At 70.2% G+C, this 57,250-nt stretch carries 51 protein-coding genes, 2 tRNA genes, 1 other RNA gene, 2 pseudogenes and 1 riboswitch (1 of these 57 running past the window's edge); of the genes and pseudogenes, 32 read left to right on the top strand and 24 right to left on the bottom strand.

What is annotated here, in order from left to right:
• Nucleotides 1-427 carry the 3' portion of an ABC transporter permease gene (locus FB557_RS14545; RefSeq protein WP_144856826.1) on the top strand. 1,268 nt of this gene lie to the left of the window's left edge, so 427 of the gene's 1,695 nt are visible here — the last part of the coding sequence; the start codon falls outside the window, past its left edge; its stop codon occupies nt 425-427.
• Nucleotides 424-1,503 carry an ABC transporter ATP-binding protein gene (locus tag FB557_RS06715; protein ID WP_144856824.1) on the top strand — a complete coding sequence of 360 codons (1,080 nt, stop codon included), beginning with the start codon at nt 424-426 and terminating at the stop codon, nt 1,501-1,503. Before FB557_RS14545 ends, FB557_RS06715 begins: the two co-directional genes overlap by 4 nt.
• 311 nt (nt 1,504-1,814) lie before the next feature.
• Here FB557_RS06715 and FB557_RS06710 read toward each other — a convergent pair whose 3' ends face one another.
• Nucleotides 1,815-2,150: a ribonucleotide-diphosphate reductase subunit beta gene (locus FB557_RS06710; protein WP_246074518.1), complete on the bottom strand. Its 336-nt coding sequence runs from the start codon at nt 2,148-2,150 to the stop codon at nt 1,815-1,817.
• 13 nt (nt 2,151-2,163) lie between these two features.
• Nucleotides 2,164-2,276, bottom strand: a riboswitch (cobalamin riboswitch).
• Nucleotides 2,277-2,618: 342 nt separating this feature from the next.
• Here FB557_RS06710 and FB557_RS06705 point away from each other — a divergent pair.
• Nucleotides 2,619-7,424, top strand: coding sequence for a DUF7927 domain-containing protein (locus tag FB557_RS06705; protein WP_144856822.1), 4,806 nt, complete (start codon nt 2,619-2,621; stop codon nt 7,422-7,424).
• On the top strand, nt 7,421-8,116 hold the full coding sequence (locus FB557_RS06700; RefSeq protein ID WP_342778925.1) for a class F sortase: 696 nt from the start codon (nt 7,421-7,423) through the stop codon (nt 8,114-8,116). The genes FB557_RS06705 and FB557_RS06700 overlap by 4 nt, the downstream gene beginning before the upstream one ends.
• Nucleotides 8,117-8,148: 32 nt before the next feature.
• On the opposite strand, the gene FB557_RS06695 is transcribed toward FB557_RS06700, so the two are convergent.
• The 3 genes from FB557_RS06695 to FB557_RS06685 are packed head-to-tail and all read right to left on the bottom strand — an operon-like array spanning nt 8,149 to nt 10,099.
• The gene (locus FB557_RS06695; protein WP_144856818.1) at nt 8,149-8,499 is read right to left on the bottom strand and encodes a fluoride efflux transporter FluC; all 351 of its coding nucleotides are present in this window, start codon (nt 8,497-8,499) and stop codon (nt 8,149-8,151) included.
• The gene (locus tag FB557_RS06690) at nt 8,496-8,885 is read right to left on the bottom strand and encodes a fluoride efflux transporter FluC (RefSeq protein ID WP_144856817.1); all 390 of its coding nucleotides are present in this window, start codon (nt 8,883-8,885) and stop codon (nt 8,496-8,498) included. The genes FB557_RS06695 and FB557_RS06690 overlap by 4 nt, the downstream gene beginning before the upstream one ends.
• Entirely contained in the window at nt 8,882-10,099 is a 1,218-nt protein-coding gene (locus FB557_RS06685; protein ID WP_144856815.1) for a pyridoxal phosphate-dependent aminotransferase, read from the bottom strand. The genes FB557_RS06690 and FB557_RS06685 overlap by 4 nt, the downstream gene beginning before the upstream one ends.
• Nucleotides 10,100-10,189: 90 nt before the next feature.
• Here FB557_RS06685 and FB557_RS06680 point away from each other — a divergent pair, with 90 nt between their 5' ends.
• The 3 genes from FB557_RS06680 (at nt 10,190) to FB557_RS06670 (ending at nt 13,699) form a co-directional block, all read left to right on the top strand.
• On the top strand, nt 10,190-11,524 hold the full coding sequence (locus FB557_RS06680; protein WP_144856813.1) for an MFS transporter: 1,335 nt from the start codon (nt 10,190-10,192) through the stop codon (nt 11,522-11,524).
• Entirely contained in the window at nt 11,521-12,954 is a 1,434-nt protein-coding gene (locus tag FB557_RS06675; protein ID WP_144856811.1) for a pyridoxal phosphate-dependent decarboxylase family protein, read from the top strand. Before FB557_RS06680 ends, FB557_RS06675 begins: the two co-directional genes overlap by 4 nt.
• Nucleotides 12,955-13,024: 70 nt before the next feature.
• Nucleotides 13,025-13,699 carry a sunset domain-containing protein gene (locus tag FB557_RS06670; RefSeq protein ID WP_144856810.1) on the top strand — a complete coding sequence of 225 codons (675 nt, stop codon included), beginning with the start codon at nt 13,025-13,027 and terminating at the stop codon, nt 13,697-13,699.
• Nucleotides 13,700-13,702: 3 nt separating this feature from the next.
• Here FB557_RS06670 and FB557_RS06665 read toward each other — a convergent pair whose 3' ends face one another.
• The 3 genes from FB557_RS06665 to upp form a co-directional block, all read right to left on the bottom strand.
• On the bottom strand, nt 13,703-14,443 hold the full coding sequence (locus FB557_RS06665) for a PH domain-containing protein (protein WP_144856807.1): 741 nt from the start codon (nt 14,441-14,443) through the stop codon (nt 13,703-13,705).
• Nucleotides 14,444-14,445: 2 nt separating this feature from the next.
• Nucleotides 14,446-14,619, bottom strand: coding sequence for a hypothetical protein (locus FB557_RS14155; RefSeq protein ID WP_170236220.1), 174 nt, complete (start codon nt 14,617-14,619; stop codon nt 14,446-14,448).
• Between the two features lie 175 nt (nt 14,620-14,794).
• Nucleotides 14,795-15,433: a uracil phosphoribosyltransferase gene (gene upp, locus FB557_RS06660; protein WP_144856805.1), complete on the bottom strand. Its 639-nt coding sequence runs from the start codon at nt 15,431-15,433 to the stop codon at nt 14,795-14,797.
• A gap of 67 nt (nt 15,434-15,500) precedes the next feature.
• On the opposite strand from upp, the gene FB557_RS06655 reads away from it, so the two are divergent.
• Nucleotides 15,501-15,932, top strand: a complete 432-nt coding sequence (locus tag FB557_RS06655) for a nucleoside deaminase (RefSeq protein ID WP_144857120.1) — start codon at nt 15,501-15,503, stop codon at nt 15,930-15,932.
• A 38-nt stretch (nt 15,933-15,970) separates the two neighbouring features.
• Nucleotides 15,971-16,060 (top strand) — tRNA-Ser (locus FB557_RS06650).
• A gap of 72 nt (nt 16,061-16,132) precedes the next feature.
• Here the strand turns inward: FB557_RS06650 and FB557_RS06645 are convergent.
• The gene (locus FB557_RS06645; protein ID WP_144856803.1) at nt 16,133-16,627 is read right to left on the bottom strand and encodes a LytR C-terminal domain-containing protein; all 495 of its coding nucleotides are present in this window, start codon (nt 16,625-16,627) and stop codon (nt 16,133-16,135) included.
• Nucleotides 16,620-16,919, bottom strand: a complete 300-nt coding sequence (locus FB557_RS06640; protein WP_144856801.1) for a type II toxin-antitoxin system VapB family antitoxin — start codon at nt 16,917-16,919, stop codon at nt 16,620-16,622. The genes FB557_RS06645 and FB557_RS06640 overlap by 8 nt, the downstream gene beginning before the upstream one ends.
• An 11-nt stretch (nt 16,920-16,930) precedes the next feature.
• Here FB557_RS06640 and FB557_RS06635 point away from each other — a divergent pair, with 11 nt between their 5' ends.
• Nucleotides 16,931-18,583 carry a helicase HerA-like domain-containing protein gene (locus FB557_RS06635; RefSeq protein ID WP_144856799.1) on the top strand — a complete coding sequence of 551 codons (1,653 nt, stop codon included), beginning with the start codon at nt 16,931-16,933 and terminating at the stop codon, nt 18,581-18,583.
• A gap of 35 nt (nt 18,584-18,618) precedes the next feature.
• Here the strand turns inward: FB557_RS06635 and FB557_RS06630 are convergent, their stop codons facing one another.
• Nucleotides 18,619-19,857 (bottom strand): acetyl-CoA hydrolase/transferase family protein, encoded by a 1,239-nt coding sequence (locus tag FB557_RS06630; RefSeq protein WP_144856797.1) that lies wholly within the window; start codon nt 19,855-19,857, stop codon nt 18,619-18,621.
• A 223-nt stretch (nt 19,858-20,080) separates the two neighbouring features.
• Here FB557_RS06630 and FB557_RS06625 point away from each other — a divergent pair, with 223 nt between their 5' ends.
• Nucleotides 20,081-21,070: a DUF559 domain-containing protein gene (locus FB557_RS06625; protein ID WP_144856795.1), complete on the top strand. Its 990-nt coding sequence runs from the start codon at nt 20,081-20,083 to the stop codon at nt 21,068-21,070.
• A gap of 121 nt (nt 21,071-21,191) precedes the next feature.
• Here FB557_RS06625 and FB557_RS06620 read toward each other — a convergent pair whose 3' ends face one another.
• The gene (locus tag FB557_RS06620) at nt 21,192-23,087 is read right to left on the bottom strand and encodes an AMP-binding protein (protein ID WP_144856793.1); all 1,896 of its coding nucleotides are present in this window, start codon (nt 23,085-23,087) and stop codon (nt 21,192-21,194) included.
• A gap of 202 nt (nt 23,088-23,289) precedes the next feature.
• Here FB557_RS06620 and FB557_RS06615 point away from each other — a divergent pair.
• A tRNA-Ser gene (locus FB557_RS06615) sits at nt 23,290-23,379 on the top strand.
• A gap of 55 nt (nt 23,380-23,434) precedes the next feature.
• Here FB557_RS06615 and FB557_RS06610 read toward each other — a convergent pair.
• Nucleotides 23,435-23,905 (bottom strand): DUF3817 domain-containing protein, encoded by a 471-nt coding sequence (locus tag FB557_RS06610; RefSeq protein ID WP_246074512.1) that lies wholly within the window; start codon nt 23,903-23,905, stop codon nt 23,435-23,437.
• Between the two features lie 23 nt (nt 23,906-23,928).
• Between FB557_RS06610 and ffs the strand changes: the two genes are divergently transcribed.
• The 10 genes from ffs to FB557_RS06560 all read left to right on the top strand — a co-directional run bounded on the left by ffs (nt 23,929) and on the right by FB557_RS06560 (nt 34,331).
• An RNA gene (gene ffs / locus FB557_RS06605) (signal recognition particle sRNA small type) lies at nt 23,929-24,025 on the top strand.
• A 135-nt stretch (nt 24,026-24,160) separates the two neighbouring features.
• Complete coding sequence (locus tag FB557_RS06600) at nt 24,161-25,117, top strand: hypothetical protein (RefSeq protein WP_144856789.1); 957 nt, start codon at nt 24,161-24,163, stop codon at nt 25,115-25,117.
• Nucleotides 25,118-25,236: 119 nt separating this feature from the next.
• The gene (locus FB557_RS06595; protein ID WP_144856787.1) at nt 25,237-25,794 is read left to right on the top strand and encodes an NADPH-dependent FMN reductase; all 558 of its coding nucleotides are present in this window, start codon (nt 25,237-25,239) and stop codon (nt 25,792-25,794) included.
• Nucleotides 25,795-25,879: 85 nt separating this feature from the next.
• Entirely contained in the window at nt 25,880-28,168 is a 2,289-nt protein-coding gene (locus tag FB557_RS06590; protein ID WP_144856785.1) for a DNA polymerase III subunit gamma and tau, read from the top strand.
• 86 nt (nt 28,169-28,254) lie between these two features.
• The gene (gene recR, locus FB557_RS06585; protein WP_144856783.1) at nt 28,255-28,854 is read left to right on the top strand and encodes a recombination mediator RecR; all 600 of its coding nucleotides are present in this window, start codon (nt 28,255-28,257) and stop codon (nt 28,852-28,854) included.
• A complete protein-coding gene (locus FB557_RS06580) occupies nt 28,847-29,422 on the top strand; it encodes a DUF5063 domain-containing protein (protein ID WP_144856781.1) in 576 nt (191 codons plus the stop codon). Before recR ends, FB557_RS06580 begins: the two co-directional genes overlap by 8 nt.
• A gap of 271 nt (nt 29,423-29,693) precedes the next feature.
• The gene (locus FB557_RS06575; RefSeq protein ID WP_144856779.1) at nt 29,694-30,962 is read left to right on the top strand and encodes an aspartate kinase; all 1,269 of its coding nucleotides are present in this window, start codon (nt 29,694-29,696) and stop codon (nt 30,960-30,962) included.
• Nucleotides 30,963-30,966: 4 nt separating this feature from the next.
• The gene (locus tag FB557_RS06570; RefSeq protein ID WP_144856777.1) at nt 30,967-32,034 is read left to right on the top strand and encodes an Asd/ArgC dimerization domain-containing protein; all 1,068 of its coding nucleotides are present in this window, start codon (nt 30,967-30,969) and stop codon (nt 32,032-32,034) included.
• 183 nt (nt 32,035-32,217) lie between these two features.
• Complete coding sequence (locus FB557_RS06565) at nt 32,218-33,135, top strand: LytR C-terminal domain-containing protein (protein ID WP_170236219.1); 918 nt, start codon at nt 32,218-32,220, stop codon at nt 33,133-33,135.
• Nucleotides 33,132-34,331 (top strand): pyrophosphate--fructose-6-phosphate 1-phosphotransferase, encoded by a 1,200-nt coding sequence (locus FB557_RS06560; RefSeq protein ID WP_144856773.1) that lies wholly within the window; start codon nt 33,132-33,134, stop codon nt 34,329-34,331. Before FB557_RS06565 ends, FB557_RS06560 begins: the two co-directional genes overlap by 4 nt.
• A 66-nt stretch (nt 34,332-34,397) precedes the next feature.
• Here FB557_RS06560 and FB557_RS06555 read toward each other — a convergent pair whose 3' ends face one another.
• Entirely contained in the window at nt 34,398-35,009 is a 612-nt protein-coding gene (locus tag FB557_RS06555; RefSeq protein ID WP_211356503.1) for a TetR/AcrR family transcriptional regulator, read from the bottom strand.
• 92 nt (nt 35,010-35,101) lie between these two features.
• On the opposite strand from FB557_RS06555, the pseudogene FB557_RS14875 reads away from it, so the two are divergent.
• From FB557_RS14875 to FB557_RS06525, 7 genes and pseudogenes are all read left to right on the top strand, one after another.
• Nucleotides 35,102-35,467: pseudogene (locus FB557_RS14875) on the top strand (saccharopine dehydrogenase NADP-binding domain-containing protein); the annotation flags it as partial.
• 166 nt (nt 35,468-35,633) lie between these two features.
• Nucleotides 35,634-36,242, top strand: a complete 609-nt coding sequence (locus FB557_RS14535; protein ID WP_246074509.1) for a hypothetical protein — start codon at nt 35,634-35,636, stop codon at nt 36,240-36,242.
• A 125-nt stretch (nt 36,243-36,367) separates the two neighbouring features.
• Entirely contained in the window at nt 36,368-36,964 is a 597-nt protein-coding gene (locus FB557_RS06545) for a recombinase family protein (RefSeq protein ID WP_065361615.1), read from the top strand.
• A 7-nt stretch (nt 36,965-36,971) separates the two neighbouring features.
• Nucleotides 36,972-38,378 carry a Mu transposase C-terminal domain-containing protein gene (locus FB557_RS06540; protein WP_144856767.1) on the top strand — a complete coding sequence of 469 codons (1,407 nt, stop codon included), beginning with the start codon at nt 36,972-36,974 and terminating at the stop codon, nt 38,376-38,378.
• Nucleotides 38,375-39,194 (top strand): annotated as a pseudogene (locus FB557_RS06535) (AAA family ATPase). Before FB557_RS06540 ends, FB557_RS06535 begins: the two are co-directional and overlap by 4 nt.
• Before the next feature lie 189 nt (nt 39,195-39,383).
• Nucleotides 39,384-39,743 carry a Cd(II)/Pb(II)-sensing metalloregulatory transcriptional regulator CmtR gene (gene cmtR, locus FB557_RS06530; RefSeq protein ID WP_028708027.1) on the top strand — a complete coding sequence of 120 codons (360 nt, stop codon included), beginning with the start codon at nt 39,384-39,386 and terminating at the stop codon, nt 39,741-39,743.
• Nucleotides 39,740-40,336, top strand: coding sequence for a cadmium resistance transporter (locus FB557_RS06525; protein WP_030153505.1), 597 nt, complete (start codon nt 39,740-39,742; stop codon nt 40,334-40,336). Before cmtR ends, FB557_RS06525 begins: the two co-directional genes overlap by 4 nt.
• Nucleotides 40,337-40,402: 66 nt before the next feature.
• On the opposite strand, the gene merA is transcribed toward FB557_RS06525, so the two are convergent.
• Nucleotides 40,403-41,851, bottom strand: a complete 1,449-nt coding sequence (merA, locus tag FB557_RS06520) for a mercury(II) reductase (RefSeq protein WP_144856765.1) — start codon at nt 41,849-41,851, stop codon at nt 40,403-40,405.
• A 78-nt stretch (nt 41,852-41,929) separates the two neighbouring features.
• On the opposite strand from merA, the gene FB557_RS06515 reads away from it, so the two are divergent.
• Nucleotides 41,930-42,319, top strand: coding sequence for a heavy metal-responsive transcriptional regulator (locus tag FB557_RS06515; RefSeq protein ID WP_028708020.1), 390 nt, complete (start codon nt 41,930-41,932; stop codon nt 42,317-42,319).
• Between the two features lie 465 nt (nt 42,320-42,784).
• On the opposite strand, the gene istB is transcribed toward FB557_RS06515, so the two are convergent.
• Both istB and istA read right to left on the bottom strand, forming a co-directional pair.
• On the bottom strand, nt 42,785-43,561 hold the full coding sequence (gene istB / locus FB557_RS06510; protein WP_246074507.1) for an IS21-like element helper ATPase IstB: 777 nt from the start codon (nt 43,559-43,561) through the stop codon (nt 42,785-42,787).
• Entirely contained in the window at nt 43,558-45,081 is a 1,524-nt protein-coding gene (gene istA, locus FB557_RS06505) for an IS21 family transposase (RefSeq protein ID WP_144856763.1), read from the bottom strand. The genes istB and istA overlap by 4 nt, the downstream gene beginning before the upstream one ends.
• 650 nt (nt 45,082-45,731) lie before the next feature.
• On the opposite strand from istA, the gene FB557_RS06500 reads away from it, so the two are divergent.
• Complete coding sequence (locus FB557_RS06500) at nt 45,732-48,023, top strand: AAA family ATPase (RefSeq protein ID WP_144856761.1); 2,292 nt, start codon at nt 45,732-45,734, stop codon at nt 48,021-48,023.
• A gap of 756 nt (nt 48,024-48,779) precedes the next feature.
• Nucleotides 48,780-49,262 (top strand): hypothetical protein, encoded by a 483-nt coding sequence (locus tag FB557_RS06495; protein WP_144856759.1) that lies wholly within the window; start codon nt 48,780-48,782, stop codon nt 49,260-49,262.
• A gap of 32 nt (nt 49,263-49,294) precedes the next feature.
• Here the strand turns inward: FB557_RS06495 and lnt are convergent, their stop codons facing one another.
• From lnt to FB557_RS06455, 8 genes are all read right to left on the bottom strand, one after another.
• The gene (gene lnt, locus FB557_RS06490) at nt 49,295-50,845 is read right to left on the bottom strand and encodes an apolipoprotein N-acyltransferase (protein WP_246074505.1); all 1,551 of its coding nucleotides are present in this window, start codon (nt 50,843-50,845) and stop codon (nt 49,295-49,297) included.
• 43 nt (nt 50,846-50,888) lie between these two features.
• Nucleotides 50,889-51,803, bottom strand: a complete 915-nt coding sequence (locus FB557_RS06485) for a cation diffusion facilitator family transporter (protein ID WP_006593157.1) — start codon at nt 51,801-51,803, stop codon at nt 50,889-50,891.
• Nucleotides 51,800-53,794, bottom strand: coding sequence for a heavy metal translocating P-type ATPase (locus tag FB557_RS06480; protein WP_006593158.1), 1,995 nt, complete (start codon nt 53,792-53,794; stop codon nt 51,800-51,802). Before FB557_RS06480 ends, FB557_RS06485 begins: the two co-directional genes overlap by 4 nt.
• Nucleotides 53,791-54,219, bottom strand: a complete 429-nt coding sequence (locus tag FB557_RS06475; RefSeq protein ID WP_010148050.1) for an ArsR/SmtB family transcription factor — start codon at nt 54,217-54,219, stop codon at nt 53,791-53,793. The genes FB557_RS06480 and FB557_RS06475 overlap by 4 nt, the downstream gene beginning before the upstream one ends.
• 55 nt (nt 54,220-54,274) lie before the next feature.
• Complete coding sequence (locus FB557_RS06470; protein ID WP_010148049.1) at nt 54,275-54,817, bottom strand: vitamin K epoxide reductase family protein; 543 nt, start codon at nt 54,815-54,817, stop codon at nt 54,275-54,277.
• 55 nt (nt 54,818-54,872) lie between these two features.
• Nucleotides 54,873-55,532, bottom strand: a complete 660-nt coding sequence (locus tag FB557_RS06465; RefSeq protein WP_144856755.1) for a DsbA family protein — start codon at nt 55,530-55,532, stop codon at nt 54,873-54,875.
• Between the two features lie 152 nt (nt 55,533-55,684).
• On the bottom strand, nt 55,685-56,239 hold the full coding sequence (locus FB557_RS06460; RefSeq protein ID WP_075818543.1) for a cadmium resistance transporter: 555 nt from the start codon (nt 56,237-56,239) through the stop codon (nt 55,685-55,687).
• Between the two features lie 91 nt (nt 56,240-56,330).
• On the bottom strand, nt 56,331-56,810 hold the full coding sequence (locus tag FB557_RS06455) for a signal peptidase II (protein WP_006593163.1): 480 nt from the start codon (nt 56,808-56,810) through the stop codon (nt 56,331-56,333).
• Between the last annotated feature and the right edge of the window lie 440 nt (nt 56,811-57,250).

Here is a 57,250-nt window from a genome sequence, read left to right as displayed (position 1 = left end):
CAGCCTGGTCACCGGCACCCTCGCCGGGCTGATCTACGCCTACGTCGTCCGCTTCCTCGCCCTGGCGTGGAGCAGCGTCGACGCCGGCATGGAGCAGGTCTCGCCCTCGATCACCGACGCGGCCCTGGCCCTCGGCGAGCGCCCCGGCGGGGTACTCCGCCGGGTGCACCTGCCGCTGCTGCGCCCAGGTCTGGGCGTGGCCCTCGTCCTCGTCGCGGTCGACGCGCTCAAGGAGCTGCCGATCATGCTGCTGCTGCGGCCCTTCGGCTTCGAGACCCTCGCGGTCTGGGTCAACCAGCTCGCCACCGAGTCCCGCTGGCACAGCGCCGGGCCGCCCGCGCTGACCATCGTCGCGATCGCGACGGTCCCGATCATCCTGGTCTTCCGTCGTACGCTGGCCATCCCCAGGAAGGAGGACCTGTCATGAGTGCGCCGGTCCTCGATCTCGACGCCGTGACCAAGCGTTTCGGCGCGACCACCGCAGTCGACGAGGTCTCGTTGCAGATGACCCCGGGTGAGGTGCTCGTCGTCGTCGGCCCGAGCGGGTGCGGCAAGTCGACGATGCTCCGGATCATCGCCGGCCTGGTGGGAATCGACGCCGGCACGGTCAGCCTCGCCGGCCGGGAGGTCGCCGGCGAAGGGGTCTTCGTCCCCGTCGAGGAGCGTGGCGTCGGCATCGTCTTCCAAGACCTCGCCCTCTTCCCGCACCTCAGCGTCGCGGACAACGTCGGCTTCGGTCTCGGTACGGCTCGGCGCGGGCGCGGGCGTCGTCGTGACGAGGGTCGGGCGCGGGTGGCTGAGCTGCTCGAGCTGGTCGGCCTGGCCGACAAGGCCGAGCGCTACCCGCACCAGCTCTCCGGAGGTGAGCAGCAGCGGGTCGCGATCGCCCGGGCGCTCGCCCTGCAGCCGCCGCTCGTGCTCCTCGACGAACCGTTCAGCCACCTCGACAAGGGGCTCTCGGCGCGGGTGCGAACCGAGGCGATGGACGCGCTACGGGCGGCCGGTGCGAGCGTCGTGCTGGTCACCCACGACCAGGAGGAGGCGCTCGCCGTCGGTGACCGGGTCGCGGTGATGCGCGACGGTGTCCTCGTGCAGGTCGGGACGCCGGCGGAGATCTTCCACGCCCCGGCCGACGAGTTCGTCGCGACCTTCCTCGGCGAGGCGGACTTCCTCGCCGGTGAGCGGCGGGGGAGCGCAGCGCTCACCGCGCTCGGCGAGCTGCCGGTACTCCCGGGGCCCGATGGGCGGGTGCAGGTGATGGTGCGCCCGCACGACCTCACGGTGCACCCACGCGCCCGTGGCCACCAGCTCGGCGGCGAAGGGGGAGTGCCCGGTCGGGTCGCGCGCGCCGAGTTCCGCGGTGGCCAGGTGATGCACCTCGTCACCCTCGCCGACGGGGTGAGCGTGCGGTGCCTCACCGACCATCGCGACGCCCAGCCGAAGGGAGCGGAGGTCCTCGTCCCGCGCCCGCTCGGGCACCCGTTGGTCGCGTTCCCCGCCTGAGGGTCTCCCGTCGAGGCTCGCTGGTGCTGCGCACAAGATCCGAATCTCCCTAGGCGTTTGACCAGACGCCTAGGAAATATCCCGGGCGGCTGACAGAAACCTAGGGAGATTCGGATCTGTGGAGCGGGGCGAAGGGGGGTGATCAGCCCTCGAAGGACTCCAGCTTCTCGTTCACCCGGCGGTGGGCCTGCCAGGTCGGGTGCTCACCGACGTCGACCCGGCCATGCCCGAGTAGGCGGGCGTACCCCCTTCGCCGGTCTTGCCTGTCGGTCGCCGATCCTTGAGGGATCGGCGACCGACGGGCGCTGCGGCTAGAAGTCCTCGTCGAAGCCGACCGAGCCGGTCACGCCGACCTGGTAGGCGGAGACCTTCCGCTCGAAGAAGTTGCTCAGCTCCGGGACGTCCTGCAGCTCCATGAAGGCCAGCGGGTTGCTCGAGCCGTAGATCGGCTCCAGCCCAAGGCGCTGCATCCGTCGGTCGGCGACGTGCTCGAGGTAGCTGCGCATGTCCGCCACGGACAGCCCGGCGACCCCGCCGCCGAGCAGGTCCTGCGCGAACTGCGCCTCCGCGTCGACCCCGTCGATGAGCATCTGGCGCACCTGCGCGGCCATCTCCGCGTCGAAGAGGTCCGGCTCCTCCTCGCGCACCGGACTCGTGGGCGTCTTGCGGCCTACTGGCCGTCGCTTCCCGAGGTGCGCTGGCACCTCAGTGCTGATGACGGCGGTCGTTCCCACTCACCGCTGCGGGACAGTCCCGGACTCTCACCGGGTTCCCTCTTGCCTCGCCGACTGCTGACTGCTCAGTACGCCGAACCAGCTGCGAGACACACCATAGCGGGAAATTACACCTATGCAACCACTAGATGTTGTGGTGTGGCCGGGCCGTGCGGTGGTGGGCGTGAGATGAAATGCAGGCGCATATCACATCTTCGTGAGTCCTATTCTCCCAACTGGCTGACAGGTCACTGGCAGAGGTCTACGGTGATTTTCGTCGTGGCATAGGGGCAGCGACACCGGGAAACAAAGGGGCATTTCATGTCGGGTGTGGGGCGACAGGCATCGACTCGGTCGAAGTTCAGTGCGCGGCGGCGCTTCCGGCGCCGTCTCTCACGTGGCGTGGCGGTGCTGGGCGCCGGTGTGCTGGCCACCAGCTGGGCAGCTCCCGTCGGGGCCGCTCCGGGGGACTCCCCGGTCGAGCTCAAGCTGACCGTGGAGGCGGTCGGGATCGACGAGGGCGCGACCTGGCGGACCGAGGTCTCCCTGGACCACGGAGCGGCCGAGCCGGTCAAGGAAGAGCTGACCGCCGTGGGAGCCGCGCAGGCGAGCACCTCCTTCCCCGACCTCGATCCCGGCAAGGTGAGCCTGAGCCTGAGCGAGGGAACTCTCACCTGCAAGCAGCCCGACCTCGACCCCTTCGGCAAGGGCTACCAGGTGGATCTGGCCACCACCGCGTCGCTGACCTGCCGCGTCGCCGACCTCGTCGGTGAAGCCCCCGCCGACGCGGCCCGGATGGCGGCGAGCGAGCCGGACGCTCCCGCGGAGGAGCCGGCCAAGGAGGAGCAGAAGAGCGAGGCTCCCGCGCAGGAGCCGGCCAAGGAGGAGCAGAAGAGCGAGGCTCCCGCGCAGGAGCCGGCCAAGGAGGAGCAGAAGAGCGAGGCTCTCGCGCAGGAGCCGGCCAAGGGCGAGCAGAAGAGCGAGGCGCCGGCGGAGGAGCCGGCCAAGGGCGAGCAGAAGAGCGAGGCGCCGGCGGAGGAGCCGGCCAAGGACGGGCAGAAGAGCGAGGCGCCGGCCAAGGACCAGGCCAAGGACGAGCCGACGAATGGCGAGTCCGCCAAGGACGAGAAGGCTGACGCGAAGGAGCTCCCCGAGGGACTGCCCAAGGAGTGCTACGACGAGTCCATGAGCGACGAGGAGCGGCAGCGCCTCGAGATCGACTGCTCGGGAGAAGAGCGAGGCATGGCGGCCCAGCGGGCGGTGCCACCGTCGACCGTCCAGAACCCGCCGCTGCCCCCTTCCTGCGCCATCGACGTGATGATGGTGGTCGACGAGTCCGGCTCCATCGCGCAGGCCAATGCTGAAGGCCAGATGAAGACCGCGATGAACTCGTTGTTCTCGGCGCTGAGCAACACCGGCTCGACGATGGCGATCACCTCGTTCTCGACGTTCGGCAACTCCGAGGTGTCGTTCACGCCCGTCGACAGCGCGTCCATCGCGACCACGGGTCCGTTGGGAGGGTATGCCAACAGCTACAGCGCCTTTGGGGGGACCAACTGGCAGGACGGTCTGCGTGAGGCGCGGGAGGTACAGCCCGCTGACGGCACGACCGAGCTCGTCCTCTTCCTCACCGACGGTGAGCCGAACTACTACGGAGATGCACCGCCGGTGCAAGGCCCCGGCAACGGGTACGACGTAACAGCTCGGAACCTTGCTGTCACGCAGGCCGACGCGATCAAGACCGCCGGCTCGCACATGTTCGTCGTCGGCATCGGCAATGTCCGCGAGGGCAACCTGCAGACCGTCTCCGGCGATGTCCGCTTCCCCGACGACGGCGCTCCCTTCGGCAGCTCCGACTACGCGGTCGTCCCGAACTTCGACGACCTCGAGTCGGCGCTGCGCGCGGCGGTGTACGCCCAGTGCGCCCCCGAGGTCATCGTCAACAAGCGCGTCGACACCGACGGCGACGGGGACTACGAGACTCCCGGTCAGGGCTTCGAGTTCGAGGCCGAGATCTCCGACATCAACACCGACGGTGGCGTCGTCGACTGGGTGCGCCCTGACGCTGCGGACAACGCCACCCCCGTGACGCAGTCCACCGGCACGAACGGCAGCGCTCAGTTCGAGTGGCGCTTCGGGTCGCAGGACGCGCCTCAGCCCGGGCAGCTCGACATGCGCATCGAGGAGACGCCCCGGCCCGGCTACACGTACATGGGAGCGACCTGCGAGGCCCGCCTTCTGGCGGCCGACGGGACCCTTGTGACCACCGACCTGGGCCGGTTCGCCGCCGGTGACCCCATCACGCTCAACGACATCCAAGAGCGCACCATCATCGAGTGCACGGCGGAGAACCGCGCCGACACCCGCGTCGTGCTGCAGAAGCAGTGGGCAGACGCCATCGCCGACGACAAGGCCACCTTGACGATCGAGGGAGGCGGCGAGACGACCAGTGACACCTCCACCGCGCCGGACGCGCCTACCGTCGACGACAGCGACGCCGACGACGCGCCGGACGCCGACAACTCGGCCGAGCTCTCCGTCCCCACCGGCACCGCCGTCACGCTGACCGAGTCCCTGGGCGGCAACGACGGCAACTACACCGCGACGCTCGCCTGCGTCGACGGCTCCGGCAACCCGTACACGGTCTCGTACGACGCGACCGCCCGCCAGGGTGAGATCGATACCACGAACGCCGCGGGTCAGACGATCACGTGCACCTTCGAGAACACCCTCCAGCGGTTCGACGTCACCCTGACCAAGGAGTGGGTCGACGGCGCAGAGGGCGACACCGCGGGCCTGACCATCAACGATGGTCCGACCGGAGATGACGCGGTCGAATCCGTCGTCGGCGAGGAGACCGCCGCTCAGGCGACCGTCCCCGTGAGCTTTGGTGACCCCGTCTCGGTGGCCGAGCTGCTCGGTGAGGACAACGCTGGTTCCTACGACACCTCGCTCTCGTGCGAGGGCACTGACGTGGACTACGAAGCAGGGGACCTCGAGGGCCAGTTCACGATGCCGGCCAACGACGTCGCCTGCACCTTCACGAACGAACGCCGGCAGGCCGGTGTCACGCTGACGAAGGAGTGGGTCGACGCCTTCACCGGTGACACCGCGGGCCTGACCATCAACGACGGACCCACCGGAGACGACGCCGTCGTGTCAGAGGTCGGCGCGGACCCGGCGAGCGTGACTGTTCCGGTCTCCTCGGGCGACCCGGTGACGGTGGCGGAGCTGCTCGGTAGCGACAACACGGGCACGTACGACACCACCCTTGCCTGCGAGGGGGTCGACCCGTCCTACACGGCCGGCAGCCTCTCGGGAACCTTCACGATGCCGGACAACCCGGTGAGGTGCGCTTTCGCCAACACCGCCCGTGGCGAGTACACCTACGCCAAGTCGGTCGACGTGGGTGACGGCGCCACCGTGCAGCCGGGTGACACCCTCGTGTACACGGTGACCGCGACCCACACCGGGGGCACCCGGGTGGACGACGTCGTCATCAGCGATGACCTCTCCGACGTGCTGGACAACGCCACGATCGGCACGATCACGGCGCCGGAAGGCACCACGGCCGAGCTGGCTGACGACGGTGAGACGTTGACGTGGACCATCCCCGCACTGTCTCCCGACGAGGAGCTGACGCTGACCTACGAGGTGACGGTGGACGACGACCAGTGGGGCGAGACGCTGCGCAACGCGGTGACCTCCACCGGTGGCGAGTGCGAGGAGGACTGCGACACCGAGAATCCGGTGCCGTCCTACGTGCTGGAGAAGTCGGCTGACGCTGCTGATGGTGAGCAGGTGGAGCCGGGTGACTCGGTGACGTACACGTTGCGGGCGACGAATGACTCTGATGCTGTGCTGTCGGGCCGGTCGGTGACCGATGACCTGACTGACGTGCTGGACAACGCCTCGTTCGATGAGGGGTCGCTCAGTTACGGCGAGGTGACGGATGGGTCGCAGGCTGTCCTCGATGGTGAGACGTTGACGTGGACGTTGCCGCGACTGGCTCCGGGTGAGTCGGCGACGGTGTCGTACACGGTGACGGTCAAGGCTGACCAGTGGGGTGAGTCGCTGCGGAACGTGGCCACGCCTGGTGACGACGACGGTGGTGAGTGTGTCGAGGACTGCGACACCGAGCATCCGGTGCCGAGCTACACGTTGAGCAAGTCCTCCGACCCGGCTGACGGTTCGTCCGTGGAGCCTGGCGACTCGGTGACGTACACGGTGCGGGCGACGAACGACTCCGATGCTGTGCTGTCGGGCCGGTCGGTGACCGATGACCTGACTGACGTGCTGGACAATGCCTCCTTCGACGACGGGTCGATCAGCTACGGCGAGGTGACCGATGGGTCGGCTGCTGTGCGTGACGGGTCGACGCTGACGTGGACGTTGCCGCGACTGGCTCCGGGTGAGTCGGCGACGGTGTCGTACACGGTGACGGTCAAGGCTGACCAGTGGGGTGAGTCGCTGCGGAACGTGGCCACTCCTGGTGACGACGACGGTGGTGAGTGTGTCGAGGACTGCGACACCGAGCACCCGGTGCCGAGCTACACGTTGAGCAAGTCCTCCGACCCGGCTGACGGTTCGTCCGTGGAGCCTGGCGACTCGGTGACGTACACGGTGCGGGCGACGAACGACTCCGATGCTGTGCTGTCGGGCCGGTCGGTGACCGATGACCTGACTGACGTGCTGGACAATGCCTCCTTCGACGACGGGTCGATCAGCTACGGCGAGGTGACCGATGGGTCGGCTGCTGTGCGTGACGGGTCGACGCTGACGTGGACGTTGCCGCGACTGGCTCCGGGTGAGTCGGCGACGGTGTCGTACACGGTGAGGGTCAAGGCTGACCAGTGGGGTGAGTCGCTGCGGAACGTGGCCACTGCTGGTGACGACGACGGTGGTGAGTGTGTCGAGGACTGCGACACCGAGCACCCGACGCCTGAGAAGCCCAAGCCCGAGGAGCCCACGCCTCCCAAGCCCGAGGAGCCCACGCCTCCCAAGCCCGAGGAGCCCACGCCGACGCACCCCACGCCGACGCACCCCGCGCCGACGCACCCTGCGCCGACTGTTCCGACAGGCGAGCTCGAGGTCGGAGGCCTCCCGGTCTGGACCGTGACCCTGGGCATGCTGCTGGTGCTCCTCGGAGGTGCTGGGGCCTTCGTCGCGGCGCGGTCCGGGCGCCGGGGAACTCACCGGCACGAGTGAGAGGTAGCTGGCGGGTCCTGCTGACGCTGTGCGCCGCAGTATGCATCGGAGTCGGTGCATGGCTGGTCGCATCAGCGGTCAAGCAGGACCCGTCGGCGCCGGCGCCATCACCGGCGACGGACTTCCGCGTCTCTGTTCAGGAGGCGGTGGACGACGGCGGGCGCCCTGTGGCCTTCCCCGACGGTGACCTCGGTCCGTACGTCAACCGTGACGAGGTCGAGCTGGGCCCCCCTTGGCAGCCAGCTCGCCTATTCGTCCCGTCGATCAGGGTCAGTGCCCCGATCGAGCCCCATGACGTGACCGCCCAGAACGCCATGTCGCTGCCGACGGACCTGCGCAAGGTCGGGTGGCTGGAGACGACCGCGTCCTTGCGATCAGGGAAGGGGACGACGCTGCTCGCCGGGCATGTCACGTTGGGCCGGCACGCAGGTGCGCTCTACCTCCTGGGTCAGGTCGGGCCCGGAGCCGAGGTCGTCACGACGGACGAGAGCGGCTCACCATCTCGATGGGTCGTCACGTCACGGCGGTCCTACCACAAGGCCGCCCTCCCGGAGTCGCTCTTCGAGGCCGAGGGACCGCGACGGCTGGTCCTCGTGACGTGCGGAGGAGAGCTGATCCGGAGCGCCGACGGCCACGCGACCTACGAGGACAACGTCGTGGTCACCGCCGATCCCCACCCAGACGCAAGCTGACTCGTTCACGGCCAGCACGTGCCGCTGACTGCTCAGAGCGTCATCGACCATCCGAGCATCAGGGCGGGGACGCTGAGCAGCAGAGTGCTCATCAGGTCTGCCACCGCGTGCCGGCGCTCCAGGTCGCGCCAGGCCTGAACGACCTCCAGGGTGTGGCTGCTGAAGGTGGTCAGCCCACCGCACAGGCCTACCCCGAACAGCGGCATCACCCAGTCCGGTCGCGACCCCCATCCGGCGATCAGACCGAGCAGGAAAGAGCCGAGCACGTTGACGACGAGCGTCCCACCGGCAGGGGTCGCCCCAGACCGCCGCGTCCACACGGACAGGCGCCACCGGAGCACCGCCCCCACGCCGCCACCCAGCGCCACCAGCAGCGGTGTCATGCCGCCCCACCCTGCACCGACGGCGTGATCAGCCGCTCGCCGGCCAGCAGCCCGAGGACGCACGCAGCGATCCCAAGGACGAGCGCCACAGCGACGTAGGGCACGCCGATCCCTCCCAGGGACAGCGCCTCGAGAGCGAAGGCGGAGTAGGTCGTCCAGCCGCCGAGCAGACCGGTGGCAGCGAAGGGTCGGACCCACCCGGGTGCGGCACGCACATCCAGCCAGGCGACGAGCAGCCCGATCGCGAAGGCGCCGGTGACGTTGACGAGGAGCGTCCCCCACGGCCACGGGTGCTGCGGCACGACCACGGTCAGCCCCCAGCGCCCGAGCGAGCCGATCGCGCCGCCTGCGGCCACGGCGAGGCCGAGGGGCACCCCTTCGCTCATGCGCGTCGCGCCTCGAGGAACTCCCCGATCCGCCCGATCGCCTCGGTGAGAACCTCCTCGTCGGGGAGGCAGACCACGCGGAAGTGGTCGGGCTCGAACCAGTTGAAGCCCGTCCCGTGGGTGACGAGGATCTTCTTCGCCCTAAGCAGGTCGATGACCAGGGCCTGGTCGTCCTCGACCGCGTAGACCTCCGGGTCGAGGCGGGGGAAGCAGTACAGCGCCCCCTTCGGCTCGACGCAGCTCACGCCGGGGATCTCGTTCAGCAGCCGGGAGGCCAGCTTGGCCTGCTCGTAGAAGCGGCCGCCGGGCACGATCAGCTCGTCGATCGACTGGTAGCCACCGAGCGCGGTCTGGATCGCGTGCTGGGCCGGGACGTTGGAGCACATCCTCATGTTGGCCAGCAGGGTCAGGCCCTCGAGGAAGTCGGCAGCCGCGTGCTTGGGGCCGGAGATCATCACCCAGCCCGCGCGGTAGCCGCAGACCCGGTAGGCCTTGGACAGCCCGGAGAAGGTCAGGCAGAGCACGTCGTCGCCGGCGAAGGACGCAGCGTGGTTATGCACCGCATCGTCGTAGATGATCTTCTCGTAGATCTCGTCGGCCATGACGACGAGATCGTGCCGGCGGGCGATGTCGACCAGGCCCTTGACCGTCTCCTCGCTGTAGACCGCGCCGGTCGGGTTGTTCGGGTTGATGATGACCAGCGCGTGGGTGTTCTCGGTGATCTTTGACTCGATGTCCGCGAGGTCGGGGTCCCAGCCGTTCTCCTCGTCGCAGCGGTAGTGGACGGGGGTGCCGCCCGAGAGCGCCACCGCACCGGTCCACAGCGGATAGTCGGGTGCGGGGACGAGGATCTCGTTGCCGTCGTCGACGAAGGCCTGGAGCACCATCGTGATCAGCTCGGAGACGCCGTTGCCGATGAAGACGTCCTCGACCGTGGTCTCGCGCAGACCCCGGGACTGGTAGTACTGCGCGACAGCCGTGCGGGCCGAGTAGATCCCCTTCGAGTCCGCGTAGCCCTGGGAGTCCGGCAGGTGCCGGGTCATGTCGGCGACGATCGCCTCGGGGGCCTCGAAGCCGAAGGGGGCGGTGTTGCCGATGTTGAGCTTGAGGATCTTGTGCCCCTCGGCCTCGAGCCGCTGGGCCTCGACGAGGATCGGGCCCCTCACGTCGTAGCGGACGTGCTGCAGCTTGCGGCTCTGGGTGATCGGGCGCATGGGTGCATCTTCCCAGGCTGCGGTGGAGGAGCACACCTCGGTTTCGTCCGTCCCGCGGTGCCCTGATCGCCGCCGCACTAAGGTCGGGGAATGACGCAGGCGGAGCTGCCCGGTCGGGTGCGAAGGGGGTACGGCCTCGGCTCGGTCGCGACCGGCTCCTTCGGGACCGTGCCGGGTCTGCTGCTGCTGCCCTACCTCACCGACCGGCTGGGGGTGGCGGCCGGCGTCGCCGGGCTCCTGGTGCTGCTGCCCAAGGCCTGGGACGTCCTCCTCAACCCGATCGCGGGACGCATCTCCGACCGCAGCACCCACCCGGCGGGCCTTCGCCGCCCCTTCCTGATCCGGGCAGGGGCGGCGCTGGCGATCCTCTTCGTCCTGCTCTTCGCCGGACCGACCGGACCGACCTGGCTCGCCGCCGTCTGGGTAGCACTGGCCTTCCTCGGCTGCGCCACCGCCTACGCGTTCTTCCAGGTGCCGTACGTGTCCATGCCGGCAGAGCTGACGACCGACTACGTCGAACGCACGCGACTGATGACGTGGCGGGTGGCGATCCTCGCCCTGGCCATCCTCGTCAGCGGCGGGGTCTCCCCGGCGATCCGGGACGCGGTGGGTCCGGAGTGGGGCTACCGGGCCGTGGGGGCGTTCGTCGGCGGACTCATCCTGGTTGGGGCGCTGGGGGCGTGGTGGGGGACGAAGGGGGTGCAGCCGGCCACCCACGTGGCCGCGGGCGGGACCCTCGCGGAGCAGCTGCGGGTCGTGGCGGGCGCCAGGGACTTCCGCTCGTTGCTCACCGCCTTTGCGCTCCAGGCTCTGGCGACGGGGACGATGCTCGCCGGCGTCGACTACGTGGCCCGCACGGTGCTCGGTGACCCGGGCGCCTCGACCATCCTCTTCGTCGCCTTTGTGGCCCCCGCCCTGCTCGTCACCCCGGTGTGGGAGCGGATCGGCGCCCGGATCGGCAAGAAGGCCGGCTTCGTCGCTGCCTCGCTCCTGCTCGCCCTCGGTGCCGTCCTGGTCTACGCGCTCCACGGGCTGGGAGTCGTCGCCGTCGGCGCTGCACTGACTCTCGTGGGCATCGGGTATGCGGGCGCCCAGATGTTCCCCATGGCGATGCTGCCGGACGTGGCAGCGGTCGACGCCCAACGCACCGGCGAGAGCCGGGTGGGGGTCTACACCGGGGTCTGGACCGCGGGGGAGACCCTCGGCCTGGCCCTCGGGCCCGGCGTCTACGCCCTCGTGCTGACCCTCGGCGGCTACGTCTCCTCCACCGACGGCCTGGCCTCCCAGCCCGGCTCGGCGGTCACCGCCATCACCCTCGGCTTCACCCTGCTGCCGGCCGCGCTCGCCGTGCTCGCGCTGATCCCCCTTCGCTCCTACCGCATCGACGAGGCGGCCGTGACCGCCGCCACCGAGGAGGCCCGATGACCATCCTGGACCCGAGCACCCGCTCGACCGCGCAGCAGATCAGGGAGGCGCTGGCCACCCTGCGCGCCGCCGACCTGCCCACCCACGGCGGGCGCACCCTGAGCTATGTCTACGACTCCGGCATCGCCGAGGCCGACGCGATCGGGCGGGAGGCGGTGGCAGCGTTCGGGGCCACCAACGGGCTCGACCCGACCGCCTTCCCGTCCTTGACCGCGATGGAGACCGACCTGGTCGGCATCGCCCGAGAGCTGCTGCACGGGCCCGAGGCGAGCGTCGGGGTCGCCACCTCCGGCGGCACCGAGTCCCTCATCCTCGCCGTCCTCGCCGCCCGGGAGTCCCGACCCGACGTCGAAGCGCCACGCCTGGTCGCACCGAGCACCGTGCACGCGGCGATCCACAAGGCCGGCCACCTGCTCGGCGTCGCCCTCGACCTGGTCCCGGTCGTGCCGGGCAGCTACCGGGCCGACCCGGCCGCCATGGCCTCGGCGATCACCGACGACACCGTCCTGGTCGTGGCCTCGGCCCCGTCCTACGCCCACGGCGTGGTCGACCCGGTCGAGCCCGTCGCGGCGGCGGCCGCGCAGCGCGGCGTGCGCTGCCACGTCGACGCCTGCATCGGCGGCTGGGTGCTGCCCTTCCTCGACGGGGTCTCGCCCTGGGACTTCGCGGTGCCCGGCGTCACGAGCGTCTCGGTCGACCTGCACAAGTACGCCTACGCGCCCAAGGGTGTCTCGCTGCTGCTGCATCGCGACCCCGACCTGCGACGCGGTCACTTCTTCGCCGCCGCCGACTGGCCCGGCTACACCGTGCTCAACACGACTTTGCAGTCGACCAAGTCCGGCGGGCCGTTGGCGGCGGCCTGGGCCGTGGTGCACGCGATCGGGCTGGACCGATACGCGGAGCTCGCGGTGGTGGCACGGGCGGCCACCCAGGAGGTGGCCGACGCGGTCGCGGCGATCGACGGCCTGGAGGTCGTGGTCCCGCCGGACTCCACCCTGCTGGCGCTGCGCACCGACGGCAGCTGCGACGTCTTCACCATCGCCGACGAGATGAAGGACCGGGGGTGGCTGGTCCAGCCGCAGATGGGCTTCGCCGGCGAGGCGGCCACGCTGCACCTGAGCCTGTGCGCGGCGACCGCCCCGGGGGTCCCCGACCTCGTCGCTGACCTCGCCGCGGCGACGGGGCAGGCTCGCGGCCGGGGTCCGGTCCAGGTCGACCCGCAGCTGGCCGCGGCGGCCGGCCAGATCGACCCGTCCGGGCTGGACGACGCGACCCTGGACGGGCTGCTGGCGATCGCGGGGCTCGGGGGCGAAGGGGGAGCGGTCACCCTGCCCGACCGGATGGCCGAGGTCAACGCGCTGCTCGACGCGGCGCCGCCTCGCCTGCGCGAGGCGTTGCTGACCGCGGTGCTGGACCGGCTCACCCGGTGAGGCGACACTAGAGTCAGCGATGACGGCGTGCGGACCGCGCGCGTGGAGCAGGAGGGTGAGGGTGTCGAGCTTGGGACTGATCGAGCTGGTGCTGATCGGGCTGGTCTGCCTGCTGCCGGTCGCAGCGGTGATCGCGCTCGGGGTCGTGCTGTGGTCGCGCAGCAAGCGCCCCACGCCGGAGACCGGTGAGGGTCAGGCGACCACCGAGGCCCGGGAGGACTACCTCGCTCCCACCGGGTGGCAGCCCTACGAGAGCGCGTCGAGCGACGTGCCGGCTGCCCCGCCCCTGCCGGAGGTGCATGCGCCGAGCGACGACATCGAGCAGACCACCCGGCTGACGCGGGACGGCTCCCGCCCGGCGCAGGCTCCGGGGGAGGGGAGCGCCGCCCCCGAGGAGCACACCTACTGGGACGATGAGGACGAGGAGCAGCAGCGGCAGGCGGACGCGCTCCTCGACCAGGGCGCCGCCGACACGGAGATCGACACAGGCGCCAACGAGCAAACCGTCCGTCGAACCGAGCTGCCACCCCCTTCGCCGGCCACCGACATCCGCGACGGCGGCTACGGCTGGGGCTCGGCGGAGCCGGTCCCCGACGGCTCGGTCCCGCACGGGCACCCGGTCAAGGCCAACCACGAGTGGATGCAGTACCACGAGCCGGGTAGCCCCTGGTACGACCAGGCACCGGTCGACGTGTGGTTCGTCGACGCCGCAACCGCCGAGCGCTGCGGGTTCCACCGGGCCTGAGGCTCAAGGGCGCCAGTCCGGGTCGTACGGAGGAATCTCCCCGGTGTCGTCGAGCCGGCGACGGCGACGGTCAGCGCTGCTGTAGACCGGGGCCCCGCGGCCATGCGACGCGGGCTCGTCCGGCGCGTCGCGGGCCGGGTCACCGTCACGGACCGTGCCGCCTCGCGAAGCCTCCTCCTCGACCTCCCCCTCGTCGTCCCAGGACTCCGGTGTGCCCCCTTCGTCGTCCTCGAGGGGCTCGTCGTGGATCCCGAAGATCTCGCCGACGATGGCCCGGTAGCTCTCGTCCGGCTGCGGGACGTGGTCGATGCGGGAGAGGGCCTGGTCCTGGCCGGCGCTCTCGATGACGAAGGTGCCGTAGCCGAGCAGGCGGCCGAGGATCGAGCGCTCGTAGGTCATGTCGGTGACCTTGGTCAGCGGCATCATCGGCACCTTGCGGGTGATGAAGCCGTGGAAGAGCAGGATGCGCTTGTCGGTCACGACGAAGCGCTCGTACCACCACTCGAAGAAGCGCCAGCCGGCCCAGAGGAGCACGCCGAGCACACCCAGCCAGGCGAGACGGACCAGGCCGGCAGCGCCGTCGCCGGCCGCGTTGACGTCGATCCAGATCGCGAGCAGGACCGCACCGAGCAGGGTCAGGGCCGGCTTGGCCAGGACGATGCGGTGACGTCGGATCTGCGCGACGATCCTCTCGCCGCGCAGCAGGTATCGGTCCAGGCCGCGCGAGACCGGGCCGCCGGACATCGCTATCGGGTCAGCAGCTCGTCGAAGAAGCGCCCGATGTTGCGCACCCCGTTGGCGAGCACATCCCCTGCGGTACCGACGATGTCTGCGGCGTCGCCGGGGCTGGTGAGGATCGCGTAGATGAGGAAGATCGTGAGCAGCCAGAGGATGATCTTCTTGATCGGTGGCATCGACATGCTCGACTCTCTCGCTCAGGGTCAGTGCGGCGGGCCCGGGCAGGACACCACAGCAGTGTGACAGACGTGACTGGTGTGACCAGCGCCGCGACACGCTCGCCCGACACGGCAGCCCGCGGCGCCACCTACCACGCAGGACTGGCTGTGATCGCGACCAGTACTGCGTGGTAGCGCGCTAGACCACGCCGTAGAGCCGGTCGCCGGCGTCGCCGAGGCCGGGGACGATGAAGCCGTGCTCGTTGAGCCGCTCGTCGACCGCGCCGGTGACGAGGGTGACCGGGACATCGAGGTCCTCGATCTGGGAGCGCAGCGCCTCGATCCCCTCGGGCGCGGCGATGAGGGTGACCGCGGTGATGTCGTCGGCGCCCCGCTCGACGAGGTACCGGATCGACATCGCGAGCGTCCCGCCGGTCGCGAGCATCGGGTCGAGCACGTAGCACTGCCGCCCCGAGAGGTCGTCCGGCAGCCGGTTGGCGTAGGTGACCGCCTCGAGGGTCTCCTCGTTGCGCAGCATCCCGAGGAAGCCGACCTCGGCGGTCGGCAGCAGGCGCACCATGCCGTCGAGCATCCCGAGCCCGGCGCGCAGGATCGGCACGACGAGCGGCTTGGGCGAGGACAGCTTGACCCCGCTCGTCGCGGACACCGGGGTGTCGATGTCGAAGGGGACGGTGCGCACCTCGCGGGTCGCCTCGTAGGCGAGCAGGGTCACGAGCTCGTCGGCGAGACGGCGGAAGGTCGGACTGTCCGTGTCCTTCTTGCGCAGATAGGTCAGCTTGTGTGCGATGAGCGGGTGGTCCGCGGTGAGGACGCGCATACCGGCGAACCTATCGCGTCACAATGGTTCGGTGAGCCGCCCACCCAGCCCCGCCGAGACCGCGTGGATGCGGCGCGGGTTGACGCTGGCGCGGGAGGCAGGGGCGAAGGGGGAGGTGCCCGTCGGTGCGGTCGTCGTCGGCTCCGGCGGCGAGCTGCTGGGCGAAGGGGGCAACGTCCGCGAAGGGGTGGGTGACCCGACGGGTCACGCCGAGGTGGTCGCCCTTCGCGCGGCCGCCGCCCGCGCCGGGTCCTCTCGCCTGGACGGGGCCACCCTGGTCGTGACGATGGAGCCATGCCCGATGTGCGCCGGGGCGGCGATGCTCGCGCGGGTGGAGCGGATCGTGCTGGGGGCGTGGGACCCCAAGCTCGGGGCGTGCGGATCGGTGTGGGACGTCGCGCGCGACCGGCGCTCCACCCACCGGATCGAGGTCGTCGGCGGGGTGCTCGAGGAGGAGTGCTCGGCACTGGTGCGGACGTTCTTCGCCGAGCGGCGCTGATTTCGGCGCACCTGGGCCCGCCGGGTACAGTCTTCGGCGGTGGCGTGTCCGAGCGGCCTAAGGAGAACGCCTCGAAAGCGTTTGTCGGTTGACGCCGACCGTGGGTTCAAATCCCACCGCCACCGCCATGTGCGACAAGACCCCTGGGGCATCAGTCCCGGGGGTCTTGTCGTCCGGCTGAGCGCCGGGCAGTGCAGCAGTCAGTCGCAGGCCCGCTCGTCCGGTGCTGCCGGGAGCTCGGTGAACCCCTTGCCGAGGACGAGGGTGATCGTGGGCTGCTTGGCCACCTCTTCGCGGGTGAGCTTGCCGACGTGCTCGGCGACCAGCGACACCTTCGGCAGCTCGCTCTTGGGGTACCGCAGCAGGCCGACGCCGGAGACGTCCTGACCATCAGGGTTGTTCGCAACCTTCTCGACGACGAAGCCGCGTTTCTTCAGCTGCCCGGCCACCCCTGCCGCCAGCCCGTCCCGTCGGGTCCCGTTGAGCACCGACACCCGTACGTCCGAGGGGTCGATGCAGGTCGTGGTCTGGCGCGCGGTCGGGGGAGCAGGAGCTCCGCGGCTCGCCTGGTAGTAGCTCAGCGCGTACCAGAAGGCGAAGAAGAGCAGCAGGCTCACCACCGTGATCGTGATGATCGACCGGCGCCGCGACGCACCCGCCCGGTCCGCGTGCGCCGGGCCAGCAGGGTCAGTCATCGAGCTCGAGCACTCGTGCGTGGATCGTCGGCCGCTGCTGCAGCGCCGCTCGCACCGCCCGGTGCAGGCCGTCCTCGAGGAAGAGGTGCCCGCGCCAGGAGACGACGTGGGCGAAAAGGTCGCCGTAGAAGGTCGAGTCCTCGGCGAGCAGGTTGTGCAGGTCGAGCGAGCTGCGGGTCGTCGTGAGCAGGTCGAGGCGAATCATCCGAGGAGGCAGCGCGGCCCAGTCCTTGACCGCTGTGTACCCGTGGTCCGGGTACGGGCGCGAGTCGCCCACCGCCTTGAAGATCACGTCGTCACGATATGAGGGCCGACCGCCCTCGCCCAGCCGAGGGGGCCGACCGTGACCGACTCGTCATCACCCCTTCGCCGTCACCCGCCACCGCTACGCTCGCCATCGTGACGACGCACCTGGACCAGATCCGCACCGGCTACGACTTCACCGGCCCCGCCCTCGACCTGGGCGCGACCGTGCTCGACGGTCAGACCCACGCCGATGTCCCGGTGCGGGTCCCGCTCTCCTCGCTCAACCGGCACGGTCTCGTCGCCGGAGCGACGGGGACCGGCAAGACCAAGACGCTGCAGCTCATGGCCGAGCAGCTGGCGAGCCAGGGCGTCCCGGTCTTCCTCGCCGACATCAAGGGTGACCTGTCGGGGATGGCATCGCCCGGCGAGGGCAACGACAAGATCAGCGGGCGTGCCGAGGAGGTCGGCCAGGACTGGCAGGCGAAGGGGTTCGCCACCGAGTTCTTGTCCCTCGGCGGCCTCGGCAAGGGCGTCCCCGTCCGGGCCAGCGTCACCTCCTTCGGGCCGACCCTGCTGAGCAAGGTCCTCGGTCTGAACGACACCCAGGAGTCCAGCCTCGGCCTGGTCTTCCACTACGCCGACAAGAACGGCCTGGCGCTGCTCGACCTCAAGGACCTGCGCGAGGTCATCACCTACCTCGTGTCCGACGAGGGCAAGGCGGAGCTCAAGGGTCTCGGCGGGCTGTCCAAGGCCACCGCCGGGGTGATCCTGCGCAACCTCATCGCCTTCGAGGACCAGGGCGCGGACGTCTTCTTCGGCGAGCCGGAGCTCGACACCGCGTACCTGCTGCGCACCACCCCCGATGGCGCCGGTCTCGTGACCTGCCTCGAGCTGCCCGCGGTGCAGGACCGGCCGCAGCTCTTCTCGACCTTCCTCATGTGGATGCTCGCCGACCTCTTCCACGACCTGCCCGAGGTCGGCGATCTCGACAAGCCCAAGCTCGTCTTCTTCTTCGACGAGGCACACCTGCTCTTCGACGACGCGTCCAAGCCCTTCATGGACGCCATCGAGCAGACCGTGCGGCTCATCCGCTCCAAGGGTGTGGGCGTCTTCTTCGTCACCCAGAGCCCGAAGGACGTGCCCGGTGACGTCCTCGCCCAGCTGGGCAACCGGGTCCAGCACGCCCTGCGCGCCTTCACCCCGGACGACGCGAAGGCGCTGCGCGCGGCGGTGTCGACGTACCCGCACACCGACTACGACCTCGAGGAGCTGCTCACCCAGCTCGGCACGGGCGAGGCGGTGGTCACCGTGCTCTCCGAGGACGGCGCACCCACCCCCGTGGCGTGGACGAAGATGCGCGCCCCGGAGTCGCTGATGTCTCCGAGCCCCGAGTCGGTGGTCGACGCCGCCGTGGAGTCGTCGGCGCTGGCCGGCAAGTACGGCGAGGCGGTCGACCGCGAGTCTGCCTACGAGCTGCTGCGCGCCCGGCTGGAGCAGGCGCCCACGCCGCAGGAGCAGCCGGCGCCGCCCTCGACCCAGGCCCCGCCGCCGGCGGACCCCCCTTCGCCCAGGCCGGAGAAGGACGAGCCCGGCATCGTCGAGCAGGTCGTGCAGAGCTCGGCGTTCAGGTCCGCGCTGCGCTCGGCCGGCACGGTGATCGGCCGCGAGATCACCCGATCGCTCTTCGGCACGTCACGCCGTCGCCGCTGATCCCGCGCTGACCGGGCGCAGGCCCGGGTCCTGGGTCAGGCCAGGCCCATCGCTGCAGCCTCTTCCCACAGCTCCTCACGCACGTCCGGGTGAGCCGCCTGCTCGATGAGGTTGCGGGCCTGGGTGCGCTCGTCGCGGCCCCAGACCCAGGCCAGGCCCTGCTCGGTCACGACCGCGCTGTGCTGGAAGGAGGTCACCGGCTCGTCGACGAGCGGGACGATCGTGCTCACGTCGGCCTTCGGGTGCCACGAGCGCAGTGCCATGAAGGCGCGCCCACCCTGGCTGTGCGAGGCCCCCACGGTGAAGTCGGTCTGCCCGCCGAAGCCGGAGAAGATCCGAGCCCCGATCCGTGAGGCGTTGGCCTGGTCGAGCAGGTCCACCTGCAGGGCGGTGTTGATCGAGGTCATCCGCGGCTGCTTGGCGATCTTCGCCGGGGCGTTGGTGACCTCCGTGCGGGTCATCATGATCCGGGGGTTGTCGTGGACCCAGTCGTAGAGCTCCTGGCTGCCGAAGATGAAGGAGGTGACGATCGGCACGCCACGGTCGAGCGCGCCGGACCGCTCTAGGGAGAGCACTCCGTCGCTGAACATCTCGGTCCACACCCGCAGGCTGTGGCGCTCGGTGAGGATCCCGATCGTCGCGTCCGGCACCTCACCGATCCCGGCCTGCAGCGTGGAGCCGTCACGCACCTCGGCGGCGACCCTCGCCCCGATCTGCTGCGCGTCGGCTCCCGGGGTGATCGGGTCGTGCGTGGCCAGCGGGGTATCGACCTCGACGAGGGCGTCGATGTCGTCGAGGGAGATCTCGGCGTCGCCGAAGGTCCACGGCATCCGAGGGTTCGTCATCGCGATGACCGGTGCACCGGAGTGTCGAGCGGCCTCGATCGCGCCGGGCAGGACGTTGACCTCGAGCCCGAGGGAGACCTTGCCGTCGCGTGGCGGGGTGGTGTGGAGCAGGACCGCGTCGGGGCGAAGGGGGCCGTGGTACAGCCGCGGGACCATCGAGAGCCGGCACGGCACGTAGGACAGCCGCGGGTGACGCCGGTAGCCGGGGCCGACGAAGGTGGTCTCGGGCACGACGCCGTCGTGCATCGGCAGCCCGCGCTGGGCGTTCAGGGCGTGCAGCCGGACCCGGGGCATCTGCGGCAGGGCCGCCTCGAGCACCGGCGTCGGTGCCGAGAAGTTGCCCGACATCACCAGTCGCGGCCCGTCGGGATGCTCGCTGTGCAGCCCCGCGAGGAGAGTGACGGTCTGGTCCATGGACAGCGTCTCCATGGGCACACTCTTGCAGGTCGCGCTGGCGGCCCGGCAGCCAGTGCCGATAAGCCGGTTACTCGCGGGTACGACGACACGAGTGGGTGCTAGCGGAGCCGCAGACCCACGATGACGGGGTGGCGTTCCCGCCCTTCGAGCCACTCATGTCGTCCGAGCCGCGACGAAGAGGGCGGCTGTGGATAACGCAGCGGCTCCTTCTCGCGCGAGTGGCAGGCTCGCTGCCATGGCAGATCGTGCGGTCTCTCTGAGCGACGCCGCCCTGACCCTGCTCAGGGAGCAGGGCGGGCTCGCGACCCGCGCCGCGCTGCTCCTGGTGATGACCGAGCACGAGCTTCGCCAGGCGCTGGCCCGAGGGGACCTGGTGCGGCTCTCCCGCGGGAGGTACGCCCTCCCGGAGGTGGTCCCACTGCTCGACGCCGATGCCGAGCAGCGTCGCCGCGAGGTCGCCGAGCGGGGCCGGCGCGCCGCGCACGAGCTCACCGCGAGTGCGGTGCTGCTCAGTGCGGCCGCGGCCTGGGGATGGCCGACGAAGTGGTACCCGCAGCGACCTCAGGTTGCCGTGCCGACGGGGCGGAAGGTGACCAGGGACTGCCGCCGCCGGTTCGACGTCCGGTGGCGAGACGTCGCCGAGGAGGACCTGGTCGACGGCTGGGTCACCGGCCGGCTGCGCACGGCCGTGGACTGCGCGTTGCTCCTCCCACCGGACGAGGCGTTGTGCGTGCTGGACTCGGTCCTGCGCGAGGGGGTGGTGACCCGTGAGGATCTGGCCCTCTGCCTGGGCGAGCTCGACCCCCGCCACCCCGGGCGCCGCCGAGCGCTCGACCTGCTCGACCTCGCCGACCCGGGCGCGGCCAACCCCTTCGAGTCCGTACTGCGGTGGATCGTCCGGGACCTCCCGGGGCTGTCGGTCCAGACCCAGGTGCCGATCGACGACGACGCCGGCCGGGTCGGGGTGGTGGACCTCGCGGACGGTGAGCTGCGGATCGTCATCGAGGCCGAGTCCTACGAGTTCCACGGAGGGCGCGAAGCCTTCGAGCGGGACTGCGTCAGGTACACCAGGCTGACGGCGGCTGACTGGTTGGTGCTGCGCTTCACGTGGGATCAGGTCATGCACCGGCCGGAGTGGGTGCGCGAGCGCGTGCAGCGCGCGGTCGCCCTGCGTCTGGGCGAGCCGGCCGCCCTCGGTAGCGACGACATGAGTCGCGCCGCCTGACCCGCGGATCCGTGTCACCACCGAGTGAGCGAAGGGCGGTCCGCTCACCTCTGTCTTCGTACCCGCGGGTCACCGGCGGGTGCGGGTCAGCGGGCGGGCGCGGGTCACCAGCGGGCGCGGCTCAGGGGCGGCGCAGCACCGGGGCGAGGTCGTCAAGGACGCTTGCGTCCTCAATCGTCCCGGGGATCCTCGGCGTCTTGCCGTCGGCGATCTCGCGCATCGTCTTGCGCAGGATCTTGCCCGAGCGGGTCTTGGGCAGGGCCGAGACGATGTCGACCTCGCGCAGCGAGGCCACCGCGCCCACCTCCTCACGGACCCGCCGTACCAGCTCGGCGCGGATCCGCTCACCGTCCTGCTCCGGATCGACCCCCGACTTCACGACGACGAGGCCGCGGGGGACCTGCCCCTTGAAGTCGTCAGCGACACCGATGACGCATGCCTCGGCGACGTCGGGGTGGCCCGCGAGCGCCGCCTCGATCGACCCGGTGGACAGACGGTGCCCGGCGACGTTGAGGACGTCGTCGGTACGCCCCATGACGAAGACGTACCCGTCGTCGTCGATCAGCCCGCCGTCCCCGGTGAGGTAGTACCCGTCGAACGCCGAGAGGTAGCTGTCGATGTACCGCTGGTCATCACCCCAGAGAGTGGGGAGGGTCCCGGGGGGCAAGGGCAGCTTGATGACGATCGCGCCCTCGTTGCCGCGGTCGCACTCGGCTCCGGTCTCGTCGACGACACGCACGTCGTAGCCGGGCACCGGCACCGTGGGCGAGCCCGGCTTGATCGGCATCGGTTCCAGCCCGCGGGGGTTGGCCGCGATCGGCCAGCCCGTCTCGGTCTGCCACCAGTTGTCGACCACGGGCACCCCGAGCATCGCGCTGGCCCACTCGTAGGTGTCGGGGTCGAGGCGCTCACCGGCGAGGAAGAGCGTGCGCAGGCTCGAGATGTCGCGACCCTGCAGCAGCGAGCCGGTGGTGTCCTCCTTCTTGATCGCGCGGAAGGCGGTCGGCGCGGTGAGCATCGCGACGACGTCGTAGTCGTCGATGACCCGCCAGAATGAGCCGGCATCGGGGGTGCCCACCGGCTTGCCCTCGTACAGCACCGTCGTCGCCCCGGTGAGCAGCGGCGCGTAGACGATGTAGGAGTGCCCGACGACCCAGCCGACGTCGGAGGCGGTGAACATCGTCTCGCCCGGCTTGACGTCGTAGATGTGCTCCATCGACCACCGCAGCGCGACCGCGTGCCCGCCGTTGTCGCGGACGATGCCCTTGGGCCGTCCGGTCGTGCCGGAGGTGTAGAGGACGTAGAGCGGGTCGGTGGCGGCGACCGTCACCGGGTCGACCGGCTGGGCCGCGTCGGAGGCCATCAGCTCGTCCCAGTCGTGGTAGCCGGGTGGCACTGCGGCCGGCCCCTGCTCGCGCTGGAGCATCACGACGTGATCGGGCTTGTGGGTGCTGCGCTCGATGGCCTCGGCGAGGTAGGGCTGGTACTCGACGACCCGCTTCGGCTCGACCCCGCACGACGCGGAGAGGACCACGGTGGGCTCGGCGTCCTCGATCCTGGCCGCGAGCTCGGCCGGGGCGAAGCCGCCGAAGACGACCGAGTGGATCGCTCCGAGCCGCGCGCAGGCGAGCATGCCGATGACCGCCTCGGGCACCATCGGCATGTAGATGACGACCCGGTCGCCGACGCCCACCCCGAGCGATCGCAGCGCCCCCGCGAGGCGGCTGACCTGGTCGAGGAGCTCGGAGTAGGTGATCCTCCGCCGGGTCTGGGTGACGGGGGAGTCGTAGTAGATCGCGGCCTGGTCGCCCCGGCCGTCCCGCACGTGCCGGTCGACGGCGTTGAAGCAGGTGTTCAGCCGCCCGCCCTCGAACCAGCGGTACAGCGGCGGGTTGCTCTCGTCGAGCACTGTGCTCGGCTCGACCTCCCACTCGATCGCGGCCGCCGCCTCGCCCCAGAAGCTCGTCGGGTCGTTCGTGCTCGCCGCGTGCGCCGCGGCCCAGACTCCGGTGTCCATGCCCGCGATCATGGCGCCGGGTTCGGGGACGGCGCCAGGCGTTCCGGGACTGCGGTGGACGAGCGGCGCGAAGGGGGAGCCGAGCGGCCCGGCCGGTGAGCCAGTCGGGCGAAGGGGGAACCGCCTGGCGGCGCCGGTCGTGCGGCCTCGGGGACTGCCCGGATTTTCGACGCCCGCCCGATCTCCGGTAGCCTCCCGCGTTGGAGGATTCGCATAGTGGCCTAGTGCGCACGATTGGAAATCGTGTTGGGGATGAAACCCCTCATGGGTTCAAATCCCATATCCTCCGCCACCGAGCTCCTCGGGCCGATCCGGCCCGGGGAGCTCTCTTCATTCACCAGCCCCGATCAGCCCTTCGGGACCGGGGGGCCCAGCCAGAGCAGGACCGCGAAGACCACCGCGATGACGGCGACGCCGAGGAGTGCCGCGGCTCCGGGACGGCGAAGGGCGCCCGCCAGCAGGCGCTCGGGAGCAGAGGCCGGCGGCTTACCCCCTTCGCCCAGACGCCAGCGCGGCTGCAACCCGCCGTGGCGGGGCTGCTCCACCCACCGCTCGAACCACAGCGTCACCCACGGCGGTAGCGCGCTGAGCAACGCTAGCGCGCCGGTGCGGAGGGGCCAGCGGTGATCGACCCACAGCGCCAGGGCGACGAGGACGTAGGCAAGGAAGACGAAGCCATGCAGCCCCCCGAAGATCCGGACCCCGAGGTCGGTGGTCCGCGTGACGTACTTCAGGACCATGCCGATGATCAGAAGGGTCCAGGAGATCGCCTCGGCGGTGGCCACGAAGCGGAAGAGTCGGCGCGGGTTCGAGAGCACCCCCAGAGGCTAGTAGTCTGGCCGGTGGCACCCCACGTGGTGGTACCTCACCGAACTCCCCCAGGGCGGGAACGCAGCAAGGGTAGGCGAGCTCTTCCAGGTACGTGGGGTGTCTTCGCGTCTGCGCGCCAGCCCACCAACGCTCCCAGGTGCGGCGAAGGAACTGGGGTGCGCTCAATCGGCACAGTGACGCCGAACCTGCCTAGCGTGTCGGGTAGATGGCGACCGACCGGTTGCCGAAGGGAGGACGTCCACATGGACGGCAACAGCTGGATCTGGATCATCCTGGCGGTGCTCGTCGCCCTCGTGCTGCTCGGGATCCTGCTCTCGATGGGCAACAAGAAGAAGGCCGAGTCGCAGCGGAACGAGGCCGCCGAGATCCGAGAGAACGCGGCAGACCGCGAGCTGGACCTGCGCGAGCAGCAGGCGAGCGCCGCAGAGTCCGATGCGCATGCTCGCCAGGCGCGGGCCGACGCCGACCGGCAGGCCGCCGAGGCCGAGCGCCGGCAGGTCGAGGCCCAGCGGATGGAGCACGACGCGCGTGAGCGCGACGACCAGTTTCGCCAGTCGCAGGCGGAGCGCGACGAGGAGCTGCGTCGTGCCGACAAGCTCGACCCCGACGTCAAGACCGACAAGCACGGCAACCGTCTGGAGGACGGCTCCGCGGATGACCGCGGCGCCGGCTACGGCACGGCCGCAGCGGGCGCGGGTGCTGCAGGGGCTGGCGCCGCCGCGAGCGGCGACCGCGATCACGAGCGGGGTCACGACCGAGAGGACTACGCCGCCGACGACGCCGACCGGTCACGTCACGCCGAGCGGTCTGACCGCTTCGAGGACGGTCACCAGGACCGCAACGACGACGGCTACCGCGACGACATGATCGAGTCCGAGAGCTCCTACGACCGCGACGACCGCGGCGCGGACCATGGCGCCGACGGCGGTGCGGGGACGCTCGGCGACCGCGATGGATCTACCTCCCGCGGATCTCACCGCGTGGGTGACGACGGTGGCGCCGACCGGGGGGCCGACGGTGGCGCCGATCGGGGGGCCGACGGTGGCGCCGATCGGGGTGCCGACGGTGGTGCCGACGACGGTGCGTACGACCAGCACACGGACAGGCACCGCGACGATCGAGGCCTCGGCGAGAAGGTCCGGGACAGGGTCGACGACGCGCGAGGGCGCGACGACCACCCCGACGCCGGACGTCGCTGACCATCCGCACCGGCCCGCCGCACCCTCGGGTGCGGCGGGCCGGTCGCTGTGCGACACGATGGGGCGAGGCTTGTCCCCCTTCGCCCCACTGACCACGATCAGAGCACCCAAGGAGCAGCATGAAGATCGCCGTCATTCTCGGAAGTACCCGCCCCGGACGCGTGGGGGAGCAGGTGGGCCGGTGGGTCTTCGAGCAGGTCAGCGGGCGCGACGACGCCGAGTACGAGCTGGTCGACCTCGCCGACTACGACCTGGACCTGCTGAACGAGCCGACCGTGCCCGGTGCCGCCAAGCGGCAGTACGAGAACGAGAAGACGAGGCGCTGGAGCGAGACGATCGACGCCTTCGACGGGTACGTCTTCGTCACGCCCGAGTACAACCACGGCGTCCCGGCGGCCCTGAAGAACGCCTTCGACGTGATCTTCCCCGAGTGGACCTACAAGTGCGTCGCCCTGGTCTCCTACGGCTCCGACGGAGGGGTGCGTGCCGTCGAGCACTGGCGGCAGATCTGCGCCAACGCCCAGATGCACGTCGTCCGGGGTCAGCTCTCGATGTCGACCTTCACCGACTTCGACGGCGGCACCTTCACCCCGCAGGAGCGGCGAACCAAGGAGCTGTCCACCCTCATGGCCCAGCTCGTGAAGTGGTCCACGGCCACCGCCACGCTGCGCAGCTGAACGCTGTCTGCGGCGGGCGTTGGGGGAGGAGCACCTCTTCGCTGCTGGTGTCGCGTCGTCGGTGGCTCGGACTAGGGTCATCGGCGTGAGCACCGCCCTCTACCGCCGCTACCGGCCGGAGACCTTCGCCGACGTCATCGGCCAGGAGCAGGTCACCGACCCGTTGATGCAGGCCCTGCGCACGGGTCGGGTCAACCACGCCTACCTCTTCTCCGGGCCCCGGGGGTGCGGCAAGACGACGAGCGCGCGGATCCTGGCCCGTTGCCTCAACTGCGAGCAGGGGCCAACCCCCGAGCCGTGCGGGCAGTGCGAGAGCTGTGTCGCCCTGGCGCGGGGCGGGGCGGGCACCGTCGACGTCATCGAGATCGACGCCGCGAGCCACGGTGGGGTCGACGACGCGCGCGACCTGCGCGAGCGGGCCTCCTTCGCCCCGGCGCAGAGCCGGTACAAGGTCTACATCATCGACGAGGCGCACATGGTGACGCCGCAGGGCTTCAACGCGCTGCTGAAGATCGTCGAGGAGCCGCCGGAGCACGTGAAGTTCATCTTCGCGACGACCGAGCCGGAGAAGGTCATCGGCACGATCCGCTCGCGCACCCACCACTACCCCTTCCGCCTCGTCCCACCGGCCCGGCTGCAGGACTACCTCGAGCAGCTGTGCGCCAGCGAGGGCGTGGCGGTCGAGCCCGGGGTGCTCTCCTTCGTCGTGCGCGCCGGCGGCGGCTCGGTGCGCGACTCGCTGTCGGTGCTCGACCAGCTCATCGCCGGCAGCTCGGACGAGGGTCTGACCTACGAGCGGGCGGCCGCGTTGCTCGGCTTCACCGACGGCGAGCTGCTCGACGCGGTGATCACCGGCTTCGCCGCGGGCGACGCGGGGTCGGTTTACCGGCACCTGCACGACGTCATCGAGACCGGGCTGGACCCGCGCCGGTTCGTCGAGGACCTCCTCGAGCGGCTGCGCGACCTCATCGTCGTCCTCGCCGCCCCAGACGGAGCGCGCGCCATCCTGCGCGGGCTGCCCGAGGACCAGGTCGAGCGGATGCGACAGCAGGCGTCGGCCTTCGGCGCCGCGTCGCTGACGCGGGCCGCCTCGATCGTCAACGAGGGCCTCACCGAGATGTCAGGGGTCACCTCCCCGAGGTTGCAGCTCGAGCTCATCGCGGCCCGGGTCCTCCTGCCCGGCGCTGCTGGGGAGTCCGGGTACGCGGCGCGGATCGACCGGCTGGAGCGCCGGATGGAGGTCGGGGGCGTCCCGACGGCGAAGGGGGAGTCTGCCGCACCTCCTGCGTCGGCCCCGTCCCAGGCGTCGCCCGCCGATCAGCCGGTGCGATCGGGGGCGCCCGCTCCGAGCGGCGGCGCGCCCGCGGAGGCCGCTCGTCCCCAGCCGCAGGACGACGTGCCCGCCGCGTCCGCTGGGGGCCGCGACGACGATGCTCCTCCGACAGCCGGTGGTCCGAGCGCCGGAGCCCCTACGACCGGCAGCGGTCCGGACAGTGCCCCCGCTGACGACACCGGTGGTGGTGCCCCGGCCCGGGCCGGCGCTCTCGACGTGGACGCGATTCGCCGCGCGTGGCCCGACATCCTCGGGCGCATCTACCAGCGGCGCCGCGCCACGTGGACCTTCCTCTCCGAGCACGGGCAGGTGCTCTCCTACGACGGTCAGCGGCTTGTCATCGGGATCTCCACCACCGGGCTGGCCAATGCCTTCCGCTCCGGTTCGCACGCCGATGTCGTGCGCCAAGCCCTCATCGACGCGCTCGGCGTCGACGTGATGGTCGAGGGGATCCCGCACGTCGACGAGGGGACGGCCGCCGCCCCTGGGCCCTCGTCTGGTGCCGGGCGCCCGCCCGGTGCCGGATCCTCGGACGGGTCGGTTCCGGGCGGGTCAGGTCCCGCCGCGGCGTCGGCGCCCGGCCCGTCCGCGCAGGCGCCGGCCCGGTCCACCTCCCTAGCCGGCTCGCCCGCGCAGCGTCCGCCCGTCGCCAGCTCATCCGGCGCGAGCTCGCCCGGCTCCGACCCGTCCCGGTCCGATGGCCCGGGTGAGCGGCCGAGCTGGTCGAGCTCTGCGGCTGCGGGCGGCGCCCCCAGCTGGGCAACCGAGGACCCCTTCGCCAATGCGGGCCGCTCCAGCTCGGAGCCGGCGGGCGAGGACGCCCAGGCCCCTGCGGCCCCGGCTCAGGCCGGCCCGCCCGGAGGTGCAGCATCGACCGAGCCGTCGCCGACTGCGGCTGTGCCCTCCCGTGACCGGGGGGACGCCCTGGACGCGGCTGGCGTCAGCGCCGACGACGAGGACATCGTCGAGGCCGGCGAGGCCGGCCCGGCGGTCGTCCAGCGAGTCCTCGGTGGGACCGTGATCCGCGAGGACGAGGGCTAGGACGGGCCGACCGGCCCCGTGCGTGGCCCGAGGACAGCTGGCGTCGATGCTAGGTGGGGGCGGCACGGGCGCGTAGTGTCATGCCCGTGTTTGAAGGAGTGGTGCAGGACCTCATCGACGAGCTCGGACGCCTGCCCGGGGTCGGCCCGAAGAGTGCCCAACGCATCGCCTTCCACCTGCTCCAGGCCGACCCGCACGACGTTCAGCGACTGGTCCAGGCGCTCAGCGAGGTCAAGGCCAAGGTGGCCTTCTGCGAGACGTGCGGCAACATCGCCGAGGGCACCCAGTGCCGGATCTGCGCCGACCCGCGCCGAGACGCCACGGCGATCTGCGTGGTCGAGGAGCCCAAGGACGTCGTGGCGATCGAGCGGACCCGCGAGTTCCGGGGGCGCTACCACGTCCTCGGTGGCGCGATCAGCCCGCTGGACGGGATCGGGCCGGACGACCTGCGCTTCTCCGAGTTGATGGCCCGCCTCTCCTCGGGCGAGGTCACCGAGATCATCATCGCCACCGACCCCAACCTCGAGGGCGAGGCGACCGCGTCGTACCTGGCCAGGCTGCTCTCCCCCTTCGAGCTGAGGGTCAGCCGACTGGCCTCGGGCCTGCCGGTCGGCGGCGATCTGGAGTACGCCGACGAGGTGACCCTGGGGCGGGCCTTCGAGGGCCGGAAGCTGCTCAATGCCTGACGCCGAGCGTGATCTCGCGGACCGGCAGCACCGGTTGCTGGCCGACGAGTGCGCGACCGAGGCTCGCGCCTTCGTCGAGACCGTGGCAGGGGTCGCCGCCGACGGCGCGGCCGAGACCGCGCTCCCGCTCCTCCTGCTCGCGACCGGTCAGGTGCAGCTCATGGGTGCGCGCTTGGGCGCGATCGCCGACGTCGTCCCGGCCGAACGGTTCGAGCCGGACGCGGCCGAGACCGACATCGAGCCGCTGCGCGAGGGGATCGCGCGCCTCTTCGACGGGCTGGACGACTACGTCGACCTCGTCGACCCGGTGACCTCCGGCGAGGTGGCGACCGGCTCGCTCAGCGCCGACCTCGCGACCGTGACCGAGGCCCTGACGCACGGGCTGGCGCACCATGCCGACGGCCGCTGGTCCGAGGCGCTGTGGTGGTGGCAGTACAGCTATCTCTCGGTGTGGGGTGACCGGGCGAGCAGCGCCCACCGCGTGCTGCTCGGGCTGCTCGCGCACGTGCGGCTCGATGCCGATGCGAGCGAGGTCGCCGACGCCGAGTCCCAGGCGCTCGACGCGTAGGCGCCGGGACCGCACCCGGTGTGTTACCCGCGGGTAGAGCGACACGAGTGGGTCAACCTTGCCGTGCTGAGGCAGTGATCACGCCTCCGAGCGGATAGCCCTCGCGACTCGTGTCGTCGCTGCCGCGATGCGGCCCGCGACGCGGGCCGGCTCCTCCCGGCCCGGGTGCGAGCGGGGCCCGGCCAGTACACTGGGCGCAGTCCGAGGCTTGACCGCGAGCGAAGGAGCCGCGGCCGGCCGCCCCCCCTTCGCCACCACGGAGTGAGATCACTTGAGCCTGGTTGTCCAGAAGTACGGCGGATCCTCCCTCGCCGATGCCGAGAGCATCAAGCGGGTCGCCAAGCGCATCGTCGAGACCAAGAAGCGGGGCAACGACGTCGTCGTCGTCGTCTCTGCGATGGGCGACACGACCGACGACCTGCTCGACCTCGCCGACCAGGTGACCCCGCTGGCGCCGGCCCGTGAGCTGGACATGCTGCTCACCTCGGGCGAGCGGATCTCGATGGCGCTCGTCGCGATGGCCATCGCCAACCTCGGGCACACCGCGCGCTCTCTCACCGGCTCTCAGGCCGGTCTGATCACCGACGACACGCACGGCAAGGCGCGGATCGTCGACGTCACCCCCGGCCGGATCACCTCGGCCATCGAGAAGGGGCACATCGTTATCGTCGCCGGATTCCAGGGGGTCAGCGGCGACACCAAGGAGATCACCACCCTCGGCCGCGGCGGTTCCGACACCACCGCAGTCGCCCTGGCCTCCGCCCTGCAGGCCGACGTGTGCGAGATCTACACCGACGTCGACGGCGTCTTCACCGCCGACCCCCGCATCGTCAGCACCGCGTGCAAGATCGACCGGATCTCCCACGACGAGATGCTCGAGATGGCCGCCAGCGGCGCGAAGATCCTCCACCTGCGGTGCGTGGAGTACGCGCGCCGCTTCACCATGCCCATCCACGTCCGCAGCTCGTTCTCCGCCAAGGAGGGCACCTGGGTAGATTCGACCGACGAAGGAGAGACCGTGGAAGACCCGATCATCAGCGGCGTCGCGCACGACCGCAGCGAGGCCAAGATCACCGTGGTCGGCGTGCCCGACAGCCCCGGCATGGCCGGGCAGATCTTCCAGGCCGTGGCCGACGCCAAGATCAACATCGACATGATCGTCCAGAACATCTCGACCACCGAGTCCAGCCGCACCGACATCTCCTTCACCCTGCCCAAGACCGACGGGCAGACCGCTGTCGAGGCGCTCACCCAGCTGCGTGAGTCCATCGGCTTCGAGCAGATCCAGTACGACGACCAGATCGGCAAGCTGAGCCTCATCGGGGCGGGCATGCGCAGTCACCCGGGGGTCTCCGCCACCTTCTTCAAGGCGCTCGCCGAGGCGGGGATCAACATCGGGATGATCTCGACCTCCGAGATCCGGATCTCGGTCATCACGAGCAGCGACGAGCTCGACGACGCCGTCCGAGCGGTGCACAGCGCCTTCGGCCTGGACTCCAGCGAGGGCGAGGCGGTCGTCTACGGCGGTACCGGTCGGTGATCGTGTGAGTGCGGCTCCCACGGGCGCGGCGAAGGGGGATGCCCCCTGCGTCGCGATCGTGGGGGCGACGGGGCGCTTCGCCGAGGCGCTCGCGGCGGCGCTCTCGCTGAACCCAGACCGCTGGGGTGAGATTCGGCTGCTGAACCACCGCCTCACGACGCGGACTCTGAGCATCCGGGGCCGGGAGCAGACGATCGACCTGCTCGACGACGACGCCTTCAACGACGTCGACATCGCCTTGTTCAACCTCCCGGATGAGCTGACGCCGCGGTGGGCCGAACGTGCGGTCGCCGCTGGGGCCGTGGTCGTCGACGTCGGGCCGACCTACCGGCTCGAGAACGATGTGCCCCTCGTCGCCCCTGGCATCAACGACGAGCGGATCGCGGCGCGTCCCCGCGGGATCGTCTCCCTGCCCGGTGACGTGACCTGGTCGCTGGTCGATGCGGCTCACGTGCTGCACCGGGGCTGGGAGCTGCAGCTGCTCACCGTCACCGGTCTCGTCGCCGCCGACAGCCAGGCCGAGGAGGGCGTGCAGCGTCTGGAGGACGAGCTCGCCGCGGTGAGCAGGCGGCCCGGGGCCGGGCTAGTGCCGGGCGGAGTACGAGCCGCGACGAGCGATCTCGGGCCGGACTCGCCGTTCCCCGCCCCGCTGGCGATGAATGTCGTGCCCTGGGTCGGTGACGCAGCAGATCGGGGCTGGACCACTGCGGAGCGACGTCTGGAGGCGGAGATCCAGAAGATCCTCGAGATCCCGCACGTGCCGGTCATCGCTACCCTGGTGCAGGTCCCGGTGGTCTCGGCGCACAGCATGTCCATCCATGCGAGGTGTGCTCGCTCGGTCCAGCCGGAGAAGGTGGCGCGCGCGTTCGTGGAGGCACCGACACTCGTGGTCGTCGACGACGCAGAGCACGGCGAGGTCCCGACACCGGTCGATGTCGTCGGGATCGACCCGCGCTTCGTCGGGCGTATCCGGCAGCCAGCGGGACTGGGGCACAACGTCGAGCTCTTCCTCAGCTCGGATGCTGTGCGTCGCGGCGCGACCGCCATGCTCGCGGTCGCGGCCCGGATCTGACCCGGCTGCCCGCTCGTCTGGCTGCGTTCACGAAGGGGCAACCGGCATGTGGTCGGATGCTGCCGTCGACGGGCGTCGCGAGCGGGTGGGTCGATACGCACCTGTGACTAATGTGACGGATGTGAGCAATGGTGCTTGTGTGACAATTGTGACAACCGACGTGAGATGAAGGGGGCTGCACCGATGGCCGAGGAGCAGGGGAGGTGGACCGAGCGCCCCACCGCGGGCTACGAGGTCCTCCGGGTGGACGAGCTGGACCCTGCCGCGAAGCGTGAGCTGGCGCGCCGGCGCCGGCGCAGGGCCGTGATGTTCCTGACCCTTCCGGGACTTGTGCTCGCATCCGCGACGGTGGCGACGGCCTACAGCCTCGATCTTCTCGGCACATCCGAGCCGACCTGCGTCGCCGAGCGCGTCGTCGCGCCAGCCCGTGACTCCTTCACCATCACGCTCCTGAACTCCAACGACACCGACGGTCTGGCCGGGTCGGTCAGCCGCAGCCTGCAGGAGCGTGGTTTCGTCGTCGGCGAGGTCGGCAACGCCGACGACAACGTCTACGTCAAGGGGGCCGCGACGATCTACCACGGCGCCGACGGCCGGGACAACGCGGCCCTGTTGCAGCAGCAGGTCCCCGGGTCCAAGCTCTGGGCCGACGGACGGGCCGGCTCCGACGTGCAGCTGGTGCTGGGGTACGGCTACGACCGTCTGCGCGACGAGCCGGAGCCGCCGCCGCCGGCCCCGAGTGAGATCACCGTGTCGGTGTACAACACGACCTTCCGCGAGGGCCTGGCACAGGATGTCTCCGACGAGCTCGCGGAGCGTGGCTTCAAGCCCGGCGAGACGGGCAACGATCCGACCGGCGCGTTCCTCCCGGACGATGTCGCCATCATCCGGTTCGGACCGGACGGCGCGAAGGCTGCGAAGAGGCTGGACGACTACGTCGACGACGCGGTGCTGACCGAGGTGGACAACCGCGAGGGCGAGAGCATCGACCTCGTGCTCGGGAATCAATACGCTGGGCTCGTCCCCGTCACCGAGGTCCCCGAGGTCAAGCCCTTCGTCCGGCCCGCGGACCACATCGAGAGGCCGTGCACCACGTCATGACTGTCCAGACCGTCGCCATGCTCACCGCGGGCGGCCTCGCCCCGTGTCTCTCCTCAGCGGTGGGCGGTCTGATCCAGCGCTACACCGAGCTTGCACCGGATGCGCGGATCATCGGGTACGTGGACGGCTATGCCGGCCTGCTGACCGGACGTTCCATCGAGGTGACCGATGAGGTACGCGCTCATGCCGACCGACTCCACGACTTCGGCGGGAGCCCGCTGGGCAACAGCCGGGTGAAGCTGACCAACGTGGCGGACTGCGTGGAGCGCGGTCTCGTGCCCGACGGGTCCGACCCGCTTCAGGTCGCGGCCGAGCAGCTCCAGGCCGACGGTGTCGACGTGCTGCACACGATCGGCGGCGACGACACCAACACCACCGCCGCCGACCTCGCCGCCTACCTGGCGAGGCATGACTACGGGCTGCAGGTCGTCGGCCTGCCCAAGACCATCGACAACGACGTCGTCCCGGTCCGTCAGAGCCTGGGTGCCTGGACCGCGGCGGAGCAGGGCGCGATCTTCGCGCGCAACGTCCTCGCCGAGCACTCCTCCAACCCCCGGATGCTCATCATCCACGAGGTGATGGGGCGGCATTGCGGCTGGCTGACCGCCGAGACCGCACGCCGTCACCACGCCTGGGTCCAGCAGCAGCAGTTCGTCCCCGCGATCGGCAACGATCCCCGTCGGTGGGACGTGCATGCCGTCTTCGTCCCAGAGAGCCACGTCGACCTCGACGCCGAGGCAGAGCGACTCCGCGCGGTCATGGACGAGATCGGGTGCGTCAACATCTTCCTCAGCGAGGGCGCCGGCGTCGACGACATCGTCGCGCAGCTCGAGGCGCAGGGTGAGGAGGTGCCGCGCGACCCCTTCGGCCACGTCCAGCTCGACAAGGTCAACCCCGGGAAGTGGTTCGGCGAGCAGTTCGCCGGTCTGGTCGGGGCGGAGAAGGTCATGGTCCAGAAGTCCGGGTACTTCGCTCGCTCGGCTGCCGCCAACAGCGAGGACCTCGCGCTGATCAAGGAGTGCACCGATCACGCCGTCGATGTCGCCCTCGAGGGCGGGTCGGGGCTCATCGGGCACGACGAGGAGCGCGGGGACGAGCTGCGCGCGATCGAGTTCGACCGGGTTGCCGGCGGCAAGGCCTTCGACGCCGACGTCGCCTGGTTCACCGAGCTGAGGCAGGCCATCGGCCAGCCCTGAGCGGCCAGCGACCGCCCTCCCGGGGGCCGGTGCCCGTCACCTCCTTCGGGTGGGTTCGGGGCGGGGTCACCGGGATGGGGCAGGGTCGCGTGCGAAGCACGGCAGGATGGTCGAGGTGATCAGGTCGGCCGCGCTGTCGCTGTCGAGACGACCGGCGGTGATCTCGTCGGCGGCGCCGTGCAGCACGCTGTAGAAGGTCGCCACCATCCAGGTGGTCGGCAGGTCGGTGCGGAAGGCCCCTACGGCCTGCCCGCGCTCGATGAGGTCCTGCACCCGTCGCATGGGCCGGTCGTGCAGCTCGCGGATGCGTTCGGGCGGAAGGGTGCGCTGCGCGGCCACCAGGATGCTGCGGGAGCGGGCGATCAACGTCCAGGAGGAACCGATCAACCGGGCCAACCCGTCGCGCGCGTCACCACTGAGATCGACCTGGTCCAGGGTCTCCTCCGCTCGGGCCATCGAGCGGGCAAAGGTCTGGTCGACCAGCTCGAGGCGGCTGCCGAAGTGCCCGTAGAGCGTGACCCGCCCGACCCCCGCCGCCCGGGCGATCTCGGCAGTGCTCGCGTCCGGATCGAGGGCGAGGCAGGCCTGCGCGGCCTCCAGGATCGCAGCGACGCTGCGTTGGGCGTCGGAACGTCGAGCACGCGTGCTCTCCGACGTGCGTGCCTGTGAGTCGGTCACGGCGGCCCCCTTCCTGACGTATCTCGAACAGTGCTGTACAAGTTGGGGGTACCGGAGTAAACCGAACATGCCTGTTCACATTCACCTCGACGATGGAGGCCGCGGTGCATTCAGCTCCTGAGGTCCCAAAAACCAGCGCCGATGCGGCGCACCCTCGCCGCCCGGCACGTCCAGGCGTCCTCGTCCTCGGCGGGTCCGGGGCCGTCGGTCGCGAGCTACTGCGGCTACTGGACGGCACCGAGCACCGGGTCCTCGCGGCGTCCCGCCGCCGACCGACCGCGCTTGGCTCCGAGGTGGAGTTCCATGCCCTCGATGCCCGCGACGCCACGACACTGGCCGCCTTCGCAGCCGAGAGCCGGGTCGTAGTCGACGCCAGCGGCCTCGACGACCACGGCCAGATCGCGCGCACCGTGCTTGGCGCCGGCTGTCACCTGATCGACCTCAGCGCCGACACCGACCACCTCACCGCCCTGCGCCACCTCGAAGCCGAGGCCCGAGCTGCGCAACGCACCGTCGTCACCGAAGCCGGCCTCGCCCCAGGACTGACAAACCTGCTCGCGGCTGCTGCGCACGCCCAAGCACCCGCGATGGGATTCCTCGACCTAGACCTGGTGCTCGGACTCGGTGAGCAGCACGGCCCGAGCGCCACCCGCTGGATGCTCGACCAGCTCGCCGCCCCACCCCGCTCGTCATGCGTCGCTGCCGGCCGGCTTCGGTCACCGCACCCTGCACTGGGTCGACTTCGCCGAGCAACACACCCTGGCCCGCGACCTCGGCGTCGACGTCGTGTCCCGGATCGCGCTCGACCCACCCCAGCTCGGCGCCCTCACCGTGCGAGCCGCGCGCCTCCACGGCCTACGCCCCGCACTGCTCGCCTCCGCCAACACCGCACCCGCCCTCACTCGACGGGATTGGTGGCTCGCCGCAGCCACCACCTCCGACGGCACCCGGGCGTGGGCCAGCGGCCGACGGCAGAACGCCGCCACCGCCGTAGTGGCCGCCTGGGTCGTGAGCAGGCTGACCCACACCGAGCCCCCGCCCGGCGTTCACGCGCTGCACCACCTCACGGATCTGGCGGCCCTCGCGCCGTGGCTATTTCTTCACGGCATCGCGACCGCCCTCGACTGCGCCACCAAACCGGGGATGCCCGGGAGGTGGACCCGACCTCGTCGAACGCCGGACACTGGGCCCTCACCAGCGACCGAGACAACGCGCAACCAGGCGCTCCGGTAGGGGAACCTCGACCGGACACACCCACTCTCGACATGGGAGTCCGATAGCATGCCTGACGGGGTGTCCCGTAAGACCCGTCCGGTGAACTGTTCGGTGACGGGGCCTTATATGACACATTTAGAAGCATGTCCGCTTTGAAGGTCGGGTACGCCCGGGTCTCCACCGATGAACAGGACCTCACCGCCCAGCGCGATGGCCTCAGCGCTCTCGGTGTCGACGCGATGCGCATATACGTCGATCACGGACTGACCGGCCGCAATGCGGATCGCGCCGGGCTGCGGCAGGCGCTGGCGGCATGCCGGGCCGGTGACACGTTCGTGGTCACCAAGCTCGACCGGTTGGCACGTTCGGTGCGCGATGCTCACGAGATTGCCGATGACCTCGCGGCCCGCGAGGTGAAACTCAGCATCGCCGGGTCGGTGTATGACCCGACGGACCCGATGGGCAAGCTGTTGTTCAACGTGCTGGCGATGGTCGCCGAGTTCGAAGCCGACCTCATTCGCGCCCGCACCCGCGAAGGGATGAAGGTCGCCAAGGCCAAGGGCCGGCTGCGCGGGAAGTCTCCGAAGCTCACCCCACGACAGGAGGCTCACCTCGTCCACCTGCATGCCGCCAAGGAGCACACCGTGGGCGAGCTGGCCGAGCTGTTCAGCGTCGGCCGCTCCACGGTCTACCGTGCCCTTGAGCGCGCGCAGCGTGGCCGCGAGAGCCTCGTGCAGTAGGTGCGCGATGGACGCTGCGGCGCGGTGGCGCATTCTCCGGCTCCATGTGGAGGACGAGGTTCCGCTCGCGCGTCTGGCCCGCGAGTCCGGCGTCGGGCTGCGGACCCTGGAGCGCTGGCACGCCCGCTACCGGACCGACGGCTATGCGGGCCTGGAGACGGCCCCGCGAATGGACGCCGGCACCCACCGCTTGCCGACCGATCTCGTCCACGTGATCGAGGGTCTGGCGCTGAGCAAGCCGCGGCCGGCTATCGCCACGATCCATCGCAAGGTCACCGGCATCTGCGGCATCCACGGGTGGCCGGTCCCGTCCTATTCGGTGGTGTGGGAGATCGTGCGCGCCCTGGACCCGGGCATGGTCACCCTCGCCCTGGAAGGCGCGGCGTCCTACCGCGACAAGCACGAGCTGGTGCTGCGCCGGCAGGCGGAGTGGCCCAACGCGATGTGGCAGTCCGATCACACGATGCTCGACATCCTGGTAGTCGGCACCGATGGCAAGCCTGCCCGGCCGTGGTTGACGACCATCCTCGATGACTGCTCCCGAGCGATCTGCGGCTATACCGTCTTCCTGGGCGCACCGTCGGCGATGAACACCGCGCTGGCGCTGCGGCAGGCGATCTGGCACAAGGCCGACCCGGCCTGGCCGATGTGCGGCCTACCGGACGTGCTCTACGTCGATCACGGCAGCGACTTCATCAGCCACCAGCTCGCCGGCACCGCCGTCGACCTCCACATCCGGCTGATCCATTCCACCGTCGCCCGCCCCCAGGGCCGGGGCAAGATCGAGCGGTTCTTCGGCACCGTCAACACCGAGCTGCTGGCCAACCTGCCCGGATACATCGGCGAAGGCCAGCCTTGGCCAACACCGACACTGTCCCTGGCCGAGCTCGACACCGCCGTCGAAAGGTTCGTGGCCACCTACAACGACCGCACGCACAGCGAGATTGGCACCTCCCCGCGCAGCGCGTGGATCGCCGAGGGCTGGCTGCCCCGCATGCCCGAGAGCCTGGAAGCTCTCGACGGACTGTTGCTGAACGTGGCCAAGACCCGCGTCGTGCGCCGCGATGGCATCCGATTCCAGGGCCTGCGCTACGTCTCCCCGACCCTGGCCGGCTACGTCGGACAGTCGGTCGTGATCCGTTACGACCCTCGCGACATCACCGAGATCCGCGTCTTCGACCACGACGAGTTCCTCTGCAAGGCCGTCAACCAGGAGCACCACGACCAGAAGGTCAGCCTCAAAGAGATCCAGGCCGCTCGCAACGCGAGACGCCGGGCACTACGGGCCGGCATCAACGAACGCATCGCTGTCGTGGCCGCACACACCACCGAGACACCACCTCCCGCGGAGGAACCAGCGGCGGCGCAGACGCCGAAACGGAAGTTGAAGGTCTACAAGGAGGACCTGAGGTGAGCCAGCGCTTCATCGTCACCAAAGAACACCGCCGCTTCACCGAGTTCGCCGACGCCGTGCGCCGCGGCCACACCATCGGCCTGTGTTTCGGGCCGGCCGGAGTGGGCAAGACGCTCTCGGCGCGCCGCTACGCGCACTGGGACAAGGCCCACGATCTGCTGACCTACTGGGGGCCGCGCTCCGACGATGACGCCAAGATCTACGCCGCCCTGAACCGGAGCCGCACCGTGCTCTACACCCCCAGCGTGCTGACCACCCCGCGGACCCTGAAGGATGAGCTCAATCAGGCCATCACCCGCACCAACATCTGCATCGAACAGCACCTCGCGCCGCACGGCGACGTCACGCCCGAGACCTGGGGGATGGCGCCGCAGCAGGAACTACGTCGAGCTGATCATCGTCGACGAGGCCGAACGGCTTCGCCCCGCCGCCCTGGAACTGCTGCGCGACCGCTACGACCGAGACGACATCGCACTGATCCTGATCGGCATGCCCGGACTGGAGAAGCAGTTCAGCCACTACCCCCAGTTCTACAGCCGGGTCGGGTTCGCCCATCAATACCGACCCCTGGGTCAGGACGAACTGTTGTTCGTCCTGCAACGACACTGGCGCTCCCTCGGCAAGACCCTCGACCCCGAAGACTTCACCGACGCCCAAGCCATCGCCGCCATCGCGCGTGTCACCCGCGGCAACTTCCGGCTGCTCGAACGCCTCATCCCCCAGATCCAGCGCGTGCTGAAGATCAACGAACTCGACACCATCACCAACGATGTCATCGAAGCCGCCCAAAGCACCCTGGTCATCGGCGTCACCTGACCCCGGCCCGCCACGAAGCGTCTGAAGAACCCCGCCATTTAAACTCAAAAGTCACAGGACACGCATGGCCGGGGGCCGCGGCCTGCGGGTGTCTCACTTGACGATCCCCAACTGACACAGCCTCGTTCGCACGCTTAGCGACTCCGGGCTGCGTAAAACCACTTCAGTCCTCGCTGTATAGTTCAGCGCATGCTGACCATTGCTTCTCGCCTGGACGTGATGAACCGGTTGGGCCGCGCGCTGGCCGACCCGACCAGGTCCCGGATCATCCTGACGCTGCTCGACCGGCCGGCCTACCCGGCAGAGCTGGCCCGCGATCTGGACCTCACACGCTCCAACGTGTCCAATCATCTGGCGTGCCTGCGCGACTGCGGCATCGTTGCTGCCGAACCCGAGGGCCGCAAGACGCGCTACGAGATCGCCGATCCCCACCTGACGCAGGCGCTGACCGCCCTGGTTGACGTCACCCTCGCGGTTGACGAGAACGCCCCGTGCATCGATCCTGCCTGCTCGGTGCACGGATGCGACGCAGCAGAGGCGGGCGCGTGATCCTGGCTGCGGTCCTGCAGGCAATCGGCCTGTTCATCGCGACCAACATCGACGACATCATCGTGCTCTCCTTGTTCTTCGCCCGCGGCGCGGGCCAACGCGGGACGACCACCCGCATCTTGGTCGGCCAGTACGTGGGGTTCGCCTGCATCCTCGGTGCCGCTGTGCTGGTGACTATCGGAGCCGGAGCATTCCTGCCCTCAGCAGCTATCCCGTACTTCGGGCTCATCCCCCTGGCCCTCGGTCTCTGGGCTGCATGGCAAGCCTGGCGCGGAGACGATGACGACGATGACGCCAAGGTCACGGGCACGAAGGTCAGCGCGTGGACCGTCGCAGGAGTCACCTTCGCCAACGGCGGAGACAACATCGGCGTCTATGTCCCCGTCTTCCTCAGCGTGGAACCCATCGCAGTGGTCGCCTACTGCCTCGTCTTCCTCGCGCTCGTCGCGGTCCTGGTCGTAGTCGCCAAGTTCGTTGCCACCCGGCCGCCGATCGCTGAAGTCCTCGAGCGCTGGGAACACATCCTGTTCCCCATCGTCCTGATCGGCCTCGGCATCGTCATCCTCGTCAGCGGAGGAGCGTTCGGTCTCTGACGGAGCCAAAGCGAACGAGAGAGGTCGCCAGGCTCGACGCTCCGGTATAGGGATCCCTGTGCGGGTTCATGCTGCGCAGCAGGAGAGTTTGGTGATGTCGGTGGTGAAGGTTTGGGCGGTGAGTTTGAGGCCTTCGGCCATGGTCAGGTAGGGGCTCCAGAGGTTGGCGACCTGGTCGGTGGTCATGCCGGCCTCGAGGATGTAGACGCCGGCGGCGGCGAGGTCACCGGCGTCCTGGGCGAGGGCGGTGATGCCGATGATGCGGCCGGTGTCGGCGTCGGTGACGATCTTGATGAGCCCGCGGGTGTCACGGTTGACGATGGCGCGCGGGACGTGCGCCAGGGGCAGGACGCGGCTGTCGCAGCGGATCCCGGCAGTGCGGGCCTGCCGGTCGGTCATTCCGACGGAGGCCAGGGCGGGGCTGGTGAACACGACCCGGGGCAGGTGGCGGTAGTCGACCTCCCGGCCGGCTCCGGTGAGGGCGTTGTCGGCGACCAGGGCGCCGTGGGCCGCGGCGACGTACACGAACTGCGGGTGGGCGGTGACGTCACCCGCGGCCCAGATCCGCGGGTTCGTGGTGCGCAGGTGGCTGTCGATGATGACCTCGCCGCGCTTGCCGGCGCGCACGCCGATGGTGTCGAGGCCGAGCGTGCCGGTGACCGGGCGGCGGCCGGTGGCAACGAGGAGCTCGGCCGCGCGGAGCTCGTGTGAGCCGTCGGCGGTGGTGGCGGTGACCGTGACCTCGCCGGTGGCCGGGTCGCGGCGCACCGCGGTGGGCACCGCGCCGCGGATGATCTCGATGCCTTCGTCGGCGAGGATTTCTTCCAGGGCGGTGGCGGCCTCGGGTTCCTCGTGGGAGGCCAGCCGTGAGCGGACGAGCATGGTGACCTGGGCACCGAGGCGGGAGAAGAGCTGGGCCTGCTCCATGGCGACGTAGCCGCCGCCGATGACCAGCAGCGACTCCGGGACGTGGTCCAGCTCCATCGCGGTCGTCGAGGTCAGATAACCGGCCTCCTGCAGGCCGGGGACCGGCGGCGCCCAGGGCGTGGAGCCGGTAGCGATGAGGTGGTGCGCGGCCCGGACGGTTTCCGCCGTGCCGTCCGGGCCGGTCACGCGGAGTGCCGGCTCAGTCGGTGTGCCGACGAAGGTGGCCTCGCCGGGGTGGAGGGCCCACCCGTACTCGGCGGCCAGGGCCGCGTACTTCTCGCTGCGCAGCGATCCGACGAGCTTGTCCTTGCCGGCGACCATGGCGGGCATGTCGACCGGTGGGGCGTCGGGGAGTGGCAGACCGGGGAACCGGGCGGCGTCGAGTGTGACGTGGCGGGCCTCGGCGGCCGCGAGCAGGGCTTTGGAGGGCACACACCCGGTGTTCGCGCAGGTACCGCCGATGGTGCCGCGCTCGATCATCACCACCCGCTTGCCCAGGGTGGTGGCGCGGATCGCGGCCGCGAACGCCGCCCCACCGGACCCGATCACTGCCAGGTCATACGACCTGCCCTTGTCCGTTGCCGTCATAAGTCCTCCCTTGTTGCCGCGCCTCAGGACCAGGATCGACCTTCCAGTGCACTGGAAGGTCAAGGCAGAATGAGTGGCATGCGGATCGGTGAGGTGGCTCAGGCGTCGGGCACGACAGCTAAGACCCTGCGGTACTACGAGGACGTCGGACTCCTCCCCGACCCCGACCGCAGCCCGGCGGGGTACCGGGACTACGGCCCCGAGGTGCTCGACCGGCTGCACTTCATCCGCCGGGGCCAAGCCGCCGGGCTGACCCTGGCCCAGATCGGCCAGGTGCTGGCCATCCGAGACCGGGGCCAGGCCCCCTGCCAGCACGTCACCGACCTGCTCGACACCCGCCTCGCGGTCATCGACCGGCAGCTCGCCGAGCTCGCGCAGCTACGCACCACGATCGCCATCCTGCGCGAGCACGCCACCACCGGCGACCCGGCCACATGCTCCCCCGAGGACGTCTGCCGCTACCTGTGACCCGCGAAGGTCACCGGCCCGTGGCACCATCGCGACATGGCCGATGACACCCAGCAACGATGCTCGTGCTGCGGCCGCCAGCGGCCACGAAGGTCGCTCCACGCACTCGGGAGCGAACCGGCCTACATCTGCCGAAGGTGCGCGCTCTGGGTCGCCCTTCACATCGCTCGCGACTGAACGACTCCGCCCGCAACGCGGGCACGCCGCCGGCCGCGGCGAACATCGTCGGATGGTGCGCGAAGGAACCAAAGGGCGCGAATGACGACCAATCATCACGCCGCCAGCGCGATCGCGGGCGCCCGTTGCCGCACTCCTCATCCGACGGTCTGAGCTCCACCGCCTGGCAGCGGTCCGAAGCCTGGAGAGGGCATCGGAGCCGGACGGGACCCCCTAACGCTCTGTCAACGGCCAGTTGGAAGTCCCCGGTTTTGGCCAGGTGGAAGTCCCCACCCTCTGCGGGGTTGATCAGGGGGTGGGTTGCTCACCTCCTCGGCGTTGACGGGCTTGGCGCATGCGGTAGGACTGGCCGTTGGTGACCACGGTGGTGGCGTGGTGCAGCAGCCGGTCGAGCATGGATACGGCGGTGGTGTGCTCGGGCAGGAACCGTCCCCAGTCCTCGAAGGAGTGGTGTGAGGCGACGCCGAGGGAGCGGCGTTCGTAGGCGGCGGCGACGAACCGGAAGAGCAGCTGGGCGCCGGTGTCGTCCAGCGGGGCGAAGCCGATCTCATCGACCAGGACGACATCGTTGCGCAGCAGGGCCTCGATGGTCTTGCCGACGGTGTTGTCGGCAAGGCCGCGGTAGAGCGTCTCGATGAGGTCGGCCGCGGTCACGTACCGGACCCGGTGCCCGGCCAGGACGGCCGCGTGACCAAGTGCGATGAGCGTGTGCGACTTGCCCGTCCCCGCGGGGCCGATCAGAGCCACGTTCTCTCTGGCCCTGACCCACTCCAGGGACGTCAGGTACGCCCACGTCGGCGCCGGGATCGAGGACGCGGCCAGGTCGAACTCCTCGATCGTCTTGAGCACCGGGAAGGCCGCGGCCTTGATGCGTGCTCGTTCGTTGGAGGCGTCCCGGGCGGCGATCTCAGCCACGACCAGGGCCCGCAGCACCTCCTCCGGTGTCCAGCGTTGGGTCTTGGCCGTGATGAGCAGCTCGGGGGCGAGCTGACGCATCGCGGCCAGCTTCAACCGGCGCAGCCCCGCGGTCAGGTCCGCGTCCAACGGTGGTGCGGTGGTGCTCACGAGGACACCGCCTTGGTGGCCGGGGCGTACTCGGCCAGCGACCGCCCCGTACTGGTCGGCAGGTCGATGACTAGCGCGTCCCCGGCCGGGCGCGGGGTCGGGACGCCGGTGCCGGCGGCCAGGATCGAGCGGACATCGCTGGCCTTCCACCGACCAAAGGCGGTGGCTCGCTCCAGGGCTGCGACCATCGCGGCCTGTCCGTGGGCGGCGGTGAGGGTGTTCAGCTCGGCCAGCTCTGGACCCAGGCGGGTGTGCCCGGCGCCGGCGGCACCGGCGATGAACGCCTCCGCGGCCGCACCGAGGGAGCAGAAGTCCTTCTCCGCCGCGCTGCGCGGGCGGATCGCCCGCACCGGGACCGGTGGGCGAGCACCTCCGTAGTGCTCATCGAGGACCGAAGCCTCACCCGGGCCAACGAGGGGGTGCTCGGCGTGGACCTCCCCGGTACCGACGTCCAGGATCAGCACCCGGGCGCCGTCGACGAGGACACCGACCTGGGTGCCGATCAGCGCGGTGGGCACCGAGTACCGGGCCGAACCCAGGCGGATCGTGGACAGCTTGTCGACCTTGCGCCTCACCGGTGCTGGCCCGATGAGCGGGCGCAGCGAGGGCAGCTCGGTGAGCAGGTCCACCTCCTTGGCCAACCGTTGGTCCGGGACGGCGGCGATCTCTGAGTGGAGCGCGGCGTTGACCGCCGCACACCAGTCCGCCGCGCGCTGGTTGGCGCCACCGAGGTCGGCCAGAACCCGGGCGGCGCCGGCGGCCAGGTCCCCGGAACCGGCATGCTCGAGGATGAGCGGGCGGGCCAGGTCGTCCTTGCCGTAGCGGACGAGGGCCTCCACGATCCCCTTGGACTCCGGGTCCGCCGCCTCGCAGAAGTCAGGCCGGAACCGGTAGTGCGTGGCGAAGCGGACATAGTCGGGCGTGGGCACGACCCGGTTGGCGACCACCCCGCCCTTCAGGCACCCCATCCGGTCGGCGAGGACGACCTTGGGTGTGCCGCCGAGGACCTCGAAGCACTCGGCCAGCATCGCCATCGTCGTCGCGGCCTTCTCATCAGCGGCGAAGCGGACGAACCGGAACCTTGACCAGGCCAACACCGCGGCGAAGACGTGCACGCCGGCGATCACGCCCCAGTCGATGACCAGGTGCTCACCCGGGGACCACGACGCCGGCCGGTGGGTCCGCCCGTGCTGGGCCCGCCACCCCTTCTTCTCCTGGGCCACGAGGCGGCGGAAGTTGCGGGCCGAGCCGGTGTACCCGGCAGCGCGGGCCCTGGGCAGCAGCCGCTTGGCACTGATCCGGCCCCTGGTGTCCTTGACGTCCTGGGCCACGAGCGTGCGCACGTCCTCGTAGTTCGCCGGCCGCGGTGCACGCACCGGACGGTCCTGGCCCGCGGCGTGACGCTCCACGACGCGCTTGACGGTCTTGTGCGTGGTGCCGCAGATGTCCGCGGCTCCTCGGTAGGTGCCGACCTTCTGGTAGACGGTGATGATGTCCAACTCTTCCCTCATGTTCTTCAATGGAGCTCCCTGGGCGGTGCGGTGACTGGCTAGACACCGCCACCGTCCACCGCCAAGGGGCTCAGCTCATGGACGACACGAGCAGAGGGTGGGGACTTCTACCTGGCCACCAGCGGGGACCTCACATGGCCACCAGCGGGGACTTTGTCACGGCCGTGGACACGCTCAGTGGTCCGCCCTCGCAGCGGTTGCGGTCGGTCCAGTTGTCCGTCCCGTAGGAGGAACCCGTTGCGGAGGCGGTGCAGGTCATCGGCGGAAACCCACGCCCGAATGTTCGCAAGACCGCCCGAGAAGGGTTGTCCGGTGACGGTGCGTCATATGGGACGGCCTGTCGTCCCGTAAACGAACGATTCCGCTACAGCGATGACGAGGGTGCGTTGCCCTGTTGTGGCTTGCGCCACCACGGGCTCCGCTGGCTGGATGGTGCTGGACGGGTGTAAGACCCCGGTCTTCAGGTACGTGGGGGCAGGCGAGGGCACTTTGACTGACGTCGCTGTCAGCGTGCAGCAGTACGAGCCTGCGGTGTGATGCCTGTCTTCACCAGTGCCTAAGCGTTAGCGGGTGGTCGCCTCCTCGCGGCAGGGGGCGAGGGTGGCCCTTCCGCCTACGCACGCCATGCCAGTGTCGACGGCCACAACTATCGTCAGCTCATGCTTCGACGACTCGATGTGAAGAACCCGTGGCGGTCATTGACGCCCGGCTTCTGGCCTGCCGACGCGCCCCTGGGCAAGGGCACGGTGATCTACGGTCACAACGGCAGCGGCAAGTCCACCCTTGCGGAGCTATTGCTTGATCTTTCCGGGCAGAGTGCGGCCGCGGAGGTGCTGTGGGAGCCGAAGGACGGCCGGACCCAAACGGTGCGCTCGGGCACCCCGTGCCCATCACCGGCCATGGCTGTGTTCACACGCAAGTGGGTGCAAGCGAACCTGGACCAGTTCCTGGCGGGCGAGAATGCCGACGCCATCGTCACTCTGGGCGAGGCGGCCATCGGCGCCAAGGAGGAGGAAGAGCGCCTCGCTGGCGAGATCGAGCGCCTCCGAAGTGAGGCGGACAAGGTCGAGGGCGCGAGGGGCAAAGCCGAGAAGAAGGTCACCGAGTTGGCCCGCGCGGTGCAGGACCGTCTAATCACGGAGTTGCAGCGCTTCGACTACAACCACTACACGAAGAGCCGCTTCTCGGTGAGCAAGGTCAGCGACCTTCTGCGGACTCCCCGGACCGATTTTCCCGACCTCGCCACGCACACCGAGGCCTTGCTGTGGCTTGGCGAAGACGCACCCACTGCCGTCCCCACCCTTGCGCCTGCCCCGTCCCTCGCTGAAGAGCTTGAGCCCCTCGAAGAGCTGCTTGGCCGCACGCCCACCAGCGTCACGCTGGCAGAGCTGGAGGCTGACGCAGCGGCTCAGGCGTGGGTCGAGCGCGGGCAAGTGCTGCATCGGGAACGCGAACACTGTCTCTTCTGTGAGGGCTCCATTGATGAGGAACGGCGCCAGCAGCTCGCCCGCCACTTTGACGAGAGTTGGTTACAAATCCGCAGTGAGAGCCAACGACTGCTGGACAGCGTGACACGGCACAGGAACGCCCTGACAGCTTGGCCCGCTTCCCTTCCTGCACCCGAAGCACTGGCCAGTGACCTGCGGGCGGCCTACCAGCATGCCGTCAAGGTAGCCAAGGCCGAAGTCCAGGCACAGGTGGAGCGACTGGAGCGAGTCGAGACTGCCCTCAAGGAGAAGATTTTGGATCCCAACAGCACCCCACCCCCGCCGGACATTGGCGTTGTGCCAAATTCTGTACCCACAACGGTCCTCGTGGAAGCGGTGACACAGCACAACGAGCAGGTCCATCGCCACGACGAGCTGAAGACTGAGCGCCTCAAGCTCGTCTTCGACCACATCGTGGGCTCCGACAGCCGGAAGTTCCGGGACCTGGAGGAGGAGGCGGGCGCTGCGAAAAACAAGCTGGACGTGGCTACGCACGCTGCGTCGCTGGCGGAGAAGGCGCTTGACCGCCTACAGCAGGAGTCCTTCACCACTAAAGAGATGGCGGATCAGCTGACGGCCGACCTGGCTCGCGTCTACGGAAAGCACCACCTCACCATCGCCGTGACCGGCGATGGGAGGTCCTACTCGTGCCGGCGCGGAGACGAGCCGGCGACGAACCTCAGCGAGGGCGAGCGCACCACACTGTCACTGCTCTACTTCCTGCGGAATCTCGAGGATCAGAAGACCCGCGGCGTCGAGCCGAAAGACCGCATCGTCGTCATTGACGACCCTTCCAGCTCGCTTGACCGCGAATCATTGTTTGCCACCCATCAGTGGCTCATCAGCACGCTGAAGGAGTTCGGTCAGTACATCGTACTCACCCACGACTTCAACTTGCTGCGCCTGTTCATCACTTCTCACCGCAACAAGTGGAACGACTCTGCCAAGCAGATCGGGAAGCAGGACGCCGCCGAGCTCCACTTCCCGCGCGTCTCGTTCCTGGAACTATTCGCCGCCACCGTTGACGGTGAGCGGTCCTCGAAGATGGGGCCGCTCCCGAACCTGCTTCGCAATAGCACGACCGAGTACGGCTACCTCTTCCTGATGGTGATGAAGGGGATCAAGGATGCGGACGACCACGATCACGAACGCCTCTTCCTACTTCCGAACGCAGTGCGTCGGGTGCTGGAGGTCTTTGCCAGCTATAAGGCTCCCCACCGCCCGAACTTCCTGCAGCAGCTGGAGTATCTCGTCACGGAGCAGCCGTCCGAACCCCACCGCGACGTGTACGACTTCTGCAACCGCTTCTCGCATGGCGAGGGCCCAGAGACGGTCGAGGTGTTGGACGCTCGCGCCGTCCAGGGAGATATTCGGCGCTGCATGCAGTTCCTGCGTTCCGTCGACCCGGACCACTTCAACAAGATGTGTGAGGCAGTGAAAGTCGACCCAGCGGTGCTGGACTAACTGCGACCTAGCCGGCCTCCACGAACGGGACGAGTTGCTCAGGTATCTCGGCCATCGTCACCGCACACGACCTCAGCGGACTTGACCCAGGTGTGCCGGCTCGTCGTTGAGGCGTTCGAGCGACTGCTCCACTGACGCTGACCCATCTCGATGCGCCGTTGGTCGGTGTAACCTGCGCGCACTATAAGTGCGTATAAGAAATAGCCGATAATCCACGTTATGTAAAGTAAATCCAGAGGGCCGCACGCCTGCATCGACCCATCCCCCCCCGAGGTGCCTCGAGTGTCCGACCACGCCACCCAGCGCTGACTGTCCAGCTCCGCGCCGTGCTCATGGTGGACACCATGGCTCACGGCGGGTCGAACAGGTGTCCGGTCCAGGCGTCACGACCAGGTGGTGCTCACGCCCATGAGTGCGACGACGTCCGGCTCGAACCTCAGTTCATGCGGGCTCCAGCAGTCGTCCCGCAGTGCGGTTGCCCTTGCGCATCGTGCCGATAGCCCGGGCCCTCGTCGGGCTGCAGATGTGGTGTCCGGAACGCCGGTGACCGGCGAGCCTGTCCAACTCGGCTCAGCGGCCAACTGGTGAAGCACCGGTCGCCTACAACTGGCCATTGACACCTACCGTGTGCTTGCAGGTTGCCGCTGTACCTGCGGTGCCCCGGTTCTGGTTGCCCCGCCGAGGCGTGGTTCATCCGTCGCCCGGGGCCGCGGAGTCGCGGGGACCGGGTCGTTGCAGTCTTCGGAGAGGTATCGCATGTCCCGTGCTGAGCCAGCCGAGTTCGTGGTGGACCGGCAGGTCTGGACCAGCTATCGACCCTTCCTGGTCCTCGGGTCCGTGGGGGTCGTGCTGGGTGGGTTGCTCGCTGCCGTCACAGGGCCTCTGGCGCTGCCCATGGGGTCATGGGCAGCTGCCTACCTCGTGCTAGTGGTCGGGGTCGGCCAGATCGTCCTTGCTGGCGGTCAGGCGTTCGTGGGCGGGTCGGACCTGGCGTCGTGGCGAGTCTGGTCCGAGGTCATGGCGTGGAACCTCGGTAGCGGCATCGTTCTTGTCGGTGGTATGCCCGGGATCCCCGTGGTGGTCGCCGTTGGGGGGCTGGTGCTGCTGGCGGCCCTCGTGATCTTCGCGACCGCGGTGCGTGGCGGGGGAGCAGCCGTGGGCCTGTATCGCTTCTTCACGCTCTTCCTCGCGGCGAGCGTGGCCGTCGGGGTCGGACTCTCTGCCGTACGCCACGGATAAGCCGCCCCTGGCGTGATGGCCCCCACCTTGGATCAGGCGCCTGTGTGGGCCCCGGGTGATCCACGGCGAGGCAGCCGTCGCCGTGGTTGCCAGAAGAGCCCAACGGCGACGACGAGGGCGGCGGCGGGTACGACCCAGGGGCCGGTGTGGACGGCGAGGGTCTGCTCGGTGCGCACCGGCAGCTGCCCCAGCAGGGTCGCCTGGGTGTACGGGTCGCTGCGTTGGTGAACGACTCCGTCCGGGGTGATGAGTCCGGAGACACCGACGTTGCTGACGTGCGCGACGGAGCGGCCGTACTCGACCGCCCGGACCCGGGAGATGGCCAGATGCTGCACGGACTGGTCTCCCTCGCCGAACCAGGCGTTGCTCGTGGGGACCACGAGCAGCTGCGCGCCGCCGGTGACGAGGTCGCGCACTGCCCGGTCCACGACGATCTCGAAGCAGATGGCCAGGCCCAGGTCCACGGGCCGGCCGTCGGCAAGCGGCACCGGCACCACGCCGGGGCGGTCGCCGGCGCTGAGGTCGACGATCCGGTCCACCCACGGGCTGAGGTGCCTCAGGAGCGGGCGCAGCGGCATGACCTCACCGAAGGGCGCCAGATAGATCTTGCTGTACGTCTGGTCGAGCCCTAGCCCGGGCAGGTAGCTGAACACCATGTTGGCGGGTGGCCCGGCACCGCCCTGTCGGGACAGGCCACCGAGCACCAGCGGGGCGCCGACGGCTTCCACTGCCGCCATGATCTGGTCGGTGGCCGCCTGGCCGACCCGCGGGTCCAGCGGGTCCAGGTCGGTGGCGCCCTCGGGCCACACGACCAGGTCCGGAGCCGCAGTCTGGCCGGCGTCGACACGGGCCGCTAGCTCGTGGGTGCGGTCGGCATACCGGTTGAGCATCGTCCCCGGCTCGGCGGTCAGGGTCCGGGTGTACCCCTCGGGGATGTCTCCCTGGAGCGCGGCCACGCGCACCGGCTCTCCCCCGGTCGGGCGGGGAACCAGCACCGGCCCGACCACCAGGACAGCGGCAGCAACCAGCGCTCCGGTGGCCCTGCCCAGGTGCGTGCGCCCAGGTGCGAGGAACCGCTGCACGGCCACGGCGAGCAGACCACCGGTCAAGGCGAGGAGGAAGCCGAATCCCGGGACTGCCAGGAGGCTGACGGCGCCGAGCATCGGTGAGTCCGCCTGGCTGAAGCCCAGCCGTGCCCAGGGAAAGCCGCCGAACGGGGTGACCGAGCGTGCCCACTCCATCAGTACCCACGCCGCGGCACCGACGACGGGGCGGACCGCGCCCGTGCGCTGCAGCAGCGTCAGCAGCACGCCGAGGGCGGCCGGGTAGAAGGCGGAGGCCACGCTCATGGCAAGCCAGGCCGGAGCGCCGGCGTAGGTGCCGGCCCAGGTGAACATCGGCGTGAACCAGGCCAGTCCCAACAGCAACCCGGACAGCGCACCGACCCACCAAGACGCCCCGGCCGTGGCCAGCGCGAGCGCAGCGCACCCGACGATCGCCAGCCACCACACGTCGTTCCCCGGGAACGCCAGCCACAGGGCGGCACCGCCCAGCAGACCGAGCAGCATGCGTGCCGCGAGCACCAGCAGGAAGTATCCATGGCCCGTCCGGACCGGACGGGCCAGCCTATGCATGGGCGGCGTGCTCGCGTTCGGCGTGGTGCGGGGGTTCGAGCTGGATGGTGGAGTGCTCGATGCTGACGGTGAAGTGGGCGGCGACGCAGTCCTGGAGCTGGGCGAGCATCTCGGCGGCGTGGCCGTCGGTGAAGCACTCCTCGTCGAGGACGACGTGGGCGGTCAGCACGGGCAGTCCGGTGGCGATGGTGGAGGCGTGCAGGTCGTGCACGTCCTGAACGTGCGGGACGGCGAGCAGGTGGGCACGGACGTCGTCCAGGTCCAGACCCTTGGGGGTCGACTCCAGCAGGATGTGGCCGGCCTCGCGCAGGATGGCGATCGCCCGGGGCACGATGAGGGCGGCGATGACCATGCCGGCGATCGCGTCGATGCGGACCCACCCGGTGGTCGCGATGACGATGGCGCTGATGATGACGGCCACGGACCCGAGGGCGTCGTTGACGACCTCGAGGAACGCGGCGCGCATGTTCAGGTTCGCGGCCCTACCGGTGCTGAGGACCAGCATCGAGGCGATGTTGCCGGCCAGGCCGACGATGCCGAAGAGGAGCAGGCCGGTGGAGCTGACCTCGTGCGGTTCGTAGAGCCGCCGTACGCCCTCGACGAAGGCGTAGATCCCGACCCCGAGGAGCACGGTCGCCTGGGCGCCGGCGGCGAGGACCTCTGCACGGCGGAACCCCCAGGTCCGGGCCGGGGTGGGTGGGCGCAGCGCCAGCGACGCGGCGACCAGTGCCATGGCCAGCCCGGCGGCGTCGGTGAGCATGTGCCCCGCGTCGACCAGCAACGCCAGGGAGCCGGTCCACACGGCACCGATCACCTCGGCGACCAGGATGGTCGCGGTGATCGCGAACGCGACCGCCAGCCGGCCCCTGTGGCTGGTCCCGACGCCGTGGTCGTGACCGGCGCTCATGCAGTCGCTCCTTCCAGACGGGCGGGATCCGCCGGGGAGGCGGTCAGGGTGGGCAGCTGCCGGGTGCGTCCGGCGCGGACGCCGTTGGCGATGACCAGGACCTCGGCCAGCTCGTGGACCAGCACCACGGCTGCCAGGCCAAGCACACCGAACAGGGCCAACGGGATGAGGACCGCGATCAGGACCAGGGACAGCACGACGTTCTGCAGCATGATCGTCCGGGTGCGGCGAGCGTGGTCGAACGCCAACGGCAGCAGCCGCAGGTCATCGCCCATCAGGGCCACGTCGGCGGTCTCGATCGCCACGTCGGTGCCCATGGCGCCCATCGCCACGCCGACGTCCGCGGTCGCCAGCGCTGGTGCGTCGTTGACGCCGTCGCCGACCATCGCGGTCGCGCCGTGGGCGCGCAGCCCGGTGACGACCTTCGACTTGTCCTCCGGGCGCAGGTCGGCGTGCACCTGCTCGATCCCGGCCTGGGCGGCCAGCGCTGCGGCGGTGGCGTGGTTGTCGCCGGTGAGCATGGCCACGGTGTAGCGGCGGTCGCGGAAGCGGGCGATGACCTCGGCGGCCTCGGACCGCAGCTCGTCCCGGACGGCGATCGCGCCGACCGGTTGACCGTTGACCTCGACCACGACCGCGGTCGCCCCCGCCCGCTGCATACTGATGACGTCCCCGGACAGGGTGCCCGGGTCGACCCAGTCGGGCTTGCCCAGCCGGACCCGGGCACCGTCCACGGTCCCGACCAGCCCGGCGCCGACCACCGCGTCGACGTCCTGCGCGGCAGGCGCCCGGTCGGCGGCGGCCAGGATCGCTGCGGCGAGCGGGTGCTCGCTGCGGGCCTCCAGCGCGGCCGCCCAGGCCAGCACCTGCTCCCGGTCGGTCCCGGCGCTGGTGGCGACGTCGACCACGGCCGGCCGGTTGCGGGTCAGGGTGCCGGTCTTGTCCAGGGCGACGGTGCGCACCCTGCCCAAGGTCTCCATGGCGGCGCCACCCTTGACCAGGATCCCGCGGCGGCTGGCGGCCCCGATCGAGGCGACGCTGGTGACCGGCACCGAGATCGCCAGCGCGCAGGGAGAGGCGGCGACGACCATCACCAGGGCCCGGTGCACCCACACCGACGGGTCGCCCAGGAGCGCGCCGAGAAGGGCCGTCAGGCCTGCGGCGACCAGGATGCCCGGCACCAGCGGGCGGGCGATCCGGTCGGCCAGTCGCTGGGTGGCGCCGCGGCGGGACTGCTCGGCCTCCACGACGTGCACGATCCGGGCCAGCGAGTTGTCCTGCGCGGTGGAGGTGACCTCCACCTCCAGGGCGCCGGTGCCGTTGATCGACCCGGCGAAGACGTCCTTGCCCGGCCCGGTCTCCACCGGCATGGATTCACCCGTGATGGCCGAGGTGTCCAGGGCGCTTCGACCGGTCCGCACGGTCCCGTCGGTCGCCAGCCGCTCCCCGGGCCGCACCACCATCACGTCGCCGATGACCAGCTGTGCCGGGTCCACCACGAGCTCCCGGCCGTCGCGGAGCACGCTCGCCTCCTTGGGCACCAGGTCCAACAGCGCCCGCAGGCCGTGCCGGGTGCGGGCCAGGGAGTACTCCTCCAGGCCCTCGCTCAGGGAGAACAGGAACGCCAGCGCAGCAGCCTCCTCGACCTGCCCCAGCAGGGTCGCCCCGACCGCGCCGATCGTCATCAGCAGACCCACGCCGAGCTTGCCGCGCGCCAGACGGCGCAGCGCACCCGGCACGAACGTGGAGCCACCCACGAGCAGCGCCGCCGCGGCGAGCACAAGCTCGACGGTCTCCCATCCCCCGAGCCCGGCGAGGAACCCGGCCAGCAGCAGCGCACCGGAGGCCAGACCCAGCTGCACCTCCCGCACCTGCCACAGCCGGGTCGCCGGCTCCTCGACCTCTCCTGCTCGAGCTGGTGGGGCGACGGGAGCCTCGCATCCGCACGCGTCCACCGCCACCTCCCGCTGCGGCGTCTGCGGCCCGCTCACGCCCCCGCCTCCTGCCCGGCGTGGGGGCGCAGCTGCTCGGGGGCCGGGTTCCCCGCGGTCCCCGCGCCGTAGTTCGGGCACAGCGCGACCGCATACCCCGACGTCGCGAGCAGGCGCTCCGCCGCGTCCAGCACGTCCAGCAGCTCCGGAGCACTGGTCAGCGAGAACATCGAGGCCCGGCCCTCCGGGCGCGAGACCACCAGGCCGCAGTCTCGCAGGCAGGCCAGGTGCGCACTGACCGTGGACTGCGCCAGCCCCAGGTGCTCCGTGAGGTCGCGCACCTTGTGCTCCCCCAGCGTCAGGTGCTGCAGGATCGCCAACCGTGACCGGTCTGACAGACCGTGGAACAGCGCGGCCGCCACGTCGAGCCCTTCAGCTCGGGTGCCGTCGCCTGGCGCGGGTGCGCTCTGTGATGTCATCGTCATGCGCCGATCATAGCCGGATGCCGGCCGTCCCGGCGCCTGAGCCGCGGCAAGCGTCCTAGGCGAGGGTGATCCAGTAGTCCCAGAACCGGACGGCGATCAGAGCCGCGACCACCAGGCACCATGTCGTGACGATCGTGACGGCGTAGTCTCCGACCCACCGTGGAAGCGCCCCGGCGCGGGACCACCGGGCCAGTACCGCGACGAACGCGGCCACGGTGACGACCCAGACCACCATGCAGTACGGGCACAGCGCACCGATGCGGTGGACGCTCTGGAAGATGAGCCAGTGCACGAACACCGTGCCCAGCGCCGTACCCGCGGTCAGGCCGATCCAGTACCAGGACGGCAGCCGGGCGCCGCTGATGATCGTGACGGCGACGGTGACCAGGGCGGCGAAGCCGGCCACGCCCAGGATCGGGTTGGGGAACCCGAACAGCTCCGCCTGGGGGGTGCTCATCACCGACCCGCAGCTCAGCAGCGGGCTGATGCTGCAGCTGGGCACGTAGCTCGGGTCGGCGACCAGCCGGATCTTCTCCACCAGCAGCACGAACGCCGCCGACAGACCGACCCAGCCGCACACGAGCAGGACCCACCCCACGGCCCTCCCGACCGGCGCGCCGGGCTCCTGGGAAGGAGCGGTGAGCGCGGCGGGCTCAGCGGTTGACGGCTGCATCGATCTGGGCGCGGAAGTCGCCCTCGGAGGTGGGCTGCAGCAGCTCACCGTCCAGGAAGAAGGTCGGGGTTCCCTGGACACCCAGTGCCATGCCGTCCTGCCGGTCCTGCTCCACGCGCTGCTGGATGGCGGGGTCGGCGACGGCGGCGTCGTAGGCGGCCATGTCCAGCCCGAGGTCCTGGGCGAACTGCCGGAACAGCGGCGCCTTGGAGTCCTGCTGCTCGCCCCATTCGCTCTGCGTCTGGTACATCCGCGTGTACATGTCCTCGAACCGGCCCTGCTGGGCCGCCGCCTCGACCGCCACCGCCGCGTTCATCGCGTTGGCGTGGCTGGGGATCGGGAAGTACCGGACCACGAACGTCAGCTCCCCGGCGTACTCCTCGCGGATCTGCTCCACCAGCGGGTAGGCCGCCAGGCACGCCTCGCACTCGAAGTCCAGGAACTCCACCAGCACCGGCGCGCCCTCACCGGCGTCGGAGAGCACGTGGCTGTCCTCCCTCACGACCGGCACGGCCGAGCTCGTTCGCGCCGAGTCCGCGACACCGGTGCCGGACGGCGGGCGGGTCACGCCAACGGCGACGGCCACCACCGCAACGAAGACGGCGATCAGCAGGAGGGACAGGATCACGTTGCGCCGCACGGGCACTCCTTCATCAGGCGACACGGACGATCGGCCAGTCTGGCCGAGGATGCGGGAAGTCCCGACGCGGATCGTAGAGCCAGACCCTGAGAAGACTCTGGCCCGGTGCGACAAACGCCATTCGGACAGGGCAGGGACCGATGCGCCCCTACCTACAGGCCGAAGGCGCCACCTTCGACGAGGATCGCCACGCCGAGTCCGATCAGGACCAGAGGGAACAGGACGTGCTCCCAGCGTTCCAGGACCTCTGCGATGGGCCTACGGGTGGCGACGAACTTGGCGAGCAGGACAAGCACCATGACGAGGACGAGGAAGACGACGCAGTAGGCCACGACCGCGCCGGCGCCGACGGTGACGAAGACGGGGACGTAGACGCCGATGTTGTCACCGCCGTTGGCGAAGGTGACACCGGCGACCGTCAGGGCGCTGATCGTCTTGTCCGCGACCCGGTCGTCATCGTCTCCGTCGCCGCGCCAGACCTTCCATGCGGTCAGCAGGCCGAGCAGCAACGGGATGAGCCCGAAGTAGGCGATCGCCGACTCGGGCAGGAAGGTCACCGCGCCCAGGGAGACCAGTACCGAGGCGACGAGTATGCCGCCGAAGCCCAGGTACTGACCCACGACGATCTTCCTGGTCGTGCCGCGCAAGCCGGCGCCCCGGGCGAAGAAGAGTGACAGCACGATGATGTCGTCGATGTTGGTGGCCATGAACAGCCCGAAGGCCTGCAGGACTGAGGTGAGCACAGGGTGATGCCTTCGGTCGTGTGTGGTGGGTCAGGCGGGCGACGTGGCCACGCGGTCAGCCACTGGTGTCGGTCCCGGCCGGCTGCCGTGGTGAGCGCAGCTCGAGCAGCGCCAGCAAGACGACCCCGGTGACGATCGCGGTGTCAGCCAGGTTGAACGTGGGCCACCACCCGCTGTGCAGATAGTCGGTCACCACACCGTCAAGGGAGCGATCGATCCAGTTGCCGCACCCACCACCAAGAATCGCCGTCACTGCGGCGAGCCGCCAACAGTCCCACGTCGGAGCGGCCCGCCAGGCCACGACGGCGATCGCGACGATGACCAGGCCGGTGAGCGCGACGACCAGTGCGGCCGGCGCGTCAGCGCCGAGGGAGAACGCCACCCCCGGGTTGTGACTCAGCACGAGGTCGACCGGACCCAGGGCCAGCCCCGCCTCCAGCGCGCTCTCAGCCCACGCCTTGACCAACAGGTCCGTCACCGCCACCGCCGCGGCACCGGCCACCAGGACGGCGCGACGCGGTGCCAGTTTCGTCACGGACGCTGCTGTCCATCCCACACGACGCCCACCAGGGGTCGTTGACACCCGCTGGCGGGGATCGGCCGGGGCAGAACCGGACACGCCTGCTGCTCGAGGGCCACGCGCCGCAAGGCGGTTGGAGCGCCTCTGGTTGCCCCCAGCTCCTGGCGGGTCAGCTGGGACCCACCGGGCGGGGTTAGAATCGACATGCGGCGATGGTAGCGAGTGACGCTGCTGTCAGCAAAGGGTAGAGTCGCACGGGCGGCCGTGTGGCCGGCTCGTCACCACCGTGGCGACCCTCAACCATCGCGTTCGGCAGGCAGAGTGGTAGCGGATGGAAGGTAAGCGGCATGGGCACCATAGGGCGACCCCGGGTGGAGCGAGGCGGTGGACGAGCAGGACGCCCCGACCCCCTCGAGCCGGCCAGCGGTCGACGGCCTCGCCGACAGACGATCTCG

Source organism: Marihabitans asiaticum (genome assembly GCF_007828725.1).
GTDB classification, from domain to species: Bacteria; Actinomycetota; Actinomycetes; order Actinomycetales; family Dermatophilaceae; genus Marihabitans; species Marihabitans asiaticum.
The sequence above is the reverse complement of the archived record's forward strand: the minus strand, read 5'-3'. Positions and strand labels throughout refer to the sequence as shown.

Coding starts and splice junctions, on each gene's coding strand:
- FB557_RS06485 (WP_006593157.1), bottom strand. CDS start 51,803: ATGAGCGCCGGTCACGACCACGGCGTCGGGACCAGCCACAGGGGCCGG.
- FB557_RS06545 (WP_065361615.1), top strand. CDS start 36,368: ATGTCCGCTTTGAAGGTCGGGTACGCCCGGGTCTCCACCGATGAACAG.
- FB557_RS06595 (WP_144856787.1), top strand. CDS start 25,237: ATGAAGATCGCCGTCATTCTCGGAAGTACCCGCCCCGGACGCGTGGGG.
- FB557_RS06715 (WP_144856824.1), top strand. CDS start 424: ATGAGTGCGCCGGTCCTCGATCTCGACGCCGTGACCAAGCGTTTCGGC.
- FB557_RS06655 (WP_144857120.1), top strand. CDS start 15,501: ATGCGGCGCGGGTTGACGCTGGCGCGGGAGGCAGGGGCGAAGGGGGAG.
- FB557_RS06460 (WP_075818543.1), bottom strand. CDS start 56,239: ATGGCCACCAACATCGACGACATCATCGTGCTGTCACTCTTCTTCGCC.
- FB557_RS06695 (WP_144856818.1), bottom strand. CDS start 8,499: ATGACACCGCTGCTGGTGGCGCTGGGTGGCGGCGTGGGGGCGGTGCTC.
- FB557_RS06600 (WP_144856789.1), top strand. CDS start 24,161: ATGGACGGCAACAGCTGGATCTGGATCATCCTGGCGGTGCTCGTCGCC.
- FB557_RS06690 (WP_144856817.1), bottom strand. CDS start 8,885: ATGAGCGAAGGGGTGCCCCTCGGCCTCGCCGTGGCCGCAGGCGGCGCG.
- FB557_RS14155 (WP_170236220.1), bottom strand. CDS start 14,619: ATGTCGATGCCACCGATCAAGAAGATCATCCTCTGGCTGCTCACGATC.
- FB557_RS06495 (WP_144856759.1), top strand. CDS start 48,780: ATGTCCCGTGCTGAGCCAGCCGAGTTCGTGGTGGACCGGCAGGTCTGG.
- FB557_RS06475 (WP_010148050.1), bottom strand. CDS start 54,219: ATGACGATGACATCACAGAGCGCACCCGCGCCAGGCGACGGCACCCGA.
- FB557_RS06560 (WP_144856773.1), top strand. CDS start 33,132: ATGACTGTCCAGACCGTCGCCATGCTCACCGCGGGCGGCCTCGCCCCG.
- FB557_RS06630 (WP_144856797.1), bottom strand. CDS start 19,857: ATGGAGACGCTGTCCATGGACCAGACCGTCACTCTCCTCGCGGGGCTG.
- FB557_RS06620 (WP_144856793.1), bottom strand. CDS start 23,087: ATGGACACCGGAGTCTGGGCCGCGGCGCACGCGGCGAGCACGAACGAC.
- cmtR (WP_028708027.1), top strand. CDS start 39,384: ATGCTGACCATTGCTTCTCGCCTGGACGTGATGAACCGGTTGGGCCGC.
- FB557_RS06665 (WP_144856807.1), bottom strand. CDS start 14,443: ATGTCCGGCGGCCCGGTCTCGCGCGGCCTGGACCGATACCTGCTGCGC.
- FB557_RS06565 (WP_170236219.1), top strand. CDS start 32,218: ATGGCCGAGGAGCAGGGGAGGTGGACCGAGCGCCCCACCGCGGGCTAC.
- FB557_RS06680 (WP_144856813.1), top strand. CDS start 10,190: ATGACGCAGGCGGAGCTGCCCGGTCGGGTGCGAAGGGGGTACGGCCTC.
- FB557_RS06625 (WP_144856795.1), top strand. CDS start 20,081: ATGGCAGATCGTGCGGTCTCTCTGAGCGACGCCGCCCTGACCCTGCTC.
- FB557_RS06515 (WP_028708020.1), top strand. CDS start 41,930: ATGCGGATCGGTGAGGTGGCTCAGGCGTCGGGCACGACAGCTAAGACC.
- FB557_RS06675 (WP_144856811.1), top strand. CDS start 11,521: ATGACCATCCTGGACCCGAGCACCCGCTCGACCGCGCAGCAGATCAGG.
- merA (WP_144856765.1), bottom strand. CDS start 41,851: ATGACGGCAACGGACAAGGGCAGGTCGTATGACCTGGCAGTGATCGGG.
- FB557_RS06540 (WP_144856767.1), top strand. CDS start 36,972: ATGGACGCTGCGGCGCGGTGGCGCATTCTCCGGCTCCATGTGGAGGAC.
- FB557_RS06645 (WP_144856803.1), bottom strand. CDS start 16,627: ATGACTGACCCTGCTGGCCCGGCGCACGCGGACCGGGCGGGTGCGTCG.
- FB557_RS06500 (WP_144856761.1), top strand. CDS start 45,732: ATGCTTCGACGACTCGATGTGAAGAACCCGTGGCGGTCATTGACGCCC.
- FB557_RS06580 (WP_144856781.1), top strand. CDS start 28,847: ATGCCTGACGCCGAGCGTGATCTCGCGGACCGGCAGCACCGGTTGCTG.
- FB557_RS06685 (WP_144856815.1), bottom strand. CDS start 10,099: ATGCGCCCGATCACCCAGAGCCGCAAGCTGCAGCACGTCCGCTACGAC.
- upp (WP_144856805.1), bottom strand. CDS start 15,433: ATGCGCGTCCTCACCGCGGACCACCCGCTCATCGCACACAAGCTGACC.
- FB557_RS06635 (WP_144856799.1), top strand. CDS start 16,931: ATGAGGGCCGACCGCCCTCGCCCAGCCGAGGGGGCCGACCGTGACCGA.